The organism is uncultured Eudoraea sp. (genome assembly GCF_947490415.1).
Taxonomy (GTDB): domain Bacteria; phylum Bacteroidota; class Bacteroidia; order Flavobacteriales; family Flavobacteriaceae; genus Eudoraea.
Window position 1 is genome coordinate 1 of the sequence record NZ_CANLGX010000008.1, and the last position, 57,671, is coordinate 57,671.

A 57,671-nucleotide genomic window follows, 5' to 3' on the forward strand; every position below is an offset into this window, starting at 1 on the left:
TTCAGACTTCTAATTAAGGTTTTATATAGGTTTTTCTCTTCAATCCTGTCTTTTCTGTAGTCATTCCAATTATTAATACTCAACGCAATCAGAATTCCAATCACCACTAGTACAATTTCCCCTATGGCATAAAACATGTATTTGCTTACCTTGTTTTCGGTCAGTAGTCTTTGGCGAATATGTCTAAAAAATTTGATCATAGTTATTATTTAAATTGCCCACGCACCATCTGGCTCCTCACTATCAAAGGTCTACCAGACCTTTGCTTATCGTTCGGTCCTCTAAAGAAGTTGATCATTTTAGATATAATTTAAAAAATAAACACAAAAATATCCTTTAATTAGGGGATAGGGAGGTTTCCAATTTTTTTAATAAAACTTCTCCAGTTTCAATGACCTCTTGTAGTTTGACTACCTGAAACTGGCATATTCCTGAAACCCTTACAAATGACGGCAGTAATTCCTCCCGATAATTCCAAATCTTATTAAATATTTCTTTATTAATTTGAATCTTCTCTTTCTTTACATTTAATGCGCCTACAAATTTAAAAATGATGATAACTCCTCCATCATTTATTAAAGGAACATTCAGTTTCTCCCTGGTATTTACAAATTCATTCATAGGATTTAATAAATAGTTATCCCCCAGTTTATTGACTTCGCTATAAAATACAAACAAGTCATCAGTAAGGTTTTTATCCTTCAACAAATTAAGATCGCCGGATTGTTGAAGTTGTGTCCATGTTATAGGTTCTCTATACCAAGGATCTAAACCTGAACCATATGAATAATCTTGTAAGTATTGGGTTGTATCCTCTACAACTGAATTGCCAGATTGCCATTGTTCAATAATCCTATTAAGTCCTATGCTTCTATCCAAAAAAATGTCTCTAAGATCTTTCAAATAATTAACCTCACCCTTCACTTCATTAGTTAAGCGGATAATGTATTCTCTTTCTTTTTGGTTGTTAATTCGATCCGCATTCCAACTATTTATTTGCAGGGCTATAAGTATCCCAATCACCACCAACAAAATCTCACCAATGGCATACCTTATGTATTTTATGGGCTTGTTATCGTCGGCCAGTTTTTTGCGGATTCTACGAAAAAAAGTAAGCATCAGAAAAATAGTTAAGTTAGTTTATTCTAAGGTAAGGAATTGTAAATAAGTCAGGTTAACCAATTATGGTATGATTTCATTAATATGAACATTCAAAGCAAGGAATCTTTTTACAATATCCGGATATCGATTTGCAAGGGTATGTTGTAATGACAGAGATTCACATAAAGTATCATAGTTCGTATAATCATTCTTTAGTTCTTGAAAATTATTCTTGGATGACGATTAACACTAAATCACAAAACATTTAGACTACGATATGGAATTGTTTTCATGTAGGCCTTTCGTTCATTTTCTAATACCATATTTAACACTTTCACACAATCAATCAGATTTTTTTAATTCGTTAGTTATAATTTGAAGAACTCTTTGGGTTTCTTCAAGACTTTCCTCAATCGAAATGTTGAACCAATTCCTGGAATTCTTAATGGTACGCAACCAACTATAATAAATCTTGTCCTCCATTAATTTTTCAAAATCAAAAGGAGAAAAATTGAAATTTTCCTCCCGAAGAAAATATTTCTGGCGCAACCTGACCAAATCCATATTGTATTTCATCATCCTCTCCTTTCTGGTCAGGGGCACTTGAACTGTCTCCTCAAAAAGATTGATAATTTCCTTCCTCAGGTTCTTATTAAGGATAATCTCAACCCCGACATGTTTTAAGGATTCATACCCAACAAACGAGATCATGCTGCCGGGATCCTCCAAGGATAGTGACCAACCAAAGTATTTATTAAGTGAATCGTTATAAGTCAATTTATTCTCAACGGTATTTAGGATGATATCACTTGCCCTATCGCAATATTCATTCGCATCTATATGGGTCTGCATTTTCTGGATTGTGGACTCCAGGCTTTCAACCATATTCTGCAAAATTTCTCTCTCAACAATCCTTTCTTTGCGGTACTCATTCCAGTTATTGATCTGCAATGCAAACAGAATACCAATAACGACCAATATAATCTCCCCAACGGCATACAGCAGGTACTTGCTCATTTTATTATCAGCAAGGAGTCTTTGTCTTATTTGGCGGAAGAAGCGAAGCATTAGTTTTTAGAATAATTCTCAATTTCATTTTCTATTTTCAGAATTAAACTATCCAACATTTCAACCAACAAGTTGGCTTGGTTTGATCTATATGTTGATTCATCAATAATGGTTTTGAGTAATGCCACGTTAGTTGGGTTAGAAAGTAGTATTTCTAAGGGATCTTCCAGAAGATAAACATCTGTATAAGAATAACCTTCAGAAAGAAGAGAGTTTTTCAAAAGAGTCGTTGGGCTTGATTCTCCCGTATCTTCAGTAGGGAAAGAAAAATTGTAAACAAAGTAGTAATAACGAAGTTCATTTTTGATTTCCTGATTCTCAAATTCGGCATATAATCCGGTGTTTTTGAATTCATCAAGGGCATCTATAAAGGGTTTTCTATAGTTATTTCTTAAAAGCCAAGAAAATCCTCTGATAATAAAGGCTTTGTCTGAAGAATCCGGTATAGGTCCACCATATAATCCATCTGAAGCTAACTTTGGGATTGGACCAGCCTCAGGGAAGGTAATAATGTTCTCTGAAATACCATTTTGATTTAGCAGATAAATAGAAGTATGAACCCGAAAAGCGTGAAAGCTACGTAGCGCCAGTAAACCTAACCTGTCGCCATTCATATCCCTCAGTAAATTGGTGAGCTGTAATTTAATTTTTTCATCCTCTTGTCGCTTCTCATTCCAATTATTGATCTGTAAAGCAATCAATATCCCAATAACGACAAGTAGTATTTCTCCGATGGCATATTTAAGGTATTTAGCTGTTTTGCCTGTTTCCATAAGGTTGTATCGTATTTTTCTAAAGAACTTAATCATAGAAAAGAAGCAGTTGGTTGTTCTTCCTAAGGTAAGGAATTATAGCCATTGTCAGCGGTTGTTCTATTTTTCTGTATTTATTTATTTTGATCCTCAAAAAATTCTTGTATCGCTCCTACCACTGCTTCTCTGTTATCATTAAGGGAAAAATGCCCTGCATCCGTTATGATTACAAATCTGGAATCATTCACCATATGACTTAGCTTATTAACTGTCTCTGGAATAGCTTCGTCAAATTCACCTGTTGTGAACAATGCTGGTACTTTGACTTTTTTGAGGCTTTGAACGTTATCGTAATTCCTCAGTGTGCCTGTTGCTGTGAATTCACTTGGCCCCCACATATAATTATAAATAAAGGTATTTCTGTTCGACTCCACAGTGTCATATGGATGTTTGACAAGTTCTTTTCTTCGGCCGTGCTTGCTTGCAAAGAAGCTATTGGCAGCGATATAAGAATCGGTATCAAAGACACTATCTCTTTCAGCCATATGAATTGCTGTTTGGATAGAATCTGGAAGTCCTGCTACAAGTTTTGCCGCATCTTCTGTCCAAATAGGAGTGCTAAAATATGGGCTATTAAATATAATTCCTTTTATTCCTTCTGGATGGTGCGTGTAATATTCAAGTGCTAACGCTGCCCCCCAAGAACTACCCAACAAATAGAAATCATTCAATTTTAACTCCGATTTAATCGCTTTCACTTGCTTAACGAACATTTCTACTTTTAGTAAAGTTGTATCCTGATGATGATCCGATCGTCCTGTTCCTAATTGGTCGAATAGGATTACCGGACGCTCTTTCGATATTTCGGATAAATTATAATAACTCTTACTTGTACCTCCTGGCCCGCCATGTAAACAGAGCAAAGGTGTATTATCACCATCACCCATTATTCCGTACCAAATTTTCCCGCCTTCTACTTCTACAAACCCTTCCCCTTGCTGGAGAAACGGGTTAGATTGTTTAGAATTAAAAGTACAACTGGAAATTAAAAGTAGTATCAGGATATAATAGTTTGAATTGTTCTTCATATTTATAGTTTTGAACGGTTTAGATACTTACCAGAGATTTATCAATTTTTGTATTTACGAATTGATAACCGCTAAAGGTTCTTGTATAAAAATCGTTTCCAGGGCTTGCTATCATCTGCAAGTTTTCTACGGATTTTTCTAAAGAAGTTGATCATTGGAAGTAGTTGGTTGTTCTTCCTAAGGTAAGGAATTATTGAATATGGCAGATAGACCTGTTCCGATGATATAATGCATTAAGTTGATTGGTAATATGGAAAGTAACTTAAAATGGACAATCGTGATATTCTTCTTCTATTATTGGTGCTTTTATGTGTTCAATACTACTATGGGATGTAATCACCCATAAACACTAAGACTCTCCGATCGGTACAGGTCAGCAAAATCCACTATATTACAAAGTTTCTTTAGATCTTCCTGAAATTGGTTCGAGAATAGTACAGCAGGGGGAGCGCCGAAGTAGAGCGGAGCTCACTTCATCGCAACACCAAAGCCATTCACGAAAGTGAGTGGCTTTTTTCATGAGAAAATTCTGGGCGAGAAGCGCAAGAGGGGCAGCCATAAAGCTGAGACGAGCTCGCTTTATGGCTATGTAGTGAACTTTGTTCTACTTCATAGCCATCAATAACAAAACCCATGCATAACGCATGGGTTTTTTCTTTTCATGCATATACTATGCATTGATAAGAGTTATTTTAAGGGCATGATTCTTCCTTACTGCGTTTATGTGCTTCAAAGCCAAAGGGACCTTCTACTTTATCATGGATTTACAACCAATCTGGAACAAAGAATACAAAATCATAATGCCGGAAAAACTATAAGCACTTCCAAAAGAAGGCCACTTAAACTAATCTATTGTTAGTTTTTTCTGATTAAAAAAGACGCTATTCGCCGGGAATCATATTTCAAAACCACCCAAGGGAAGAGAATGTTGAAACTAATAATTCGAAAAACACTTCTAAAAGTCAACTATCCAAGATAACCAAAGCCATTCACGAAAGTGAGTGGCTTTTTTGTTTCTAATGTTTACAACTACCTCTATTTTTGACGTAAAATGAAGGTCGTCAAGTTTATGTATCCGGTCTTTAGAAATCTAGGTAACAGAGATAAAAGTCCGGTGGAAATGTTGGATTGTTTTTTGTGATATCTACTGACAGACATAATATATTGTTCATTTTGAGGTTATTATAAAAGTGAATAACCCATATCAACCAAAATTTAAAAACAAATAATGTTATGAAAAGAATTAAGATCGCAATTTTAGCTATAGGAGTCTTAGGATTTATTTCCTGTGGGAGTGATGATAATGATGAGGTAATTAATAACTGTGAAACATGTTCCCTTACGATTTTGGAGCAAGTAGTAGTTTCTGAATACTGTGACAACGGAGATGGTACTGTTACAGTAACAACTGATGGGGTAGAGCAAACAGAAGAATTAGGGGATGCCACTTTTGATCAATTTATAGCGGCCTTCGAATTATTGGGGGCTTCGTGTAACTAATAGAAAAAGAGCGCTGAAGTAGAGCAAGCTCACTTCATCACTGTAAAGTGAATTTAGTTCTGCTTTATAGTGAAACAGAGATAAAAGTCCAGTAAAATACTGGACTTTTTGTTTTTAGCACTTATCCTTTTCAGCACGGATTTATAAATTGTGATATATCATTTCGATAGATTTTCCTTGAATATTTCCACCCTATACAGGAAGCCTTGAGAAGAGAAAAGCTATAATACTAAAGATTTATCCACATTTGGACGAACCGCAATCCTTACAGGTCAGACATCCTTCCTGGTAAATTAGATTAGTGGATCTGCAATTATCGCATTTTTGCCCTTTTGCCTCGGTACCATCGGTAACAAATCTTTTTAACGCCCGGGCTACCCCATTTTTCCAGGTATTTAATGATTCGCCTTCCAACTGCAGACTGTTGATGAGGTCAACAACTTTTACAATGGGCATACCATGCCTCAATGTGCTGGAAATAAGTTTAGCGTAGTTCCAATATTCCGGATTGAACTTATGCGAAAGGCCTTCAATGGTGGTCTTATAACCTCTTTTGTTTTTGTATTGAAAATCATAACGGGAGGTACCATCTTCATCCCTGTTCTTTATAATCAAACCATCATTGACCCAGCGCGGGATTAAAATTCCGTCTTCATCGTCTGCCAGACCTGTAAAAATTTCATAGGGTTGCTCATCAATTAAACCAATAAAAGCAATCCATTTTTCCTTGTTGTTTTGAAAACGCACCACATCTGCCTCCACAACCTGAGGTCGTTTGGTAGGAAAGGCAGTAAGCGTTTCTTCAGTCTCACTTTCATTGGATAGCAGCACTCCTGATCTTGACCCATCACGATACACAGTAACTCCTTTACAACCAGCTTTCCATGCTTCCATATACAACTTGCCCACCATCTCTTCTGAGACTTCATTAGGAAGATTTATAGTAACACTTATAGAATGGTCCACCCATTTCTGAACGGCACCTTGTAAACGAACTTTACTCAACCAGTCTATATCATTTGAAGTAGCTTTATAATAGGGGGATATGGCCACAATTTTATCGAGCTCTTCCTGATCGTATTTTTTTTCAGTATCCAAGCCATTTACACGCATCCATTGTTTAAACCTATGGTGAAATACTACATATTCTTCCCATGAATCACCCACTTCATCAATAAAAGCTACCTTACTATCGATATCGTTGGGATTAACTTTTCTCCTCCGTTTGTATACCGGGAGAAAAACGGGCTCAATACCAGAAGTAGTTTGGGTCATTAAACTTGTTGTGCCGGTAGGGGCAATGGTCAATAAGGCAATATTTCTTCGACCGTATTCCAGCATTTCGTAATATAATTTTTCATCAGCTTCTTTTATTCGAAGAATAAAAGGGTTTTCTTTTTCTCTATTAGCATCGTAAATTTCAAAGGCTCCACGATCTTTGGCAGTATGAACGGACGCTCTATAAGCCTCCAACGCAAGCGTTTTATGTACTTCAATTGAAAATTCATTCGCTTCCTTACTTCCATATCGCAACCCCAATGCGGCTAGCATATCTCCTTCTGCGGTAATGCCAATTCCTGTTCGCCTGCCCTGTATCGCTTTCTCTTTAATTTTTTCCCATAATTGTACCTCCACAGCTTTAGTGTCCTCTAATTCCGGATCCGATTTTATTTTTCCTAAAATGGCATTTATTTTTTCAAGTTCCAGGTCAATGATATCGTCCATGATCCGTTGGGCGGCGGCTATATGTTTTTTGAATAAGGGGAAGTTAAAGTTTGCAGTACTCCTGAATGGGTCTTCCACGTAAGAGAATAGGTTGATGGCCAATAATCTGCAAGAATCATATGGGCATAAAGGGATTTCCCCACATGGGTTGGTAGAAACCGTTTTGTAACCAAGGTCGGCATAACAATCAGGTACCGACTCTTTGATAATTGTATCCCAAAACAAGATTCCAGGTTCTGCAGATTGCCAGGCATTATGCACAATTTTATTCCATAAGGTTTTGGCATCTATGACTTTTGAAAACTTAGGTTTGTTACTGTGAACCGGGAACTTTTGGATATAGGAATTGTTGTTTTCGACAGCTTTCATAAAATCATCATCAATCCGAACAGATACATTGGCTGCTGTGACTTTTCCCTGTTCCATTTTAGCATCGATAAAATCTTCAGCATCCGGATGGTTAATTGAAACCGATAACATTAGTGCTCCCCTGCGCCCATCCTGTGCTACCTCGCGCGTAGAATTGGAATAACGCTCCATAAATGGTACCAGGCCCGTTGAGGTTAAAGCAGAATTTTTAACAGAAGATCCTTTTGGCCTAATGTGCGATAGGTCATGGCCAACACCGCCACGTCGTTTCATTAATTGTACCTGTTCCTGGTCAATTTTCATAATGCCTCCATAGGAATCAGAATTACCTTCGTTCCCAATCACAAAACAGTTGGATAATGATGCAATTTGAAATGGATTTCCAATACCTGCCATGGGACTTCCTTGCGGGACAATATATTTGAAGTTTTTAATCAGATCAAAAATCTCTGCTTCGGTAAGTGGATTGGGATATTTTTGTTCCACACGAGCTATTTCTTTTGCTATCCTTCTATGCATATCATTCGGATTAATCTCATAGAGATTTCCCTCCGAATCTTTGAGGGCATATTTGCTTATCCAGACTCTCGTAGCAAGATCGTCTCCATCAAAATAGGTTAAACTAGATTGAAACGCTTCTTCCTGGGAATAAGATTTTCTTTTGGGAGGCATAATTTTTAAGGACATGTAGAATTTTTCTATAGGAGGTTATTGATGAAGAAGTAAAATTGGGACTATCTGAAAAGCTATTCTATGATAAAAATCATAAAGCATACAGGGTGAAAACAAATCAAAAAGGGATCTGCCTTTTGTTTTAATTAAATATTAAAAAGAAGAAGTCCGGCCAATAAAATCAGGCAGGGATGACTTTTTTAAATAATACTTTCTTATCATGCTTAAGTTTCATGGAAGATAGTTCAGCCTTCCATTCAACTTTAATATCAGCTATACTATCCAAAATCAGGGCCCCCAGCACAATATCATCCGGATTAGCAGTGATTTCAATGTTTTTTAATTCTTTTATTTTCAATTTACCCTTCGCGCGTAAAAATGGAACTTTGAATGTACATGGGCTGAAATTTGTCGCTTTACCAGGATTTATAACGCCTCTTAAATCTCTTAATTCCATATCAGATTGGTTAATAGCCCAGATTTCAAAAGATATTTTGTCCCCAACACGGGGATCTCTTTGGTCAAGGAAATTACGCATGTGAAATGTGAGCTGGCTCGTCAATTCCTTTCTTAATTGATCTAAAATATTTTCCATACTTGCCAAATACTTTATATAGTTAATTTAGCTAATAAATTAATTTATTAATGCCTGCTGCGCAATGATAATCATCATGTTGTGTCCTAACACAGTTGTTTAAACGTGCATGCCGGGGGTGGAGTTCTGTTCAAGGACGGAGGCCAAACACCTATTGTTTGTGCATCGTGATCCGGCACATTCCGATGCCGAAAGAACCCAAATGTTTGATAAATTTATGTGATAGACCAATTTAACACTTTGCCATTCTCAGAAGTTTGAGGCATTCAAAGCCCGGGAAGATAAATACTTATTTGGCTTTTATTTGTACAATTCAACCAGGGTTCATTTTCCAATTCTCTCAACACCATTTATTTTAAAGCTCCATGCATATTTGTTGCCGGTGGCACTGAGGGCTTCTTCAGGGATATTTATTATAAGCCCTTCCTCTTCTGAATAAGTGTAATTAAGAGGGATATCAGATCCAATTAGTTCTATTTTGCTCCCTTCGAGGGGTTTCACGAATTTTAAAACAAGATCCTTTTTTGGCGCTTTTAAAGAAATGGCATAAATAATCTGTTCTTCTCTTTTTTTTGTAAAGCGTAAGTCGTCGCCTTGCTTAAAATGTGCTTTTAGTTTTTCTGTTCCATATACCACTTCGCCATTGGTCCGAAGCCAGTTACCCATCTCTTGTAGTCTTTCCAAACTAGGTTCAGGGATTTCGCCTTCGGAAGTGGGCCCCACATTTAAAAGATAATTGCCCCCTTTAGATGCTACATCTATCAAATTATGTATCAACACCTCTGCAGATTTCCAGTTATGGTCGTTCAATTTATAGCCCCAGGTGTCGTTCATGGTCATACAGGACTCCCAATCCACATTGGCAGCTCCTTCCAATATCTCCTGCTCCGGAGTGCCAAAATCGCCAGCATAATCATCATCTTCCTTATTCATTCCCTGCATTCCCTGTCTTCCTTTATCTACCCGATTATTGATTATTACACTCGGTTTCAACTCCCTAAGATATTGGTACATTTCCTGCCCCATTTCATGGGTATATTCGTGTATCCATTCCCCGTCGAACCAAATAATTTCAGGGTCGTAGTTTTCTAAAAGTTCTGTTACTTGTGGCTTTAAATAGTTGTTGTAATACTCCGGGAACCGGGAATTCATCTTTAGTGAATCCTGTGTGTTATATTCCGGATAGTTAAGCCCCTGGGCTTGTGGGTGGTGCCAATCCATTATGGAATGGTAAACTCCAAACCTGATGCCCTCCTCTTTACACGCTTCAGAAAGTGCCTTTAGTATATCCTGGCTATAAGGGGAGAAATCCACAATGTCATAATCAGATACTTTTGAATCCCATAGGCCAAAACCATCATGGTGTTTGGAGGTGATCACCACATATTTCATGCCTGCTTCCTTCATTGTCCGGGCCCATTTTTTTGCGTCGAATTTCTGGGGATCGAACTGCTTTGCATATTCTTCATATTCCGAGATGGGAATTGGAGCGGTATTCATTATCCATTCGCCGGTACTATTAACTTCTTTGCCATTATAAATTCCGGCAGGCACTGAGTAAGGCCCCCAATGGATAAACATTCCAAAACGGGCATCGCGCCACCACCTCATGCGTTCGTCAAAAGATTCGGTTGATTCTTCCAGATAATTGATAGCAGCAACCTCTTTAACGGATTCACTTTCTTTAGGTTGCTCCTTGCAGGAAGACATCGCCAAAATGCTAAAAAAAAGTATTGAATAAAGTAATTTTTTTGTTTTACAGCTGCATTTTAAAACACGTACTATCATCCAAAAATATTTTACACTGAAGTAATCAAAGCTAAAGTTTATTTTGATGATTATCAACTTCTAAGAACACTTATAACTATACTTTTTTGCTTCCATAAGAATCAAAAACTATATAAAAAAGGGGAGTAAGTATTTCACCCTGATAATTAAAATAGCATCTCCGGACACTGAGAGAAGCTGTTCGTCCTTTTTGTCACTGGCGAGCACAATAAAAGGCATACCTTGTCTATTCTGCCTCTGGCAGATTCAAATATAACTAACTATAAATCCTAATTAATTATGAAAACAGTTTTATCGGCTATGGTGTTCTGCATTTTTTGGCAAATCAATGCCCAACAACAAGTATTTGCTTATGACTACAGGAATGTGCCCGAAGAGGAATTAAGGACTTTCATGGGCAATGAGGCCATGTATTGGTCCAAAATACACGCTAACCTTATAAAAAAGGGAACAATTACGGGCTGGACCATGTGCCAAAGGGTAAATGGTTTGGCCTCGGAGCCAAACATCTATTTTTTCTACGGGATTGGTTCTTTAGAAAACAGAGATAAAATGACTGAGGCCTGGCCGCAGGCAGAAAAGGAAGTCAGGAGCAGCATGGATAAACAAAAACTTGCCATGATTGACGAACGTTTGAAACAAAAAAAATACAGAGTAGGTGAGGTGCTTCTGCGGCGTACGTCTTCTGTTAATATGGGAAACGAGGGTGATTGGAATTATCTGGTTCACAATTATGCCAAGGCAAGTGATGTCGCACAATTTCTGGCCGGGCAGGAAAAGCATTTTAAACCTTTCTTTGAAGAGAACATAAGCGCGAAGAATACCAAACAGGTATTCTGGTATGCGGCTACTGTCTTGAGTCCAACTGGAAGTGGTTATAGCTGGAATTGTTATACGGTGGATGCCTTCAAGAATTACAGCGACGTATTCAATAGCTGGAATACTGAGCCTAACTGGCCTCAAGAGGGCATGGATGAGGTTAATAAGTATTTACCCGATGGAAATTTTTACAAATCGGTCGTATGGCAAAAAGTGATGTGGCTCGATGCAGAAGGACAGTTGAAGACCGCTTGGGATCAGTAGATAAATCTGGTTTAGGTAAGGCCTTGACGCGTTTTGGTTTTTGTAATATCGAAACTTCTTGATTAAAAATACAATTATCGTAATAATAATTTGTTCTTATAAATTAAGAAGAGAAAAATCCAATCTTAAACAGGTTGGATTTTTTGTTATACAGGCAGGTGGTTTTAATAGGTAGGCCTTTATTGGTTATTAGGGGGAACAGACGTAATGTTAGACCTTAGTAGCTAGGTGAGCTGCTTTGGCAAACTCCTTTATATTTTTTATATTTAGTAGTAGGGTTTCAAAATAGATAATGTGGGTATTATGAAGAAGATTTTTGTTCTTATCGCTATAATTTTTTCGTTACAGGCATATGGTATAGATAGACTTAATGAAATTTCGGGGGTTGTGACCATAGGAAACTCACCAATCCAAAATGTATCTGTTCAAGTTCAGAATAGCTTTAAAGAGACGTTTACGGACGAGAATGGTAAATATTTTATAACTGCTAAACCATATGATGTATTGGTTTTCAATTATGCCGGAATGCAAAATGTAGAAATAGTGGTGGAAGATGTTACTACTAGATTAAACATCGAAATGAAAATGAACATCGAAGCACTAAAAGAAGTTGTAGTTGCAAAAAATAATGTCAATAATCAGGATTATTTAAGATTACAATATGGGGTTAATAAGAATATCCTGAGTACAGCCTTTGGTTATCTGGACGCAAACCGAGTAGGATATTCTATTAAATTGGTAGATGGCAACGATTTAAATCCGGGCGCAATAGATGTAATAACCGCATTGAAGGGAAGAGCGGCCGGGGTATATAGCCTGGGAGGTGAAGTTTATATTAGGGGAGGGGCTCCTCAACTAAAGGGTAGAGCAATTCCTGCAATTTATGATGTAGACGGAATGGTCTTAAGAACTCTTCCTTTTTTAACAGTGGAAAATATTGACCGGGTAGCAATAATATCAGGATTAGCAGGTACGGTAAGATATGGTAGTATTGCCAGAGGTGGCGTGGTGGTCATAAATACCATTGGCTCTCCAATTAGACGGGGTTCTGAAACCAATAAAAACTATGACAAGGCACGACTGCGCAATAATATCTATAATAATGATGCGATTACTGAAAATCGGAGTAATGCCACTAGTTATTTGAAGGAATTATATACATGCAAAGAAAATCTTGCTGCCAGAGAAGTTTATCAAAAATATTTGTCGAGATATGCAAACGACCCATATTATATTATTGATACCTATCTATTTTTCCACGATTCCGGTGATGAAGTTTTTGCAAAACTAATTTTGGAGAACAATATGAAGGTTGTTGAAAGTAATCCTATTTATGCCAAAGCGATGGCATTTGCCCTGGATTATACCAAAGAGCACGATAAGGCCAAAGAATTGTATAAAAAGATATTTATTTTAAGGCCGGAATTTATGCAATCCTACAGGGATATGGCAAATAGCTATAGAACAATTGGAGATTACAGAAAAGCTGCAAGCATCTATATTCGCTATCAATATTTAATTAATGAAGGTATTTTCTCTGATGATAATTCAGCGATTCAAACGGTAATAGATGGAGAAATGAATAACCTTTTTGTGCTTCATGGCAAAAAGTTTATGGACGATTCTAATGTAATTGGATTTAATAATTATACTAAGAATAAAGGCGAAACCAGGTTATTTTTTGAATGGAATGACAGTGAGGCAGAATTTGATTTGGAATTTGTGAATCCAAAAAAAAATAATTTTATCTGGGAACATACATTGGAGAGTGCTGCCGAACGGGTTAAGGACGAGAAAACCATTGGGTATTCTTCTGAAGAATTCTTTGTTGATGGGTCGTTACCGGGAAAGTGGCAGATAAATGTTAATTATAAGGGAAATAAAAAATTATCTCCGGTTTATATGAAATTAACCAAATTCACAAATTATAATACGCCTTCTCAAAAAACTCATGTTTCTGTCTTTCGTTTGGCAGTGAAAAATGTAAATCAGAAATTAACCGATTTTGATAATTTAGTTACGCTATCCACTAATTAAATAGCTTGTTTTATCGAAATTATGCGAATGAAATTTTAATTTAATTCACGAGGAATCTACATTAAAGAGACTTTTTGTTGCTCTTTATTCTATAGCCCAGGGCGAGCTTTCCACTTAGAAGAGTAAAAGCAGCATTATTTCCAAAATCAATATTGGACAAGTTGGTAGCAGCCCCGAGGCTGATATTGGAGTAAAAACGGTTCCAATTATATCCAAAAAGCACGGACCCATTTAATTTATAAAGCATAGGATTGCTGGGATTATAGGATAAGGTCTCTGTCTCTGCATTTTTAATAGTCAGGCCAATACCTGCTTTTGCACTAATCCCAATATAAAAGTTTGAGGGGAGTTTAAAGAGGCTGACCAAACCACCCAATACGCCTATGCCGTAATTAGTTAAGTTTGTTAATCTGGCTTGCTCGTTGAAATAAGGGAAAAACTCCTGGGGTACAATAGTGTTATCTGCCGAGATCTGATTATATACCAGGAAGCCTCCTATTCCAAAAGAAAATATGTTCTGTTTTTGATCTTTAAGGCCTGATCTTAACAATGTCTGATTGTATTCACCGGCATTGAAAAGGTATAAATAATCAATGCCTCCGGCAATTGATTTTATATCTTCCCTGAAGACGGTCGTATTATTTATAGAATTTTCAACATTAAATCCATCATAGATCTGAAAATAAAAATCGAAAATACTTTTATTAAATATAAATCCACCCCGAAAGTCAAAACGATTCGTATTTTCAGTGTTTTTATCCTTTATATTAAATGTTAAATCCAGGATTAGCTTTCGTGTGGCTAATCCTACACCTACACCAAACAAGTTATTCGGAATATATCTCAGAGCGGCCTCATTGTTAGACAATTTGAACCCATGTGCTTTAATATCTCCGAAGAGTCTAACAGACCAGTTTCTAAGGTCTTTATCTATAAGCAATGAATCTATCAGGCTTTTTGTTTTGGTCGAATCCTTAACATATAAATCCTGGGCTGAGCAAAGTGAATTTATCAATAAAAAAAGAAGAAGTAAAAGTCCCTTTTTTGCAAAAAAACCAGTCACCTCTTCGATTGTAATTTTGAAACTTATAAATCTCGAAAAGAAACTTGTCTGTTGTATTTTGCAATTACCTTCCATTTAACAATCCGGGATGTCCTGTAATTTACATTCAAAGATACCGAAAAGAAATTGGCATTTTTTATGGATCTTATCATTCTCATGGTATATTCCAGGAATTTGAAATAGTAAGATAGACAGTTATCTGCAATTATATAAGTTATGGTCATTTTATGTTAGTAACGTCTTAAGAAATGTACTTAAAGGGACTGACCTGGTATAGTTTCCTACTTTTGTCGAATAAGGATTTAGGCTAAAATGAAAATAGATAAAATTGGTTTAGGGGGAGGTTGCCATTGGTGCACAGAAGCGGTATTTCAAAGCTTAAAAGGGGTTAATATGGTGGAGCAGGGATGGATTTCTGCTTTAGAGGCAGAGGAATTTAGTGAAGCGATACTACTGTATTTTGACCCGGAAGAGATTTCTCTAAAAAAACTGATAGAAGTACATCTCTATACGCACAAAAGCACCTCTGATCATTCAATGCGCAAAAAATACCGTTCCGCTGTTTATACCTTTTCAGGGCGGCAGCAAAAAGAAGCAGACCAGATTTTAAGACGCCTTCAAAAAGATTTTCAGGACATGCTTATAACAGGTATATATAGCTATAAAGACTTTAAAATGTCGCCGGAACCATTTCAAAATTACTATCTGAAAAACCCAAACAAGCCTTTTTGCAAGACCTATATAGGCCCTAAATTACAAATGCTTCTGAGAAGATTTCCCAAGAATGCTATAGAGCCCCCACTGATCCCTCATAAAACAGTGGAAGAATAAAAGATTAAAAAATAAAATGGGGGTTTCTTAGTTCGTATTAAAAATTCTTATTTTTGTGCCCCTGTAAACTTTTGAATTGCAGTATTTGGCCTCATAGTTCAACGGATAGCCCCGATAGCTATCGGGGGAAGTTTCCTAAACTTGCAGGAAGAATAAGAGAAAGTATTTATAAATTCGCAGATTATAATTGGCCTCATAGTTCAACGGATAGAATAGAAGTTTCCTAAACTTTAGATCCAGGTTCGATTCCTGGTGAGGCTACGGATAAGCACAGCCGGCCTTTGCAAAAGCAAGGGCTTTTATTTTGGTACCGGCCGAGAGAGACTTGTTTCGTTAAGGTCTGGTTCCAAAATAAATTCAACTGGGGTGCAGTTGGGCTTCTGTATTTTCAGTGCGAGCCTTTCTCAGAAACAGCGCAGCTAATCCTGGTGTGGCTACTATCTTCTTTATTAGCTCGCAGTTTCCAAAATCTTAAGTATATTAGTAAACAGGGAGTAGTCTGTTGCAGGTGCTTTTAAATTTACCATCTTTTCAGCCTTTGAACAGGCTAGTAAAGACCTATGCAGCCAAGTTTTAATGAAACTTATTACTTACCAAAAGGCATGGCAGGGATTTGAAGTTGAGCACCAAAGAAATTCGGGTATCGGAATTTGTCATATCTATTCCTTTGAATCATAATTGATGAAATTGACCCAAAAAGATAAAAATGAAGTAATCCAGGTATATGATACCTGGTTAAACAGCTATTTAAACGGTGATGTAAAAACCTATGATTTTTATCTTGATGACGAATACCATTTTATTGGTTCTACCAATAATGAGGAATTTTTAAACAGAAAAGACACCACTAAATTTTTTAAGGCAACAGCAGATCAGCTGGCTGGAAAAACCGACCTAAAAAACACCGTCAGAACCATTGAATATTTTGAAGGGCTCGTGTTTGTAACCGAAGTATTTGATGCCTGGTTCCTTATTGGGTCTGACTGGAGTTATTATGGAAGATTCCGGTTTACCTCTGTACTCCGAAAAAAAAACAATGGATGGCGCTTCATTTATCAGCATTTCTCCATGCCCGATTCCAAGGCCCAACAAGGGGAAACTTTGGGTGCTGAACAAATCAGTAAAGAGAACCAGGAACTGCGCGACGCCATCAAAAGGAGAACCATAGAACTAGAACAAAAAAATCGGGAACTCGAAATAGAGGCCTCTGTGGAAAGGGTTCGGTCTAAGGCCATGGCCATGCAGAACTCCGATGAGTTATCTGAATTGGTAGATACTGTTTTTAAAGAATTAACAAAACTTGATTTAGCCCTTTCCTGGTGTATGATCAATATTATCGACGAGCCCTCCATGTCAAATATGGTTTGGGGAGCAAATCCGGAGATAGGGAAGGCGCCTGAATCTTATCACATGTTGTTCGAAGACTATCGCTTTCATCATGAAATGTTTAAGGCGTGGAAAGAAAAAAAGGATAAATGGGTTTTTGTTTTAAAAGGGGCTGAAAAAGAAATCTATGACACCTATTTATTTAATGAAACAGAATTCAGAAGAGTACCTGAAGCCGTACAGAAAGAGATGCGTGCAACAAAACAATATGTTGCTTCTTTCACGTTTAGCAATTTTGGAGGCTTACAAACTGTTGGTGAAGAACCTTTATCAGATGAGAGCCTTGATATTCTGGGTCGTTTTGGGAAAGTGTTTGACCTCACTTATACCCGGTTTAATGATCTGAAACAAGCAGAAGCCCAGGCCAGGGAAGCACAGATCGAAACGGCATTGGAAAGGGTGAGAAGCCGAACCATGGCTATGCAAAAAAGTGAAGAGCTCAAAGAGGTAATCCAGGTGGTATATGAACAATTCGTTCACTTAAATTTCCAAATTGAACATACCGGGTTTATTATCGATTATAAAACAAGTGATGATATGATCATCTGGCTGGCTGACCAGCAGGAGATTCAAACCCAGATAACCTTGCCTTATTTTGATTGTGCGCATTGGAACAGTTTTAAGGAAGCAAAAGAAAAGGGATTGAATTTCTTTGCCAACCATCTTGATTTTGAAGAAAAAAACAGATTTTATGAGGATCTTTTTAAGTTAGTTGAAGGTTTGTCGGAAGAAGCAAAGGAATATTATTTCAGTGCTTCCGGCCTTGCCATATCTACTGTGTTGCTGGATAATATTGGTCTGTACATCGAAAATTTTTCGGGGATTCCTTATACGGATGAAGAGAATAAAACGCTTATGCGCTTTGGAAAGGTATTCCAACAGACCTATACCCGTTTCCTCGATCTTCAAAAAGCAGAAGCCCAGGCACGGGAAGCACAAATTGAAGCCGCCCTGGAACGTGTACGATCTAAGACAATGGCGATGCATAACAGTGAGGATGTAGGGGCTACCGTAATTACTTTATTTGATGAAGTGATGAAATTGGGTCTTGACCAATCTATTCGATGCGGAATAGGGATTCTTGAAGGAACTGAGCGTATGGAAACATGGTCTGCAAATTATTCACCCAGCGGTAAAGTTGATTTAAAAATGGGGATGTTAAATATGACCATACATCCCATGTTGGTAGGTCTTAAGAAAGCATGGAAAAGTAAAAAGAAAGGCTATTCCTACGATTTTATTGGTCAAGACGTTATTAAATATTATACGGCACTTAATAAAGAACCCGAATATCCATTTAATGCAGATTTAAAAACACTGCCGAAAAAAGTATACCACAATAGTTTCTTTTATTCTTCGGGTATTCTTTTTGCCTTTACAGAGAACCCAATTTCAGAAGAAGCCACTAATGTATTGAATAGATTTACAAATGTTTTTGGACAAACCTATAGAAGATATTTAGATCTCCAAAAAGCAGAGGAACAAGTAAGGGAGGCGCAGATTGAGGCGGGATTGGAAAGGGTAAGAGCCAGTGCGATGGCCATGCGATCCTCGGATGACTTGTTGGAGGTGGCTAATGTTTTGAGGGACCAAATGGCGAATTTGGGCCAGGCGGCCCTGGAGTCTTCTATTATACATCTTTACGAAGAAGATAAAGACAAGATTCTTGCCTGGTATTCTTACAGGAATCCGAATTCACCTGAGGATGAAATTATTTCCAATGAAGCCAGGGTAGATAAGAAATCAACCGCCTATATTAGGGAGACAATAGCAAAATATAAATCCGGGGAAACAGAATACACCATTGTCGCCAAAGGCGAAATGTTAAGGGAATGGTATAAGGAATTGGAAAGCCTGGACATCAATGTGATAGACTACGACGAAAATGGAGCCATCATTGTTCCAGACGTATTGTATTATCATTATTCGAATTTTTCAGGCGGTTCCTTGTTAATGATTTCCAATGACCCACCTTCCGAAGAGTCCAGGGAACTTCAAAAACGTGCGGCAGGTGTTTTTGACATGGCATACAGGAGATTTTCCGACCTGAAAAAAACGGAAGAGCAAGCCCGGGAAGCTCAAATAGAAGCAGCTTTAGAAAGGGTACGAGCCAGTTCTATGGCTATGCATAAGAGTGAGGATCTTCCTGTAACAGCACAGGTGCTCTTCGAACAATTTGCTTTATTGGGCAATATGCCAGACAGGATTAGTATTGGGATCATTAGGGAAGAAGAAAACATCATAGAATTATGGGCTACGGATCAAATTGGTAGTCAGCTAGATCATAAACATAGCGGGCCGTTAGATGAAGCCACAACCATGACTAAAATGCACAAAGCCTGGAAAGAAGGTAAAGATGCTGTAGTGGTGGACTTGTCGGGCCAAAAACTTAAGGACTGGGTGCGTTATATAAAAGAAGACATGAAGATGTATATCGACGATTCCCATATTAAAGGGAGACGAGTGCAACAGGCTGCTTTTTTCTCCAGAGGGATGCTTCTTTGTACTACAAATGAACCTGTTGCAGATGAGATTATGCAGTTATTGATCCGTTTTGCCAAGGTTTTTGACCAAACCTATACCCGTTTTCTCGATCTTCAAAAAGCAGAAGCCCAGGCTCGGGAAGCACAGATCGAGGCTGCCCTGGAAAAAGTCCGGGGTAAGGCCATGGCCATGCATCACAGTAACGATCTTGTGGCTACCGCAAGTGTTGTATTTAGTGAATTAAAGAATTTGGGGATCAAAACCTTCAGAAGCGGGGTGGGATTACTTAGCAAAGAAAACAGGGATGTGGAATTGTATGCCGCTACATCTAAAGATGATGGAGTTGGTCTTTCATTAGTTGGTAAAGCCGTACTTAAAGATCATCCTGTTTTATCAAAAGTTTATACAAGTTGGATAAACAATAAGGACTATTACCCAATATTAAAAGGCGATTTGTTAAAACACTTTTATGAACAAATTGAATCGCAATATAAGGTGCCTGCCACCCACATTGAGGGTAATATTCAGTATGGATGCTTCCTTCCATTCTCTGAAGGCGTTTTTTATGGCTGGTCTCATGAATCCTTTACAGAAGCAGAAATAGCTATAATGCAACGTTTTAACGGCATAATGGATCTTACCTTTAGGCGCTATATAGAATTGCAAAAGGCAGAGGCCAATGCCCTTGATGCAAATAGGCGCTCATCCGTAGACCGTGTTCGTGCGGAGATTGCGTCCATGAGAACAACAGGTGATTTGGAAAGGATCACCCCATTAATTTGGAATGAGCTCACCACATTAGGCGTCCCCTTTGTACGATGTGGTGTTTTTATTTTTGATGAACAGCAAGAACAGATTCATACTTTTCTTTCAAAACCCGATGGCAAAGCCATTGCCGCTTTTCATTTACCTTATGATTCAAGTCCTTTTATCGATGCCATAGAAAACTGGCGTTCAAAGAGGATTCAGATTATTCATTGGGACAATGAAGGGTTTTCAGAATTGGCAGATACCCTGGTAAAGGAAGGTCAGATTGCCACTCGAAAACAATATTTGAGCACTGTGCCCAAGGATGGCCTATACCTGCATTACGTTCCGTTTTTACAGGGGATATTATATGTGGGGAACACCACTGAATTAGACGAGGACAGCCTGCACCTGGTGCAATCAATAGCGGACGCTTTTTCTACGGCATACGCTCGCTACGAAGACTTTAATAAGCTGGAGGAGGCCAAACTGCAGGTAGAAAAAACACTGACCGACTTAAAACAAACCCAACAACAATTAGTACAATCTGAAAAGATGGCATCACTGGGAGAACTTACTGCAGGGATTGCACACGAGATCCAGAACCCATTGAACTTTGTCAATAATTTCTCGGAGGTAAGTGTTGAACTCATTGAAGAGATGCAGGAGGAATTGGCGAAAGGAGATCTTAAGGAAGCCATAGCCATCGCAGAGGATGTTAAACAGAACCTGGATAAGATCACCCACCATGGCAAAAGGGCCGATGGGATAGTTAAAGGTATGCTGCAGCACAGCCGCAGCAGTAGTGGGCAAAAAGAACTTACAGATATCAATGTGCTGGCCGATGAATATTTACGGCTGGCCTATCATGGTTTAAGGGCCAAGGACAAAACGTTCAACGCCACTATGAAATCTGAGTTTGATGAAAGCATTGGCCAAATCAATATAGTACCCCAGGATATTGGAAGAGTGGTTTTGAATTTAATTACCAATGCATTTTATGCGGTATCTGAGAGAAAACTACAACAACCGGAAGGTTATGAACCCACCGTTTACGTCAGTACAAAAAAAACCGGGAATCGGGTTTTGATTTCAGTAAAGGACAATGGTAAAGGGATACCGCAAAAGGTACTGGATAAGATCTTTCAACCTTTCTTTACCACCAAGCCCACCGGTCAGGGAACTGGATTGGGATTATCCTTATCTTATGATATTGTAAAGGCGCATGGAGGGGAACTCAATGTCAAAACCAAGGAAAATGAAGGTACGGAATTTACTATTATTTTGCCGGCATAGGTCTGGGGGGCCCGATAGCTCCTTCTCCACAGTATTACGAAGGAGAAGCTATCGGGATGAAGGTGGAAAAAAGGAAAACGAAGGATCAGCATTGAATATTTATTTGCCCTTGTAACATAAAATAGTTTACCAAATGACGAAAAGCAAAATAACGATACTACTATGCTTATTTATCATTACTACTATCGCTGCACAAAACCAGCCTATTGTCGATAGTTTAAAAACGATAATAAATCTGCAAAAACAAGATACCATTCAAGTGAATGCCTTGGTTTATTTAAGCAGACAACAAACACAGGTTGATTCTGCTTTCAAATATGTACATCAAGGATTATTGCTGGCGCAAAAAATAAATTACAGGAAGGGGGAAGCAGATTGTTTTCTTCAAATTGGCGGCATAAATAGATTTTTTTTAAATGATTATAGTACAGGCATACAAAATTTATTTGATGCCCTGAAGATTTACGGTGATATTAATTATACTACAGGTGTTGCTGAAGCGCATTTAAATTTGCAGGGTTGGTATAGGTATATTGGAGATTACAAAAACGCTTTAATGCATGCCTTTGCCGGCCAGCAAACAGCAGAATCTAATAATGTTGTGGGCAGGGCTTTTACCTTCGAGGGCCACCGGCTTAACCCGTTGGCTTTAGCTGAAATTGCCGAAACATATATACAAATGAATCAATTAGATTCCGCAGAATTTTATATTCAAAAATCAATCAATCAAAATGAACTTTTTAATGGCTCAAAATGGAATTTTCCAATCTACATGCTTGGAACCATACAAAACCTGAAAGGGGATTATAAGCTTGCACTAGCTACTTTTCGCTCGGCAATTCCGCTTGCAATACAAAATGAAACATTCCACGATACTTTACAGATATACAGCGGTATGTCAACCTTATTTAAAAACACTAAAGAATTGGATTCTGTTATTTATTACGCCAAAATGGTTAACGAATCTTCTGATCCCGGAAGAGAAACACATTATTGGCTCAATTCAATAAATAACATTGCGCAAGCATATAAACTAAAAGGAAATATAGACAGTACACTTAAATACACTGAATATTTTCATCATGTAAAAGACAGTATTTTCAGCAGGGATAAAGATCGTGCGGTGCAGAATATTGGTTTTAATGAAAAATTAAAACAGCAGGAATTAATTTCTGCACAGAACAAATTTAAAAGCCGCTTACAACTTTATGTATTCATTGCAGGACTACTTGTTCTATTGTTGATTATAGGAATATTGTGGCACAACACTCTGGAAAAACAAAAAGCCAAATCTAAAATTGAAAAAGCGTATAGCGAACTCAAAAATACTCAATCACAACTTATCCAATCCGAAAAAATGGCGTCATTGGGTGAGCTTACGGCGGGTATTGCCCATGAGATCCAAAATCCTTTGAACTTTGTGAATAATTTCTCCGAAGTAAATAGTGAATTGATTGATGAATTAGGCGAAGAAGTTGACAAAGGAAATCTTGATGAAGTAAAAATAATTGCAAAAGATATTAGGGAGAATGAACAAAAAATTAATTTCCATGGCAAACGCGCCGATGCCATTGTTAAGGGCATGTTACAGCATAGCCATAGTAGTAGTGGGGTAAAAGAACCTACCGATATCAATGCACTGGCCGATGAATATCTGCGGCTGGCTTACCACGGATTGAGGGCGAAGGACAATTCGTTCAACGCCACAATGAAAACGGATTTTGATAAAACAATTGGCAAAATCAATATCATTCCCCAAGACATTGGCAGGGTGGTCTTGAATTTAATTACTAATGCATTTTATGCGGTCAATGAAAAGGCCACCTCCGCCGAAGCTTCAGGCGACGCGCGGGCAGAGGATACAAAATATGAACCAACGGTAACCGTATCTACAAAAAAAGAAAGTGATAAATTTATTGTTTCTGTAGAGGATAATGGCAACGGTATTCCCGATTCGGTTAAGAAAAAGATCTTTCAGCCTTTTTTTACCACCAAGCCCACCGGGCAGGGAACCGGTTTGGGCCTGAGCATGAGCCATGACATTGTGACCAAAGGGCATGGGGGCGTATTAAAGGTAGCTTCCAAAGAAGGAGAAGGCACTACCTTTACCGTGGCCTTACCCATTATTAAGGAAAACAAGAAACCTAAAAAATAAATGCAAATAATCAATATACCATAAGACCTATGAAAATTTTAGTAGTAGACGACGAACGAGACGTACAATTGCTATTTCAGCAACGATTCCGAAAGGAAATACGAAATGGAATTATGTCTTTTGTTTTTGCCTTTTCTGGTGAGGAAGCACTGCATACTTTGCGGGAAATGGAGCATAAGGCGGTGTTGATTTTGTCTGATATCAACATGCCCGGAATGAGCGGGTTGGAGCTCTTGGAAAAAATTCGAAAAGACTATGATAAACCGCCCCCAACGGTTATGATGATCACTGCCTATGGCGACCAGGACAACCGAGATACCGCCGCTCGCTTGGGTGCGGATGATTTTTTGACCAAACCCTTGGAATTTGATATCTTAAAAGAAAAATTGAAAGCAATATTATGACGTCAAAAATACTGGTAGTGGATGATGAGACTGATCTTGAGGTGCTCATCAAACAAAAATTTCGAAAACAAATACGGCAAAACGAGTATCAATTTGTATTTGCCATCAATGGAAAGGATGCCCTTGATAAACTCCAGATCGAACCCGATATGGATATTGTCCTAAGTGACATCAATATGCCCGAAATGGACGGGCTTACCCTACTTTCTAAACTCAACGAATTAAACCCGCTCCTTAAATCGGTGATAGTTTCGGCCTATGGGGATATGGAAAACATTCGTACGGCGATGAACCGTGGTGCTTTTGATTTTATTACCAAACCCATCAATTTTGAAGATCTTACTATAACTATGGAAAAGACTTTAAAATATGCCAGGCAAATCAAAGACACACTAAAAGCCGTTAAGGAAAACAATATTCTAAAAATGTATGTGGATGAAAATGTACTAAACTTTATGGGCAGTAAGGAATATGAATCTACAATTATGGCCAATGAAAATATTGAGGCCACAGTGATGTTCATAGATGTTTGCGGCTTTACGGCTATCAGTGAGAGCACCCCGGCCGATGTGGTGGTGAATATGCTGAACACTTACTTCGATATTATGGTGAAGGAAATTATTGCCCAGGAAGGATATGTAGACAAGTTTATCGGCGATGCCATTATGGCTGTGTTTAGAGGGGAATATCATTTAGATCGGGCCATTGATGTCGCTTTAGCTGTACGTCAAAAAATCAGTAACCTTCCTGAACCCAAAGGAATTTCGAATTATACTCCGAAAGTATCTATCGGCATCAAAAGCGGCGAGATGGTCTCCGGGAACATTGGATCATCGAGTTTAAAAAGGTTAGACTATACGGTAATTGGGGATACCGTAAATACTGCAGCCCGATTACAGGATGCTGCCGGAGAAAATCAAATCATTATTTGCGAGAGTTGTTATGAGGGGGTGAAGGAATCTTTTCACTGCAAAAAAGTGGGTAGTATCAGCATGAAAAATATAGCAGCCCCGGTTACTGTCTATGAAGTTCTGGAATAACATATAAAATTAAATAAGATTGGTTTAATCGACAGACATAAAGGATGATTTGAGTTTCCTAAATCTTCTTTACCTTAGCGCCAAAGTAATATTCTTTATGGAAAAACCACAGGTCAAAAACGTATTTATACAAGGAGCAATAACTCCTGAATTTATAGCTAAGTCTATTGCGAAACACCAAACAAAAACTCAGATTGGTGCGCATGATATATTTTTGGGACAGGTGCGGGCAGACGAAATAGAAGGAAAAAAGGTTGAGGCCATTGAGTATTCTGCTTATGAAGAAATGGCAAACCTAAAATTTCACGAGATCAGGGAGGCTGCCTTTAAGCGCTTTGACTTAAGCTGCATGCATATTTACCACAGCACAGGTATTGTTAAGACCGGTGAAATATGCTTATTTGTATTCGTTTCTTCGCCTCACCGAAAAGAGGTGTTTGAAGCTTTGCATGAGGTTGTTGAGGAAATTAAAAAGCAGGTTCCTGTTTTTGGAAAAGAATTATTTGAGGATGATTCCTACCAGTGGAAAGTAAATAGCTAAAGATGGTAGATATTACACATAAAAAAAATACACTTAGAACTGCTATTGCCCAGGCAATTGTTCATGTAAGTTCTAAAAATACCATAGAGGCCATTCTCAACAAAACGGTACCCAAAGGCGATGTATTTGCCATGAGCAAGGCGGCAGGATTATTGGGGGTTAAGAAGACCTCTGACCTGTTACCCGACTGTCACCCGCTACCAATAGAGTATACAGACATAGTTTATGAAGTAGAAGGGCATCAGATCAAAATAGTGATCACCGTAAAAACTAATTATAAAACAGGTGTTGAGGTCGAAGCCATGCACGGGGCTAGTATAGTGGCCCTTAATATGTATGATATGCTTAAGCCAATAGACAAAGGAGTTGAAATAAGTTCTATAAAACTACTCCAAAAAACGGGTGGTAAATCTGATATAAAAAATACTTAGAAAGCGTTTATTTTCTTACTGCCCAGATCTCATACATTGGTCCTCCTTTGCTGTTTTTCCCTTTATGATGCCAGTCATCGGCTTTTATTTCATAAGTGAAATTAAGTTGTGCGCCTACCCTGGTATTATCCCGTGAAAAAAATTGGATGTTTTCAGAATAAACCCCATCCTTTGAAGTATATGTTCCGCCTCCCGTACCGGAAAATTTAAAAGTTTCCGTATCATAAGCAATCCATTGAAAATATCCATCCGATAAAAACTTCATGGTTTTTCGCGAATTACTTTCTCCACGTCTTTCCTGTCCTTCATCGGGGCCACGGGTTCCAAAAAGCCACTTGCCATCCAATGGCTGCTTGAATTCAGGGTCTTTCTTAAAGAATAAGTTGTTATCCCCAACGAATACCAAACCTCCTTCAACAATTTCTACAGGTAATTCAACAGAGGTGGCAGTATCCTCTTCATAATTAGAATTAAATTCAAGTTTTACAGCTAAGACATCATTCTCAAATTTATAAAAACCACCAATGGTCTTAACAAACCCTGCAGGCGATTTAGTATAAATGGTATGAATAAAATAAGTGTTGTCTATTTTTAATTCATGAGTAAGGTTGAGCCCATTAACACTGTCCTGTGCATGATAAACCCCGGGAGAGATCTGAGCCTGCATATTTACCAAATAAAATACCGAAAAGAGAAGAAGAATCCATTTCATAATTTATGCTTTTAAAGATTTAAAAATAAAGATAATTCCTTTGTAATGAGCAGTTTGTATAAAATAGCTAAAAAAAGCTAAAGATTTTGGGAAGGCAGATGCTTTAACATTTCTACCGTAGTATTTTCAAGGTCAAACTTTGACTCCCATCCCCAATCTTCTTTTGCCTTAGAATCATCAATACTGCTCGGCCATGTTTCTGCTATACTCTGTCTGAAATCAGGACTATAGGATACTTTGAAATTTGGGATGTGTTTTTTTATACTAGCGCTGATATCGGCTGGTGAAAAACTCATTGCCGCCAGATTATACGAGGATCTCACGGATATTTTTTCAGGATTACAATCCATAAGTTTTATGGTAGCCCTAATGGCATCGTCCATAAACATCATGGGAAGTTTTACATCCTCATTCAGAAAACAAGTATAGGTACCCTTCTCAAGGGCCTCGTGATAAATTTCAATAGCATAATCCGTAGTGCCTCCTCCGGGAAGTGTTTTCCAACTAATTAATCCCGGGTACCTTACGCTTCTCACATCGACCCCAAATTTATGGTAGTAATAGGAACACCATCTTTCACCGGATTGCTTGCTTATGCCGTAAACAGTGCTGGGTTCCATTATGGTACTTTGAGGAGTATTGTCTTTTGGTGTGTTTGGACCAAATACTGCTATACTCGATGGCCAGAAAACTTTTTCAATTTTTCTTTCTTTGGCCAGGTTTAGTACGTTAAAAAGTGAATTCATATTTAAATTCCATGCCCTTTCAGGAAATTTCTCTGCTGTTGCACTCAACATAGCGGCCATTAAATATACTTCCTCAATTTCATGATACATTATGACATCCTCTATAGCTTCATAATTGGTAGCATCAAGTAATTCAAATGGTCCGGAGTTCATCAAACTATCAGCGCCCTCACGAATATCACTGGCAACAACTTGTTCATTTCCGTATAATTCTCGTAAGGCCAGGGTGAGTTCTGTACCAATCTGCCCGCAGGCTCCTAAAATAAGGATGGATTTTTGCATAAACAGGGAGTAAATATAATTCCTTGGTAAAGATAGCTTTTATTAAAATTTGTACATTCGCCTTATGAGAAAATTGTTTGTTTTTGGGATAACATTCTTACTCTTGTTTTCCTGTGGCAACACTCAAGGGACTGAGCAAAGTATTAGTCCGGACGAGCTTGAATTTGATGTGCAAAAACTCCCCAAAAAGTCAGTATTGAATAGCGGAGCCAAAGCAATTCTGGAGACTTGGGCCGAGTTTAATGATCTGGATATCGCTTTTGATGGACTTTACGCTGTTGAGAATAATGAAGAACTTATTCTTCTTATTGATGAGTTTATAGAGAAACAAAATGCACTGGCGGTTTCCAATTACCCTGAAATTTTTGATATACCACAGGTAAAAAGCCGGCAAAAAGTGTTTAAAACCTATGTTTTAAAGGTAAAGGCAACTCTTGAATACCGCAAGGATCCATTGGAGCCAACTATAGAAATGGTCAATGCATTTAACAATCTGCGCAATCAATTTAATGTGATGGTAAATTATAATTTTGACTCAAAAATGATTTTAGATGAATAAGCTTTTAGTAATTACCCTAATGTTATGTGCCGGGCAATTGATTGCCCAGGAAGAGCCTAAGATGGAAGTAAATGAACTGATTAATAAATGGCATAAGGCGGCATCTGAAGCCGATTTTGACACGTATTTTGGGATCCTTGCCGAGGACGGAGTTTTTATAGGAACCGATGCCTCAGAAAATTGGCAAAATGATGATTTCAGGGCATTTTCAAAACCTTATTTTGATCGTGGAAAGGCATGGAGCTTTACTACTATAGAACGAAATATTTACATGAATGAATCTGGAAATTTTGCCTGGTTCGATGAATTATTGGATACCCGCATGGAAATTTGCAGAGGCTCCGGAGTACTTCAAAAGGAAGATGGCAAATGGAGAATAAAGCACTATGTGCTTTCCATAACCATTCCTAATGAAGACGTAGATGTAGTTAGTGCAATAAAAAAGGAAAAAGACAGCTTATTCATAGTAAATAAAAAACTTCGCTAATAAAAAGTGGTATTGCCTTTGGAGCGATTCGGTATAAATTATAATGTTATGAAAATGAACAGAAACCTTCTCTCTTTAATATTACTTTTTATAGTTTTTGTGGGTTGCAGGACGGAACCCCAGGAGAAGCAAACAGACTATTATTCCTCAGCCTTATTTAAAGATGTGCAATTACAAGGCTTATTTGAAGATTCCAAGACTTTTGTAGATCTGGTGCCTAAAGAATCTTATTACACGCTGAACAAGAAGTATGAAGCCGAAAGACAAAACACAGATTTTGATCTGAAAAAATTTGTCGAGGAAAATTTTAGTGATAAAACAACCGCCACACTTAGCTTTGAAACAGATACAACCCATACCATGTATGAACATATTAGTAGTATCTGGAGCAAATTAACCAGGGGACCGGATTCTGTAATTCCCTATTCCTCCAGGATATCCTTGCCTTATGAATACGTTGTGCCCGGCGGGAGGTTTAAGGAAATTTATTATTGGGATAGTTATTTCACTATAGAAGGTTTGTTAGTAGATAATCAGGAACGGATTGCCAGGAACATGGTTGATAATTTCGCTTATTTAATAGATACTTTGGGCTTTATTCCCAATGGTACCAGGAACTACTATTTAAGCCGTTCACAACCTCCTTTCTTTACACTTATGGCAACAGCACTTGCTCGTAAAGACAGTATGGTTTTAGCAGAATATTTACCAATGATTGAGAAGGAGTACGATTTTTGGATGGCCGGGAAAGATGTTATTGAGGAGCCATATGAGGCTAACAAGTATGTAGTTAAAGTAGGGGATGATTCATTCCTTAACAGGTATTGGGACAGTAGTGTTACACCACGCCCTGAAAGCTACAAGGAAGATTATCATTTAGCGGATGATCTTGCAACTCAAAAAGAGAAAACTGATCTTTATGTCAATTTAAGGGCAGGAGCGACTTCCGGCTGGGATTTTAGCAGCCGTTGGTATGCCGAGGAAGGTTCCTTTGGGTCAACCAATACGGCAAATATATTACCGGTAGACCTGAACTGCCTGCTTTATTTTATGGAGAATCAAATTGCTAAGGGCTATAGTTTAAAAGGGGATAGGCAAGCTGAATCCCTTTATCGGGAAAAGGCACTGAAGCGGAAAGAATTGATCCAGGAAACTTTTTGGGTTGAAGAGGAACAATTTTTTATGGATTTTGACTTTAAAACGAAAAGTAACACAGATGAATTTACATTAGCAGCTACGTATCCTTTGTTCTTTAATATTGCTACTAAAGAACAGGCTGAAGCAGTAAAAGAAAAACTAATAACTGAGTTTTTAAAAGATGGCGGACTTCTTACTACTTTAAAAAATACGGGGCAACAATGGGATGCTCCAAACGGATGGGCGCCTTTACAATGGATGGCTGTGCATGGGTTGCTTAACTATGGATATAAAGAAGAGGCTCTTGATGTAATGAAAAGATGGTTGGCAATTAATGAGCGGGTCTATGAAAATACGGGTAAGATGATGGAAAAGTATAATGTGGAGGATACGAGCTTACTATCCGGAGGTGGCGAATATGAGACCCAGGATGGATTTGGCTGGACTAATGGGGTGGCATTAGGATTTAAGGCTTTGGTGGACCAAATGGAAGGTCAGTAAAGTTCTGTAGTTAGTGCATCTACTTTGCATAGGACACATAATTAGATCCGGACTAGCCCTATTTATAGTGTAAACCTCCCTCTTATTCCCCAATAAATTAAGTTGTTGGCGGACTCATTTAGAGAAGGGTTAATTACCCATTGCAAATCGGGGGTGATTGCCAGATGTTCAGTTAAATTAAATCTATAGTATATTTCAAATGAATATTGGTCCCGGACACCCGTTGGTTTTGCCCAGTTAAATCCAATGTTTAAGATATCATGACTTTTAAATCTGAATCCATTTCCAAAAGCAACATATTTTTCGGCAAGCGTATTAGTTCCTTTTCCATTTGAAAAACCAGCTCTAAAAAATGGAATATATTTCTCTTTGAAATACCAATGTGATGAAAAAGAAACGCCTTGTCCAGTATCAATTCCATTTGTTGAATCAGAGTTCCAGTATGTTAAGCTTATACGTTTAAAATATCTTTCAGCATATGATTTAATATACCCTACTTCAATCGATTTAAATAAATTTCCTTCAAAAAATTGATTGCCGACATTCAAAAAGTCACCCTCATTAAAAGGATCACCAAGTACATCAAAAACACCCCCCATAACATAAATATCTTTTTTCGTTGTAGGGAGAATACTAACCACGGCACCTATACCCTGATTGGGCCAATTAGCTGTTGGAGAAGAAGAAAAACCGTAACCAAAGAAATTAGTAAAAGGATTAATCATTCCATAAAAATTGAAATAATTAGTAGGGTCCAGTTTTCCAATAGCAAATTTCAGGTGTTCTTTGAACAATGTTTGTTGATAGTAAAATTCAGAAATACGAAAAGAAAAACTATTAACCTTTGTTGCAGGCAACAATATTGAACCTGTTTCAAACCCTAATAACATTGGTGGAACTCCTGTACCTATGGTATGTCTTGTCTCAAATTTTATTGAAAAAGTTCCTGTATTTCCTGATTCCTTTCCAATTGGAGACCAACTTATAGGAATATCCAATATTCCACCACCCGAACTGGTCTGACTAGAATCTGTAATACCAGTTGATGCACCAAGATAAGCGATGGTATAGTTTATTCCGAACTCCAAATCAGTTTTATTAACTATTTTTTCCTTGGTTTCAAACCAGGGCTTGAAAACCCTAATTGGAATTCTGAAATAAGATTCTTTAACCTGATTTTCAAATACTAACTGAGCCTCTATGCTTGTGGGACCACCTAATTCGTTTTTACCCTTGTATCCCGAATAAGTGGAATCGGTCAGTATTCCAAACCCAGAACTGCTTGAATCAGGAATCTTCTGCCCAAAAACATTGATAAGTGTAAACACTAAGAGCGCAAGAGAAATAAAGAATTTTCTTTTCATTTCAATAATATAAAATAAGGGAAATAGAAAGTTACTTCCCTTATTTTATTTCTAGTCTATCTAGTTTAATACTTTATCAAACCTGGATAATTCTATCTTAATATCAGCATTGTATTTTTTATCAACTGTTTTAGAGTCTTCAATAAGTTGTTCAAATTCTGTTTTCATACTTTGTGTTACCGGACCCTCGGAATGATCAAGTATTCCACTCATGAAAGACATTTTAAATAATATGGTTGCAGGTAAATTAATTACTTCGGCCAAAGTTCTACCGGTGGAAACGTACCTGGCTTCATAATTTGATACCAGAGCGGCAATTACTTCAGCCTGACGTTCAGCTTTTTTAATTTTACCGGAACCAGCTCCTTTGGTTTTGAATGCCTCAATTTTTGAAGTGATCTCCTCTTTAATTTTGAGCGCAGCAATAACATTTTGTGTTGAACTTTCTGCAGCATTATACAATTCCATCCAGAATGCATATTTAGCTTCTGCTTGTGCCTGAGTATATGACTCTTTTGGATTCATAAACACTTTGAATGATTGTGTTTCAACAACGCCATCTACTGTTAGTCTGGCCTGGTATTCACCGGGAGGGACAATTGGTGATATTGCAGTTGGAGGTCTTTTAGGTACTGATGTAACCCGGTTAATTCGCATATCCCAAACAAATTTATTTAGTCCTGAATTGAAATTTCCATCTGATCCATAGTTCAGCGCCATTACTTCCTTGTTATAGTTCCGGATTACGTTTCCATCCTTATCAAGGATTTCTATAGTAATTTCTTGGGGTTCTTTGGCTAATTTATAATACAATACAGGCCCAAGTGATTTGGGATCTCCAGCATCGATAAACTTGCGCTTCCTCTCTCCATTTATAGGTTTGAATCCTAATTCGTAATAGGTTAGGCCGGGACGCATATTTTGAACAAAATAGTTTTTCTTATCTCCGGGGTCACCACCTGGCAGATAATCCATCCACCAGTTGTATCCAAATCGGGTATGATCTGTGATGGGATAAAGGTGAGTCGCCTTGGATGCTATGGCTGTCGTACTCTCTCGTAATGGCGTGATATCATCCATAATCCAGAAACCACGACCGTTGGTTGCTATGACCAGATCTGCATCTTTTATCTTTATGTCAACAACCGGGACTGCCGGTAAATTGGCTTTGAGTTTATCCCAACTTTGGCCATCGTTTAAGGAGTAGTAGATTCCGGTTTCTGTTCCTGCAAATAGTAAACCTTTACGTTCCTTATCCTCCCGGACTGTTCTTGTTATTTGATCTTGAGGGAAATTTGAAGATAAATTTGTCCAGGTTTTACCATAATCCGATGTTTTATATAGATATGGACTGTAATCGTTATAGGTATTAAAATTCGATATGGCTACATACGCGGTAGCGGGATCATGTGGTGAAGGTTCAATTTCATATACTTGGGAATATTCAGGGCAATCGGTTATTGAAATATCTTCCCAGTTCTTCCCACCGTCTTTTGTGATATATATTTTTCCATCATCTGAACCTGTCCATATCAGACCTTCTTGCAATGGTGATTCATCCATTCGTTTAATGGTACTATATATTTCCTGTCCGAAGTATTCAGACAACCAAGGAGTTCCGGTAATTTTCTGACGTTCTTTAATGTTGTGCGTCAGATCTGGGCTAATAACCTCCCAATTTAATCCTTCATCGGTTGATTTGAATAGCACATTGCCACCCAGGTAAATGGTTTTGGGGTCATGTGGCGATAAGAAGTATGCCAGGTCCCAGTTAAAACGATATTTCAGATCGTAGCCATTTAATCCAAACAATGGCACTGGCCATACCGATCGCACTTCATTTTGTCCAGTTGCCAGGTTGTTAACGGTAAAAGGAGCGCCACTGCCCATGGGAGCACCAACGGATATATTATAAACAATGTTTAAATCATCCGGATTTGGAATAACGCTACTTACTTCACCATTACCAATTATAGTTGTTTCATAGCCCGAGATCCCTCCCCATCGTGAAGCACTTGGAACCTTGTAGGCTAAAACATCCTGGCCACTACCATATACATTATAGGGGAAATCATTATCCACATTTACACGATAAAATTGGGAGTTTTTTTGAGTATGCTGGCCCGACCAGGTTTTGCCTCCTGTTATACTCACCTGACAACCCCCATCATTGGAACCAATCATGCGCATTGGATCTTTAGGGCAAATCCAAATATCGTGAAAATCATCTTTTATACCAGGCTCTAAAATCCAGGTTTTACCCCCATCTTTGGACATAAACATGCGGTTGTTTGGAGACCACAATTCGTTGGCATCGTGTGGGCTCGCATAAATATGACTGTAGTAGAAAGGGCGTCCTATGATTTGGAAAAAGTCGGAAACAAATCCCCAATTTTCACCTAGATCATTTGAAACATACAAACCTGGTTTGGTTTCAGAATCAACTAATGCATATACTTTTTTAGGATCGGCTGCCGACATGGTAACGCCAGCCCTTCCTCGCCCTCCGGCTGGTAAGCCTTCGCTATAGGTAATTTCTTTCCAAGAATCACCACCATCGGTGGATTTCCATAAGCCGGATTCAGGGCCACCGGTTTTTGCTCCCCATACCTTGCGCTCAAATTCCCAGATCACTGCGAAGAGTTCATCTGGATTCGAAGGATTCATCACCAAATCAATTGCGCCTGCGGTTTCACTTTTATAAAGCACTTTTTTCCAGGTTTTTCCCCCATCTTTCGTCCGGAATACACCTCTTTCCGGGTTAGGCCCAAAAGCACTACCAAAAGCAGCAACAAAGACAATATCAGGATTGGCAGGATGAACGCGTACTTGTGAAATATGTTTGGTTTCTTTTAAACCCACATTAGTCCAGGTCTTACCGTTATTTATTGTTTTATAAACGCCATCGCCCCAACTAACATTATTACGCATCTGCGGTTCCCCGGTGCCAACATAAGCAACGGCTGGGTTAGATTCGGAAAATTCCATAGCTCCAATACTACCATATTTGAAATCTTTATCACCCACAGGTTCCCAATATAAACCAGCATCTTCAGTTTTCCATAATCCATTGCTGGCCCCGTGATAAAATGTGTTGGGTTCCGTGGGGTGTCCTATAACTACTGATCCCCGATTCCCAATAATAGGTCCAATAAAACGCCATTGCAGTGCGTCCATGTTTTCATTTACCTGGGCATTAAGAAGATTTGGTGCAAATGCAATCAGAATAACAATGGAGAATAGCCCTTCCTTCAAATAATTTAAGATTCTTTTTATCATATGCCTTTAGTAAAAAATAACTGGTTCAGAATATAAAAATAGTGAAGTTAAAATAATTTTAGCGCCTCGTGAAAGTTTGAAGTAATTTTAAGACTTATTAGATAATAATTTTCAGAAGATAATTATTTTTAATCATGGCCAAGTCGTTACTTTTCATACCAGATATTTCGGGTTTTACCAAATTCGTGCAGACCACTGAAGTAGCACATAGCCAGCATGTTATTGCTGAATTGTTGGAAGTGCTTATAGAGGCCAATACGGAGGAGCTGCAGCTGGCTGAGGTAGAAGGAGATGCCCTTTTTTTCTATCGGGAAGGAGAGCTGCTTTCACAGGAAAAATTGCTCGCCCAGATTGAAACCATGTTTACTGCATTTACGAGGCATCTCAAACTTTTGGAAAAGAATAGAATATGCCCATGTAATGCCTGTGCAACAGCTCCAAAACTGGAATTAAAAATTGTAGCACATTGTGGCGATATAGAATTTCTGGAGGTACAGGGCAATAGAAAACCTTTTGGGAAACAGGTCATAGAAGCACACAGGTTACTAAAGAATTCTGTTGAAAGTGATAATTATGTGCTGATAAGCAAAGAACTCTCTTCGGATATTGGGCTTCCCTTTTATTATTACAGCAAAGTGTTCAGATTTAAACAGGGGAAAGATATTTATGACCAAAAAGAGGTTGAATATATCTATTCAATTATTGACAATAACAAACTTAATATTGGGGAGTATTCCACTGCTAAGGAAGTAGTGTTGGAAGATAACCCCGGAATCGTTTTAGACAGAAATTTTTCAATAGCAGCGGAATCTCTTATGGAATATATTACCAACCTTTCGTACCGACATTTTTGGGTAAAGGGAGTTGATAAATTTGAGTATAATGAAAATGAAGTTACCAGACTAGGTTCAGAACATGTCTGTGTAATAAATAATAAACATTTGAACTTTGTGGCGGTAAAGAAAAAAGTTAAACCGGGAAAATATGTCTATGGCGAAATGACTAAAAGTATTCCCGTTGCAGATACAGTATATCAATTTTATACGATAAGTCCAATTTCAGATAATTCATGCAACTTGAAAATAGAATTGTATTGGGAAACAAGATCTTTTTTAAAGAAACTGGCAATGACATTTTTTGCCCAAAGGATTTTTAGGAAAAACACTGAAAATTCGCTGAATTTATTGGATCAATTGGTTGAAGAGCGACGGACTGTTATCGCCTAGTACGAGACCCTTAAAACGGAATATACCTAATTGTTGTAATAAAAAAAGCGGACAACAATTGCCCGCCTTAATATTATTCTCTCCACATTACTCAATTCTGTTTTTCTACAGGTTCAGCTTTCCTGGATTCCAGCGCCTGTTTACTTAGGCTGGCCAGATTAAAATTAGGATCAATTTTTAAAGCTTCATCAATGGTGGCAATTGCCAGGTCTATATCATCCTTATTCATATTGTATTGAACAAGACCTTTTAAATGATAAAAGGCTGCTTTCAGAGGTACTTCATATGGTTGCTGTCTTTCATAGAAAGCATACTTCATATCATCTTTGGAGTTAAGAATACCATATTCAATGTCAATATTGGCACCGGTGTTATCTCCTGTCTGAATCTTGAGATCTGCCAATTCATATGCCAAATAGGCGTTGGGTTGCCTGGAATATAGAACCTCAAACTGTTCAAGGGCTCTTTTGGGCTGGTTCAAAGCTTTTAAGGAAATGGCTTTTACCTGGACTGCAAGATCAGAATCTGTATCGTTTTTTTCAATCCCAATAGTATTTAAAGCCTGTAGGTGCTGACTGTTATTGGCATAAACGTATGCAAGGGTATCTCTCCTTTCAACGGAAGGTGAAATTACGTTCAAATGAGTTAGTGCATTTATTATACCGCTTATATCGGACTGTTTTCTCATTTCGAAATAATATGCCTCAAAATGTTTTTGTAGCTCTGTATTGGTTTGTGAATAACCGCCGTGAAAGCACCCTAAACCAGTAATAAGAATTAATATAAACTTCTTCATTATCGTATAAATTTCGTGCGGCAAAACTAATACATTTTTTTTGGTCTTTGCCTAAGGAAACTCTTAAAAGTCAATTAGATGGATTTTTTTAATGAATAACAATTATTAAATGACCTGTCTTTCCTTATTAATTTTTTCAGTGGACCGTTTTCGGTGTTCGTTGGGAGGTATAAAAAAAGGATGCCTTTGGGCATCCTTTTTATTGGGTGGTTATTAGTTCTGAACTACTTATGCCAGGGTTAACTCTTCTTCTTTTTTGGTATAAGAATTTAACAACCAGGCATAAAATGCAAGGCTCCTGTTATCCTTGTCTATACAGGATTTTAGAAATTCACATAAATTATTAAAAAACAGGTTTGTATATAATGTAGGCAGTCCTAAATTAATTTTTTTAGGATCATAATCCTTTTCATTCATTACAATATCCATTGCTATTCTGTGCCTGTGATAATCAATAGACACATCTGTGGCATTGTAATGATTCTTTACTATAGCCTTGTGCAGGCTCTGAAAGTTTTTGGTCATCTTGCATTTTGAACAACTACGGGAGATGAGACTTTCCAGTTCCATTAAAATCCTCCCCTTTAATTTTGTTTTTTCCATGACATTTAGGGATTTAATGTTTACATAAAGATACAGCTTATCGATAAAAAGTTGAAAATCAACGCTATAAATTAACCTTTTATCGATGTTTTTGTTGTAAAAGTGGCTATTGTTGTTGTGAAACGCTAGTTTATTCCGGTATAAAAGGCAACGTCTTTATTAAGAAAATTCCTACTTAGTATTATTTTTCCACTTTTTATGGATTTATGTTGTAGATATTGGGGTCTTGGAAGCATATTTTTATCTGCCATGTGGGAATAATAGTCGCTTTTCAAAGGGTGATCCGGGTAGACTCCGTTAAAGATTTGATTCCACCAATTGTTTTCCAGTACCGTTTTTATCAGATGAATACAATCATTTAAATGTATTAAGTTAACGGGTTCATTCCCATTGCTCAGTCCTTTTTTACCAGATAGCACTGTGATGGGGTGTCTATTGGGTCCAATAAGACCACCAAACCTAAGGATGGTTGTTTGCAGGGACTTGTCGTTTAGAAAAATATTTTCAGCCTCCACTAATTGTTTTCCCGATTCAGTTACAGGCATCGGAAGGGTATCCTCAGTTACCTCACCTTCAACAGCTCCATAGACTGAAGTACTGCTCACAAACACTATTTTTTTTACACTGGATTTTTCTATCGCATTGTGCAAATGAGTCATTTTGAGAACATAATTCTCTTTGTTCTTACCCCGGATACCAGGGGGTACATTTATTATAAGGATATCCAGCTGGTCCAGAAATTGTATAATTGAGCCTGTAATTTCTTCCTCACCTAAAATGACTATAAATGGCTTTATTCCTTCCTTCTCTAAGGTATCCAGTTTGTCCTTATTGGTAGTACTACCGTGTACATTATAGCCGGCTTGTATAAGAGATTTGGCCAGTGGTAAGCCAAGCCATCCGCATCCGATAATTCCTATGGTGTTTTTCAAAATTTAATCGTTTTAATCAATAAAACAGCATCATTAAGTACAAAGGGCATAGGAATGGTTGCTTCCGGTCTTGCGGGTATCGAAAATGAGGGATTATCCAGAAGATCATTAGAGGCCTCATACAACGTTAGCTCTAAATATTCGTCTTTAGGAATGCTTAGTTGAATTTCCGTAAAATCATTATTACTTATGAAATGTGTAATTAGCTTACCTCCTTTTCTATGGCTAAGATAGTGGTCAGACAATGTAACATTATTAATTTTTGCTTCTAATATATTTAGCTCGTTTGTAAAGACGTCCAAACGATTAACATCGCGTTGTGGGCTAATACATAACTCAAACATGCGCTTATTTCCAATAACCGTATCAAGGGTAATCTCAATTTTTGGGGGTAAAAGTTCTTTAATTGGGGCGTCGGCCACATAGGTAAATTCGGTACTATATTTACTGCTTATTTTAATAAAAGCCAGACTGTCCGGCCTTTTTTTAGTTTCTCCCAGATATTGAGATGTCCATGTGGAGAGTTCATTTTCATAAGTAACCCATTGCGCTCTTTTTTGATCTGTATTAAGTACATACAAGAGACTGGTAGGTTTCGCATTTTCGCTCGTAAAACCTGAATATAGATGGGCAGAAACCATAAAACCAATAAATAACAGGAATGCCAAATAGGCAATACGTTCCTTGTTCTTATAGGATGCAAAAACCGCAAGAAGCAACAGGAAGGTCAGTGTTGTGAGCACAGTAGATGCAACCATCATTTTTAATCCTAATCCAATGGGGAACATTTGAATAAACGGGGTGTAAAGCCATAGGGCGGGGACCGTTAAAATCATCAAAATATAAATATTAGGCTTCTCCTGATTTAAACTTATTAGGAATGTCCCTAAAAGAGCATAAAGAGGTAAAATAAAATAACTTGCACCCGGCAAATAGGTAGTTAATCCCCAGCATATGGCAAGCCAAATGATCAAAGGAGCAACCAATAGATTTGAAATGCTGATTTTCCTGAACTTATGGTAAACCCAAAAACAACTGCTTACTGAGAATAATACAAATGCCAGAATGTAGTAATGCCCATTGTAAGTAAAACCGTGTAAAATATCTTTATACTGCGGATAAATCCATTTTAATACGGACCAGCTATACCAGCCCACAATACCGTTTATAGTTAATGCTATTGTAAGCGGCAGGAGTCCTTTCCCAATTTCCTTTAGATCAAGGCGTTTAATTTTAAAACCGTAAAGCAATAAAGCGAGCATCATCGCCAGGGCTAAAAAGAACATGGACCATGTCCATTCAAATGGGTAAGAAATAAACTTAAAAAAAGGCACATTAAAATAAACAAAGTCGTTTAAACTCTTCAAATCGTTCAGATCGGCCTGACTGAAATGTTCTAAAAGGGGCATCAAATAACTTCCCTGATGCGCTAAAGAGTTTCTGTCCAGACGCTGGTAGTTATCTTTAACCGTATGATAGTCATAATGATCATCTATAAATGCAAAATTAAAACCCTCAACATCTCTATCTTCCCTAAAAACAGTAAGATCTGTATCATTAGGAAGTAATTTGTAAATACTGTATGCAAGGGAGTTTGCCACAGGAAAATCAGGATTTGCTTTCGTAAATTCCTCAATTAACTTTCCATTTCCCCTATTGGTTTCTATGAGCATATAGGACTGCCCACCACTACCTCTGGCCTCGAAATTTAAAACCAACCCAACCTCTTTGGCCCACGGATGATGGTTTACAAATAGCTCCGCACCATTCAGGCCTAATTCCTCTGCATCAGAGATAAGAATAATTATATCATTTTTAGGTACTGTCCCATTGGCTATATATGCCCGGACACTTTCCAGAATGGTAGCTACACCACTCCCTGCATCACTTGCACCCAAAGATGAATGCGGGCTACTGTCATAATGTGAGAGCAGCAAAAGGGCTTTTCCCGGCTGAGAACCTTTTATTCGAGCAATTATATTCTCCGCTTTGCTGAAATTACCCCAATCTCCGGCGCTATATCCTTTCTGAACTGAGGCTTCCATGCCTAATAGGGTTAATTGATCAATGATATACTTTTTCACCGTTTCATGTGCTTTAAAACCAACGCCGTGGGGCTGTTTGGAGATAGTTTCAACATGTTTTAGTGCTCTGTCTGCAGAAAAAGAGGTTAGTGACTGATCTGCAACCTTTTTATAAGTGGGCATTGCAGTATCAAAACTCAGGTAAATAGCCAATAGAATCAGCAGAAAGGAAATTATTTGGGCATATGCCTTCATGGTATAGAATTGTCAGATAAAAGTATAAAATTCTAATAGGTTAGTTCATTTTGACGAATATATTTAATAATTAAGCAAGAAAAGTGTATATTTAAGATTAAGCTAATTTTTCAAAAGGTATGGGAATAAAGAGTTTTATGGGCCGAAGGGCCAAAGAAGGATCCAAAAAGGAGTATGATGCCCCCATTCTGGTGGAGGATTATATGACAAGAAAATTACTAACTTTTAGTACTGATCAGTCCATACTCGAAGTAATGGAATCTTTTGCAAAAAATCATATTTCCGGGGGACCGGTTTTGGATGAAAGTGGTTTTTTAGTTGGAATTATTTCAGAAGCCGATTGTATGAAGGAAATTTCAGAAAGCCGTTATTTTAACCAGCCTATCCTCGATAAAAGCGTGGAGCGTTTTATGACCAAAAATGTGGAGACCATACCTCACGACATGAGTATTTTTGATGCTGCAGGAGTTTTTCATAAAAACAATCGAAGACGATTACCGGTTTTAAAAGATGGTCTTTTAGTTGGCCAGATTAGTCGTAAAGATATTGTGATCGCAGCACTAAAACTTACCAGCCATAACTACAAATAATCTTTGGGATTAAAATAGTTGATTTTCATTTTCCGGATACTTTCGCACCGGTAATTTCTATTCGCGTTTAACGATCATGTAATAATCATTATCCAAAGGAAGATAGCCAAGATCGTAAACAAAATAATAGGTCGTACCTTTTTTTGTAGTATAAAGATTGGTTATATAATCAAAGTCGAAGCCTTTATCCATAAGACGGGTCTTGGTGGTACGTGTTTTTCCATCCTTTAGGGCAAAACTATCTAAGACCCTGTAATTCTTTCGAAGTCTGTTATTTATGTTTCTTACCAGGTTTTTACTATCCTTATTTAATTTGTTATTATAGGCATTCCGGCAGTAGTCCGAGCAGTATTTTTTATCTACCCGGCCCCTGATTATTTCCCCGCATTCAAGGCATTTTTTTTCTTTCTGATGTTCCATATATGGTAAAAGAAAACCTTACTCCCATTATTGATGTAAGTAAGCTACATTACTACAATATCGTATTTTCCGAGCAACCCTACAACTCCATCTTTTGAGAATTTAGCTTTCCTGAGTCGATTTTGTTCAGGGTCAAACTTATAATTGATTGCTGTGCTTAAATCAGCCCCCTCCAGATTGGTTTTCTCAAAAATAGCTTTATCTAAATCGCATCCTTTAAATTGTGCATTGCTGAGGTTGGCCTCTGTAAAGTCGACTTCAATTAGTTTACATTCAGTAAACTCAATTTTTTTAAGCTGTAACTGATAAAATGATGCCAGAGTCAATGAACAATGATCAAAGGAAAGTGAAAGCAATATAGGATTGCAATGTTCAAAATGAAGCCCCGTTAGTTTACAGTAGGAAAATGAAACCTCATTAAATACCGAATGACTTATATTGGCATTGCTTAGGTTGCAATGTGAAAAATGGCATGCAGTAAAGTTCATATTATCGAGGTATGCATCAGCAAAATTGCAGCCTTCAAAAATACAGTTTTCGTATGCTGCTTTTTCCAATCTCACTTTTGTGAAATCCTGATCTTTGTACGTTATATCTTCAAAAAATGATTTGTTCATAACAAGCCATAATGGGGAATAACTAAGATTAAAATGTATCTTCCTTTTCGCACCGGTTAGCCAATTTATATTACAATCTTTATGGTTTACTCTTTGAGTATCAAAGCAGGCAATCCAAGGTCTGTATACATTCTATTATAGGCGGCCATCTCCGTATTCACAATGGCTTTCTTCTCATTCTCATAGATTTTCCAGTCTTCCAGCAGATCAGTTAGCCTTTCTTTGGCCCCTTGTGTAACTTCCGGGTCTGAGTTGTCTACAAATCCTTTTAGATGCATTAATTGAGCATTTAGCTGGTTATTGTAGTTAATGACATCCTGAAAAGTTTTCTGATTAGGCTGGATAAGATTTTGTTCCCAGCTGTCTATACGTTTTATTAATTCCTTTCCCTTTTCCAATAGATCAGTAGCAATTTCATTTTCATTAAGTAGCTCTTCATAAGTCTTTAATTGTTTTTTAGCCGATCGCATTCGGGTCACAGATTCGTGAATATTCTTAATCGTATTTTCAATTTGATTCAATACGGATTGTTGTTCATCAAAATCAGTTTTGGAGGCCTTTATTTTTGGGTTTGGAAGAATGGTCACTTCCGTTTCGGCCACCTTGTCGTTCAAAGACAATCGCAGGACATAGTTACCCGGAGCTACACTGGAACCTGAATAATTTCCATAGACAAATACTTTATCTACAGCCGGGAGTGTTTCTTTTCTAAAATCCCAGGTAAATCGGTTGTACCCCATTTTTGAAGGCAAAACCGCTGGCTTGGAAGGTCCTCCCGGCCATGTTTTAAAATCTTTTTGATTTTTATTGGTAATGGTTCTAATCAGTTTTCCATTTTGAAGCACCTGTAATTCCAGATTCAAACTGTCTGCATCCTCATTCAGATAATAATCAAAAGTAACCCCTTGTTTGGGATTTTGTCCGAGTCCCGGAACTGGTTTTTCGGAACTACCCCCAAAGAGCAGATAGGTGTCTTTAGGTTTAAAGATGGTTAGAGCCGTATTATTTATTGAACTATTCTGAATGGCCCCAAGATCATCCAATATCCAGAACGACCTGCCGGCCGTAGCTGCCACTAAATCATTATCCTGAATAGTGAGGTCATTAATTGGGACTACTGGTAAGTTTAGCTGAAAGGATTGCCAGTTTAATCCGTCATTAAACGAAATATACAAACCGGTTTCTGTACCCGCATACAAAAGCCCTTTTCGTTTTGGGTCTTCCCGGACCACTCGTACAAATGTATGTTCGTCAGTAATTCCGGTTACTATTTTAGACCAGGTTTTACCATAGTCTGTTGTCTTAAATACGTATGGTTTTAGGTCCATAAATTTATAACGCATCACTGTCACATAAGCAGTAGCAGCATCATGGGGAGATACTTCAATACTATTGATTATGCCTTCAGCCAAGCCCGGAGGCGTAACATTTTCCCAATTTTCGCCTCCATCTTTAGTTATATGAATAAGGCCGTCATCACTACCGGCCCAAAGCACGCCCTTTTCATGGGGAGATTCCACGAGATACATCAGGGTGTTATAGTTCTCACCTCCTGCGGCTTCATTGGTGTAAGGCCCACCTCCCGGACCCTGCCTGTTTTTGTCATTTCGGGTCAGATCGGGACTTATAACGGACCAACTAATACCCCCGTCAGTGGTCTTGAAAACAACGTTCCCGGCATGATAAATAGTATTGCGGTCATGGGGAGAACTTATAATCGGGGCGTTCCAGTTATAGCGAAATTTAAAGCTCTCCGGGGCATTTCCCAGAGCCAATTCCGGGTATTCCTTAATTGGTTTGCCTTCCCTCGAGGCTCTGACCCATTTTTCAATAATCCCCTGATAACATCCACCGTATACAATTTCAGGATTATCGGGATCAAAAGCCAGATAGGCACTTTCACATCCGGCCACAGAATACCAGTCTTTCCAGTCGATACCCTGATCATTGGTTCTGCTGGCTATTGCGATCGCAGAATTATCCTGCTGACCACCATATACATTATAGGGAACCAGATTGTCTGTTATAACCCTGTAAAATTGCGATGTAGGCTGATTTTGTTGAGTACTCCAGCTTTTACCTCCATTATTAGAAACGTTGGCACCCCCGTCATTGGAATTGATCATTTTACGATTATCCAAAGGATTTATCCAAAGATGATGATTGTCTCCATGCGGAGTAGGTATCCGGCTAAATGTTTTACCGCCATCGATAGATTTTGTTACAGGGGCATTGCATATATATACGAGGTTTTCATCCTGAGGATCTGCAAATATTTCCATATAATACCAGGAGCGTGTAATATTTATCCGGTCTTTATTCACCTGTGTCCATTTTTTTCCCGCATCATCTGATCTGTAAACCCCACCTTTTTTTCCTTCAGCTTCCAATACGGCGAATACCCGCTCAGGATTAGCACGGGATACAGATATCCCCGCTTTTCCAAATTCTTCAGGAAGCCCTTCTTTTAACTTATTCCAGGTGGTCCCTCCATCTGTGGATTTATAAAGTCCCGAATTCTTACCCCCGGATTCCATAGTCCAAGGATAGCGGCTGTGTTCCCAGAATGCAGCATAAAGAATTAATGGGTTTTTCATGTCCATAGACAGGGAAGAGGCCCCTGTTGTCTTGTTTACAAAAAGTACTTTTTCCCAGCTTGCACCCCCGTCTGTTGACCGGTAAATTCCCCTGTCTTCCGATGGGCCGTATTGAGCTCCCTGGGCTCCAATAAACATAATATCCGGATTAGCCGGATGAATCACCACATCTGAAATATGACGGGTTTTATTCAGGCCAATATGCTTCCATGTCTTACCGGCATCGGTAGATTTATAGACCCCATCTCCCATAGAAGTCATTACCCCTCTGGCGGCGTGTTCGCCCATACCTGCAACTACAATATTTGGATTGCTTTCTGAAACTGCAATTGCACCAACGGTTCCTGTTTTTAAAAATTCGTCCGAAATATTTTTCCAGCTGATTCCATCATCGGTTGTTTTCCATATCCCACCTCCGGTGGAGCCCATATAATAGGTCATAGGCTGACCAACAACTCCACTGCTTGCTACACTCCGTCCGCCTCTAAATGGACCAATATTACGCCACTTCAGGCCATGATAAAGGGAATCCTGAGCCGCATAGGGTGAGGTATCGATTTTGGTTTTACGTTTTTGAGCCTGAATGTTTACAGGGATCAAGAGCAGGCAGAGAATAAAAAGTTGGATGGTTTTCATAATAAAAATAAGTGGTAAGATAATAAATGTTTATTTCAGTTCTTTATAAATTTTTTGGACCTCCTGTACTGTCATAGTTCCGTCATAAATCAGGAGACTATACTTTAAAATGGTTGGATCTTTTGTGGAAACAGGGACAACTGTTCTGCCAGGATAAACACAATTCTGCATGCTTTCTTTTTCTCTTAAGATCCAATCTGCTTTATCCTCAGGAGAATCCTGGTGCGAGAGTATCACGATTCCCGAATTGTTTTCCTCATTGGTTAATGACCCAAAAATATTCATCCATTTTCCGGCTTTAACGGCACTATTTTCGGGTATGATCTTACCTTTATTGGACGTAAACTGAACATCTTCAGGAAGTTTCATTCGCACAGAAAAACCCCCGTAGCCTTTTTCATCATCTGAACCACCTATTTTCAGGTTCTCTTCAAGAGCTAGAAGTGAAATTTCAAAACGTATAATACGATAGTTACTTTTTCCGGGATAAACGCTAATCGTGGTATTTTCTAATAGGAAGGGTTTTTGTTTTCCCTCCGGGTTTAACCATAGTGGAGATTGCCAATGTGTATTTACCATAAGCTTTAGAACATCGTCGTCCCTGGAACTACCAATTTCCCTGATATTCCAGGTAAAATCGCTGCATTCCCAGGAATCTCCTAATTGCCTATTTCCAATATATACCTGATGCCATGCCCAAAAAACACCCCGGTGATGGGGATGGTCCTCGGGAAAATCTTCAGTGAGTACAGATCCATCAAGGCCATGGAGTGGATGGACATAATTGTTTCGCGTGAATTCACCCTTGATCGACTTAGGTTGTTTTTGATAAAAAAGAACACTTTTATCACCCTCTTTTATTTGTATTCCTTCCTCAGACTCCGTAAAAGTTAATTGGGCGATTCCGAATAAAGGCAATAGCAAAAACCCCAAAAAACATTGGCAATTAGATTTTAATTTATAATAAAAAGTCAGTTTAGTCATCTACAGCGCTAAATACCATTTGCCGGAATCTCCAGGCTGTATTATCGTTTGTTGTGCCTTGTGTTTGTTTCATCAGGATACCAATAACCTGCTCCTCAGGATCTGCAAAATATTGCGTATTAAAGTAGCCACCCCAGTCAAAAGTACCTTCACTGCCCAAGCCGCCAGAATCCTCACCTTTATGATTTACTACCCCAAATGCCAATCCATAATTCTTAGGGCCGTCTTTCCAGATGTCCCCAATTTGGTTTGCCATGATGGTTCTTACGGTGGTTCTGCTCAGCAGCCTGACTCCGTTTAACTCGCCTTTATTCAGATACATTTGCAGGAAGGTTGCGTAATCTTTTGCGGTACTTGAAAGACCGGCCCCACCGGAAAAAAACCTTTTAGCACCTTTAACAGGATAATCTGTATCATAAAACGTAACCGGGTATTTTTCCCATTTCCCGTCTACTTTATGCTGAACATTTACCAAGCGGTCATGCTTCTCTTTTGGTAAATAAAACCAGGTATCGTTCATGCCTAAAGGATCAAAAATCCGGGTTCTCAGAAATTCATCAAAGGGTAAACCAGAGACTACTTCAATAAAGTAGCCTATAACATCAAGACCTTCGCTATAGGTAAATTTCTCACCCGGGGTATGGTGCAATGGAAGGCCGGCGAGTTTCTTAACGCTCTCTTCTATCGATATATCCTCAGTGGTAAAAAGATCTGTAATACCAGCCTTTTGATAGATGGCTTTGAATCTTGGATCTCCGTCAATTACTCCATAACCTATTCCGGAGGTATGTGAAATTAAATGTCTAATCGTAATTTCCTTTTCTGAAGGAACACTGGTGTATGTGGTATCTGTTTCATTATAAGTATCCAGGATTTTGGCATCTTTAAATTCGGGAATGTATTTTGAAACCGGATCATCTAATTTAAATTTTCCTTCTTCCCAGAGCATCATTACCGCGGTTGAAGTAATGGCCTTTGTCTGAGAGGCGATCCTGAAAATGGCATCATTATAAATTTTAATACCTGCTGAATTATCAGCCAGACCATAGGCGCTGTGGAACACTATTTTTCCATCTCTTGCAATTAAAGCCACGGCTCCCGGAATATCACCATCCTTTACAGCTTTTTTAAGCATGGCATCTATTCGCTTTAATCGTATATCAGACATTCCAACAGTTGCCGGAGTAGCTGTGGTAAGATCAGGTGAAATTTTAACTGATGGGGTTTGGGCAAATCCTATTGCAGCAATTGCCAAACAAAAAAGGAGGTTGATTTTTCTCATAATTTAATTTTTATCGTGTTCACCTGCTCTGTATGAAGAACAAGGGTTAGTCATTCCTAATTTTTTACTGTCATCGGAACAAATGAATAGTAGAACAATATAACAATAAAAGTTTTTAATTAAGTACGGGTATTGCAGCTATGCCTATTTACTTTGTAAATTAGATTACCAAGGGCTCTTAAAATCTTAAGGCCTTGCCTTTTTCGTTAATGCAATCTGTGAGTTAACTTTTACGGGGCTATAATTTTTGAAATCAATATGATTATTTGATTCAGCATAAGTATTTAATAATCAATATTATAAACAAGTGCAAACGACTACAAAAGATTACAAACGAAAATAAGCACTTCCTAACCGAGTAACCCTAAACTGCTGTTCTATGTTTGCAGTGTCGGAGTATAAGAACCGATAGTATTAACTGTTTAATCCTTAAAATTAGTAATTATGAACGCACTTAGAAACAAAGTACAGTTGATTGGAAACCTGGGGCAAGACCCGGAAATTGTAAACCTTGATAATGGTGGTAAATTGGCCAAATTTTCCGTAGCTACCAATGAGATTTACAAAAACAATAAGGGAGAAAAGGTAACGGACACCCAATGGCATAATGTGGTAGCCTGGGGCAAAACCGCAGAGATTGTTGAAAATTACCTGGCCAAGGGTAATGAAGTAGCAGTAGAAGGTAAGCTCATTCATCGCTCCTATGAAAACAAAGAAGGTGAAAAAAGATATATTACCGAGATTAAATGCAATGAATTGGTAATGTTGGGTAAATAATGAGTGGTACTCATTAGTACAACTAACATTTCACTAAATGAAAAGAGGATCATTCATGATCCTCTTTTTTTATGGTTGGGTGTCTGCAGCAGCACTTTCTACTGTGATCTGCTGTACATCGCGATCAAATAGGTAGAGCCCACTTTTGTCATTCCCAATAAGGTTTATCTTATCCAAAATGGTTCGCGCAAGTGCTTCTTCTTCCATCTGTTCGGCAACATACCACTGAAGAAAATTATGTGTAGCGTAATCTTTTTCCTGTAGCGCTACATGTACCAATTCATTGATGCTTTTGGAAACAAAAATCTCGTGATCATATAAATCTTCAAACATCTTTTGAAACGAATCGTAAACAGATTTGGGTTCAGTTAATGCGGATATAGCTGCTTGTCCTCCCCGTTCATTTACATATTTAACCAGCTTCAGCATATGCATTCTTTCCTCTTCGGAATGTTTGTACATAAAAAGAGAAATTCCTTCAAGTCCTTTTACTTCTGCCCATGAAGCCATAGACAAGTAAATCTGTGAAGATTCTGCTTCGATCCTGATTTGGTCGTTCAGGGCTTTTTCCATATTTTTTGAAAGCATAATAAATGTTTTTATCAAAGTTACAAAATCTAGCTACTAAGGACTTCGTAAAACCGCAAGATTTTAGCCCTGTTCGTCATTTTTTTTAAGCGATTAATTATCTCGCCATAACAATCAAAGTCAGGCCGATGATATAAACTAATAGCATAATATTAAGAAGTCTGGGAACTCCTTTTGGGGCACCTTTAAATTCTTTCCAGACAAAAATACCCCACAAGGCAGCCACTACAGTAGCTCCCTGGCCTAAACCATATGAGATTGCAGGACCTGCTTTATCAGAGGCCAGAATGCTAAAAGACATTCCTATACACCAAATAGCCCCACCCAGGATGCCCATGAGATGGTTTTTGCTTCCACCAACAAAATAGTCCTTAAAACTGACGGCTTTGCCTTCGAATGGTTTTTTCATCAGCAGCGTATTGAAAATGAAATTGCTCGCCAGAATTCCGATAGCAAAAATAAATACTGCAGTATACGGACTTAGTTTTCCAGAAATAGGATTGGTAAATTCCGGAAACATCGAATTAGCCACATATTTATAGAAGAAACCCATTAAGAAACCTGCAATAATTGCCAAAACCAAGCCTTTTGTTGGGACTTTGTCCTGACTTACCGAAAGTTTTTTATAAGCATTTGCATTGAGTAGCATGGCAATAACTATAAGTGCTACTCCGCCAAAAAGCATGCCTGCATTCCCAACTGGAATATCCAGATAATTTACAACTACGCCTATGACTAATGCAAGGCCTATTCCAACCGGAAAGGCTACAGACATGCCGGCAATTGTAATGGCGGCTACCAGAAGTATATTAGCTGCATTAAACAAGATCCCTCCCAAAAAAGCAGAACCTAAATTTTCAGAACTTGCCTGCCCTAAGTCTTGTAAAAAAGGACGACCTGCATCTCCACTGCTACCTGCGGTCAATGCCAGAAGCAACGAAAAAACTACGATACCAAAAACATAGTCCCAGTAAAACAGTTCAAAACGCCAGTCTGGAGAAGCCAGTTTCTGTGTATTTGCCCATGAGCCCCAGGCAAACATGGTAATTATACAGAAGAAAACAGCTATTGGGTACGATTCTATGATAAACATATTATAAGAGATTAGATGATTTCATTGAGATATGGAGCAGAGGTCTGTGCCCCCATTTTCGTGACAGACAGCGCTGCCGCTTTATTGGCAAATTCAATACTTTCCTTCCAGGTCATGTTTTGAGCAAGACAGACTGCCAGTGCTCCATTAAAAACATCGCCGGCTGCAGTAGTATCTATTGCATCCACTTTTTGAACTTTGGCAGTAAAATGCACCTCACTATTCATAAAAAATGCACCCCTGCTGCCCATTGTAATTAGAACATTTTTAACGCCTTTCAGAAAAAGAGCTTCGCATGCCCTGCTTGCCGATGATTCATCAACAACTTCAATCCCAGTGAGAATTCTGGTTTCTGTTTCATTTGGGGTTATAAGATATAGTTCTTTAAGAATGTCATCTGATAATTCCTGAGCAGGTGCCGGATTAATAATGAGCTTTTGACTATTTTCCCTGCAGTAGCTTGCTAAATATCCTATAACCGGTATAGGTGTTTCCAATTGTGTTAAAATGATATCAGCCTTTTGAAGCAGCTGAGAAGCACCTTCTAAATGCTTTTTTGATAAAAGATTATTTGCCCCCGAAGCGACGACAATTTCATTTTCTCCTTCTGCATTTACGGTAATTAATGCAACCCCGGATGGCTCACCATTTACAATTAATGCGCCATCCATGTTAATTCCTTCTTTTTTATAACCTTCAATCGCATTTTGACCAAAAATATCATCTCCTACGCAACAAATAAAACTGAGTTTACCGCCTAAACGTGCAGCAGCCACTGCCTGATTGGCACCTTTCCCGCCAGGGAACATAAAAAAATCACCACCTAGTATGGTTTCTCCTGGTTCCGGGAATCTTGGCGTTTTTACCACCATATCGGTATTAGAACTCCCTACGACAACAATTTCTGGCATTTCTGTTTTTTTTATTTAGTAACTGGAACGGGATTCTTAAGGCTGCTATAGAAATCTTCCAGGATTTCTTCCTTTTTAAAGTTTTCCCAAACAGCAATTTTGCGCTTATTATCTGGTCGCTCAATCCATTCATTATTAATAAGTACAGGTGCAGGAATCATTTTGCGCTCCCCCCAGCTTTCATTTTTTAAAATAGCTACAGCAACCATATCAAAGAGTGGTCTGGAAGGAGGGTCACCATGGTAGTCAATATACTCAAAAAGACTTACCGAGTAGTCCCCAAAAGTTTTAAATTCACCTCCATGCCTGCCTGTAACCGGTTCTATTGAAGTAGGTCCAAGACCGGGCATTTTCCTGTTTATTTCTTCCTTCGTTACTTTAACAGCATCGGTACCGGAAGGTTTGCCATAGCGAACGGTAACCATTTCAAAGGGGATGTTGCTATTTAATACATAATTCATGGCTATGGTGTCATTGTCCTGGTTGTATTCCCCCGGCTCCGGATAGTTAGATCCCAGCCATACTATTTTGGTTCGTTCCGCAAAAGAAGGATCCTTTTTTAAAGCCAATGCTATGTTTGTTAACTTACCTACTGCGATTATAACCAGGGTATCTTTTTTAGTTGCCTCCAGGATGCGATCAACACCTTCTTGTCCGTCATAATTCTCCGGATTCCACGCATTGCTAATGTCTATAAAATTGCCATTCGCTCCTTTTAATAAAGTAACTTTATCGTTAAGATTGCACAATTTCATCACGCGTAAGGCTTCGTCATAATGACCCTGTATGTCACCTCCGTTATAGGTGGCATTTACCGTCACTGCATCTACTTCAAAAGTATCCCCATTAAACAGCAAATAAGCAAGAGCATGCTGGTCGTCTAACTCGTTATTGGCGTCTGAATCAAAAATGACCTTAAGTTTGGAAGAAGTTTTGAGGGGTTTGGCAATAATTTTTTTTTCTTCCTTTTTATCCGCACAGCCACAAATAGTAAGGGATAGGATTCCAAAAATAAAAATCGAAAAAATGGGCGAAAATTGCCTTTGTCCTATACTCATAGATGGGTTATTTATATTCAGAGGTTAAAATACAAAATAAGTTGAAAGGCGAATGATAGGATAATATCATCCATTTCCAAAATTCAGAAATATATCTGCTGCGCTAATCGAAATGTATTGGAATGAGCTTCCACAATTTTTTTAATATCAGGAGAGTATCCCCCGCCCATGCTGCATTGAACAGGTATTTGAAATTTATGACAGCTTTCCAGCACTAATTCATCACGTTTTCTGCTGCCTTCCAACGAAAGCGACAGGGTCCCTAATTTGTCTGTATCCAGAATATCTACTCCGCAAAGGTAGAAAATGAAATCGGGCTTTAATTCGGCAAGAAGCCGGGCAAGAGTATCTTTTAAAACAGCAAGGTATTCCCGGTCCGTTGTTCCTTTTTTTAAAGCGATGTCCAGGTCTGAGGTCTCTTTTTTAAACGGATAATTATTGGCGCCGTGCATTGAAAAAGTGAAGACCGCGGGGTCATCTTTAAAAATCTCGGCGGTACCGTTTCCCTGATGTACATCAAGATCAATAATTAGAATTTGACCGGCAAGATTTTTTGATTGGAGATAACGGGCCCCGATTGCCTGATCGTTCAACATACAAAAAGCTTCCCCCCTGTTGGAAAAGGCATGATGTGTACCACCGGCAATATTCATAGCGATACCTTGTTCCATGGCATATTCACAGGCCTTCATTGTACCGTCTGCTATGATGCGTTCTCGCTCCACCAATTGTTCGCTAAGAGGGAAACCAATTTTTCGGGCTTCTTTATATGGAATTTTGAGATTAAGCAGATCGTAATAATACTCCGGGTCATGTACGGCTACCAGGTATTTATCATTTGGAATAGAAGGCTCAAAAAAGTTTTCCGGAGTACAGGTTCCCTCATGCATGAGCTGTTGAGGCAGAAGCTCGTATTTGATCATTGGAAAGCGGTGACCTTCCGCTAAAGGGTGATTGTAAATAGGGTGATAGGCTATCTTCAGCACTATCTTAATTTAAATATTTAGCTATCATTTGCAAAAACTCTTCTCTTTACTACCTGCTTCAATCTAACTTAATCTATTGACTTTTGATTGATGAACAGCTTTATTCTCAGGTTATATAAGGTACAAAAAAAGGGAAGATAAATAATTAGCTGCCCTTATAAGAAAAGGATCAGTTTTTAACAGTAAAAGCGGGAAAAATGAAATCAGCTAACGAGCAATTTTATTGACCTAATACTTTCATCACTGGAAAATATCCTACTTATATAAAGCAAGTTGGATGCGTTTTCGATCAATATCCACCTCCAAGACCTTTACTATAACTTGTTGGTGAAGAGTTACATGTTCGTTTACATCTTTAACGAAAGTATCGGAAAGTTGTGAAATATGTATTAAGCCACTTTCTTTAATCCCAAGATCCACAAAACAGCCAAAATTGGTAATATTGTTTACTATGCCCGGCAATAATTGTCCTTCTCTTATATCCGTGATGCTCCTGATATTTTCATTAAAGGTAAAGACTTTTGCTTTTTCCCTAAGGTCCAGGCCTGGTTTTTCGAGTTCCCCGATGATATCCTTCAAGGTGGGCAGGCCCACATTTTCGGTGCAATAGGCCTTAAGATCTATTTTTTGAAGAACTTCTTTATTGCCAATGAGCTCTGTTATTGCCATTTGATTGTCCTTGGCCATTTTTTGAACAATACTATAGCTTTCCGGGTGTACAGCAGAATCATCCAGAGGATTATTACCCCCTTTTATACGTAAGAAAGCAGCTCCCTGTTCAAATGCCTTACTCCCTAATCTTGGTACTTTTTGTATTTCCTCCCTATTGGAAAAGGCCCCATTTTGGTTTCTGTAATTCACAATGTTCTCGGCTAATTTTGGGCCCAAACCTGAAACATGGGACAATAAGGGAACACTGGCAGTATTGATATTTACACCAACAAAATTCACGCAGCTTTCCACTACGGCATCCAATGATCTTTTTAGGCTTTCTTGATCCACATCGTGCTGATATTGTCCAACTCCTATCGATTTTGGGTCAAGTTTGACCAATTCTGCAAGGGGATCCGCCAATCTCCTACCGATGGAAACTGCACCACGAACGGTTACATCATAATTGGGAAATTCGTCACGCGCTATTTTGGAAGCCGAGTAGATTGATGCCCCGGCTTCACTTACTACATAAACTTCTACAGGATTTCTAAACTGAAGTTGTTTAATAAGTTGTTCGGTCTCTCGCGAAGCAGTTCCGTTGCCAATAGCAATGGCCTCTATTTTATAAGCATCTGCCAGGGAACTGATTTTTTTCATAGCCCCTTTACGGTCGTTTTGTGGAGCATTAGGATAAATAGTCTCATTGTGTTCCAGGTCACCCCGTTCATTTAAACAAACAAGCTTACAACCTGTTCTAAACCCGGGATCAATTGCCATTATTGGTTTTTCTCCCAGGGGCGCTCCAAGTAATAGTTGTTTCAGGTTTTTAGAAAATACCGCGATGGCGGCTTCATCAGCTTTTTCCTTAGCATTCTTAAATGTCTCATTAGAAAGGGATGGAAATAACAAACGTTTATAGGCATCCTGGATAGCTATTTTGATTTGCGAAGAACAGGCATTGTTACGGAAAACAAGCTTTTCTTCAATTTGGTAAAACACCTTATCCTGATCTATTTCTAGTTTTGTCCTAATAAAACCCTCATTTTCTGCCCGCAGGATTGCCAATAAACGGTGGGAAGGACACTTGGAAAGAGGTTCGCTCCAATCGAAATAGTCCCTATATTTCTGGGCTTTTTCTTCATTTTTTTTAGAACTTACCAGCTTGGTAGAGAGAAGGGCATACCTATTCAGCTGGAAACGTATTAGGCTCCGGATATCACTGCGCTCATTGATCCATTCAGCGATTATATGTCTTGCACCCTCGAAGGCCTGGGCCGAATTCAGCACTGCTTTATTGAAGAATTTTGGGGCAATTGCATCAAGGTTTTCGGTATTTTGTGCCATGATAATTTTGGCCAAGCCTTCCAAACCATTATTTTTAGCTACTTCAGCCTTGGTTTTACGTTTCTTTCTGAAGGGGAGGTATAAATCCTCCAAAAGGCTCAATGTTGTCGCCTGGCTAATTTTGGTTTGCAGGTCCCTGGTCAGCACATTATATTCTTCAAGAGATTTTAGGATTGTACTTCTGCGTTTCTCCAATGTTTCATATTGTAGTTTATGAGTTACAATATGGCCTATATGAACCTCATCCAGATTACCGGTTCGTTCTTTTCTATACCTGGAGATAAAGGGAACCGTACAATCTTCATTAAGTAAGGCAATAGTATTTTGGATGCTCTTTACTGGCAGTTTGGTATAGCGGGCAATAAATGGGACGAGTTCCATGAAATATATATTATGAATTGAAGTAACAAGGGGTATCGCCCAACCGGACTATCATTGAATCGGCTTAATTTATGGGCTCCCCATTTGCAACTCCTTCCTCGCTCGGGTTAAGGAATATCAGTTTCCCTTCTTTATTTTCAGTCATTAAAATCATGCCTTCACTTTCTACTCCACGGAGTGCCCTGGGCGCAAGATTCACCAAAACGGTTACTTGTCTTCCTATGATTTCCTCAGGACTAAAACTTTCGGCAATGCCGGAAACGATTGTCCGGGTATCTATTCCAGTATCTACCTTAAGTACCATAAGCTTTTTTGTTTTAGGCATTTTTTCTGCTTCTAAAATAGTTCCCACACGTAAGTCCATTTTGCTAAAATCTTCAAAATTTATAGTCTCTTTTTGCGGCATAACAGTTTTATTTTCAGATTCATTGACTTTTTTTGTGGCTTCCAGTTTGCTTAGTTGTGCATGTATTTCATCGTCTTCTACTTTTCGGAACAGTAATTCAGGTTCACCTATTTGGAGCCCCTTAGGCAGGAGGGTTTCTTTTTTTGAAACATCAGGCCAGGAGAGCTCAACAAGATCAGAATTCCCGACAGAGGTGTTTTCCATGATGGATAAAATTCTTTTCAATTTTGCTGAGGTAAATGGCAAGAAAGGTTCCCCCAGAACGGCGAGGGCAGAAGCTATTTGAAGGGCTACAAACATAATGGTCTGCACTCTTTCTTTATCCTCCTTTATAACTTTCCATGGCTCTTCATCCGCCAGATATTTATTGCCAAGACGTGCCAGATTCATTAATTCCTGACTTGCCTCCCGAAAGCGGTAGCGTTCAATGGAGTCTGAAATTATTCCGGGATATGATTTTAGAGTCTCTAAGGTATCTTTATCAACTTGTGTAAATTTATTTGGTCCGGGGACAACTCCATCAAAGTATTTGTTGGTAAGTACTACAACCCTGTTTATGAAATTACCAAAAATGGCAACCAATTCATTGTTGTTTCGTGCCTGAAAATCTTTCCATGTAAAATCATTATCCTTCGTTTCCGGGGCATTTGCAGTAAGCGTATAGCGCAAAACATCCTGCATATCAGGGAATTCTGCCAAATACTCGTGAAGCCAAACCGCCCAGTTCTTAGAAGTAGATAATTTGTTTCCCTCCAGGTTCAAAAATTCATTGGCCGGAACATTTTCAGGTAAAATATAGTCTTTATGCGCCTTAAGCATGCAGGGAAAAATAATACAGTGAAAAACGATATTGTCTTTTCCGATAAAATGGACCAGTTTGGTGTCTTTTGACTTCCAGTATAATTCCCAGTCTTTTCCTGTTCTGGCAGCCCATTCTTTGGTAGATGAAATATACCCTATAGGGGCATCAAACCAAACATACAATACTTTCCCTTCGCCACCTTTAACAGGAACAGGAATTCCCCAGTCCAGGTCGCGCGTTACGGCTCTTGGTTTTAACCCATCATCTATCCATGATTTACATTGCCCGTAAACGTTAGGTTTCCAATCGTTTTTATGACCAATTATGATCCATTCTTTTAAAAAATCTTCATACTGGTCTAAGGGCAGGAACCAATGTTTGGTTTCTTTAAGGGTTGGTACGGCACCGGAAATTGTCGATTTCGGATTTATAAGGTCTGTCGCATTAAGTGAAGAACCGCAGTTTTCACACTGATCTCCATAAGCC

At 38.4% G+C, this 57,671-nt stretch carries 46 protein-coding genes and 1 tRNA gene (1 of these 47 running past the window's edge); 18 read left to right on the forward strand and 29 right to left on the reverse strand.

The features are described from left to right. From Q0874_RS16140 to Q0874_RS16160, 5 genes are all read right to left on the reverse strand, one after another. The coding region (locus tag Q0874_RS16140) for a DUF6090 family protein (RefSeq protein WP_299164553.1) at nucleotides 1–200 on the reverse strand (200 nt) is incomplete at its 3' end. Nucleotides 201–336: 136 nt separating this feature from the next. Continuing rightward, entirely contained in the window at nucleotides 337–1,119 is a 783-nt protein-coding gene (locus Q0874_RS16145; protein ID WP_299164554.1) for a DUF6090 family protein, read from the reverse strand. Between the two features lie 324 nt (nucleotides 1,120–1,443). Next, entirely contained in the window at nucleotides 1,444–2,169 is a 726-nt protein-coding gene (locus Q0874_RS16150) for a DUF6090 family protein (RefSeq protein ID WP_299164555.1), read from the reverse strand. Continuing rightward, nucleotides 2,169–2,942, reverse strand: a complete 774-nt coding sequence (locus Q0874_RS16155; protein WP_299164556.1) for a DUF6090 family protein — start codon at nucleotides 2,940–2,942, stop codon at nucleotides 2,169–2,171. The genes Q0874_RS16150 and Q0874_RS16155 overlap by 1 nt, the downstream gene beginning before the upstream one ends. Before the next feature lie 113 nt (nucleotides 2,943–3,055). Then, entirely contained in the window at nucleotides 3,056–4,009 is a 954-nt protein-coding gene (locus tag Q0874_RS16160; protein ID WP_299164557.1) for a proline iminopeptidase-family hydrolase, read from the reverse strand. 700 nt (nucleotides 4,010–4,709) lie between these two features. Here Q0874_RS16160 and Q0874_RS17390 point away from each other — a divergent pair. Together Q0874_RS17390 and Q0874_RS16165 are read left to right on the forward strand one after the other, a co-directional pair. Further along, a complete protein-coding gene (locus Q0874_RS17390) occupies nucleotides 4,710–4,868 on the forward strand; it encodes a GIY-YIG nuclease family protein (protein WP_367275456.1) in 159 nt (52 codons plus the stop codon). A gap of 374 nt (nucleotides 4,869–5,242) precedes the next feature. Then, the gene (locus Q0874_RS16165) at nucleotides 5,243–5,509 is read left to right on the forward strand and encodes a hypothetical protein (protein ID WP_299164558.1); all 267 of its coding nucleotides are present in this window, start codon (nucleotides 5,243–5,245) and stop codon (nucleotides 5,507–5,509) included. 237 nt (nucleotides 5,510–5,746) lie between these two features. Here Q0874_RS16165 and Q0874_RS16170 read toward each other — a convergent pair whose 3' ends face one another. From Q0874_RS16170 to Q0874_RS16180, 3 genes are all read right to left on the reverse strand, one after another. Beyond that, nucleotides 5,747–8,290: an adenosylcobalamin-dependent ribonucleoside-diphosphate reductase gene (locus Q0874_RS16170; protein ID WP_299164559.1), complete on the reverse strand. Its 2,544-nt coding sequence runs from the start codon at nucleotides 8,288–8,290 to the stop codon at nucleotides 5,747–5,749. 166 nt (nucleotides 8,291–8,456) lie between these two features. Next, nucleotides 8,457–8,870 carry a hypothetical protein gene (locus Q0874_RS16175; RefSeq protein WP_299164560.1) on the reverse strand — a complete coding sequence of 138 codons (414 nt, stop codon included), beginning with the start codon at nucleotides 8,868–8,870 and terminating at the stop codon, nucleotides 8,457–8,459. 324 nt (nucleotides 8,871–9,194) lie between these two features. Continuing rightward, nucleotides 9,195–10,580, reverse strand: a complete 1,386-nt coding sequence (locus tag Q0874_RS16180; RefSeq protein WP_299164561.1) for an alpha-L-fucosidase — start codon at nucleotides 10,578–10,580, stop codon at nucleotides 9,195–9,197. 357 nt (nucleotides 10,581–10,937) lie between these two features. Here Q0874_RS16180 and Q0874_RS16185 point away from each other — a divergent pair, with 357 nt between their 5' ends. Then, nucleotides 10,938–11,741, forward strand: a complete 804-nt coding sequence (locus Q0874_RS16185; protein ID WP_299164562.1) for a hypothetical protein — start codon at nucleotides 10,938–10,940, stop codon at nucleotides 11,739–11,741. Between the two features lie 303 nt (nucleotides 11,742–12,044). After that, on the forward strand, nucleotides 12,045–13,778 hold the full coding sequence (locus Q0874_RS16190; RefSeq protein ID WP_299164563.1) for a carboxypeptidase-like regulatory domain-containing protein: 1,734 nt from the start codon (nucleotides 12,045–12,047) through the stop codon (nucleotides 13,776–13,778). 61 nt (nucleotides 13,779–13,839) lie between these two features. On the opposite strand, the gene Q0874_RS16195 is transcribed toward Q0874_RS16190, so the two are convergent. After that, the gene (locus Q0874_RS16195) at nucleotides 13,840–14,841 is read right to left on the reverse strand and encodes a DUF4421 family protein (RefSeq protein WP_299164564.1); all 1,002 of its coding nucleotides are present in this window, start codon (nucleotides 14,839–14,841) and stop codon (nucleotides 13,840–13,842) included. Nucleotides 14,842–15,153: 312 nt separating this feature from the next. Here Q0874_RS16195 and Q0874_RS16200 point away from each other — a divergent pair, with 312 nt between their 5' ends. The 8 genes from Q0874_RS16200 (at nucleotide 15,154) to moaC (ending at nucleotide 26,156) form a co-directional block, all read left to right on the forward strand. Further along, complete coding sequence (locus Q0874_RS16200) at nucleotides 15,154–15,672, forward strand: peptide-methionine (S)-S-oxide reductase (protein WP_299164565.1); 519 nt, start codon at nucleotides 15,154–15,156, stop codon at nucleotides 15,670–15,672. Nucleotides 15,673–15,861: 189 nt separating this feature from the next. Continuing rightward, nucleotides 15,862–15,933, forward strand: a tRNA-Arg gene (locus Q0874_RS16205). A 420-nt stretch (nucleotides 15,934–16,353) separates the two neighbouring features. Then, nucleotides 16,354–21,585 carry an ATP-binding protein gene (locus Q0874_RS16210; RefSeq protein ID WP_299164566.1) on the forward strand — a complete coding sequence of 1,744 codons (5,232 nt, stop codon included), beginning with the start codon at nucleotides 16,354–16,356 and terminating at the stop codon, nucleotides 21,583–21,585. A 133-nt stretch (nucleotides 21,586–21,718) separates the two neighbouring features. Beyond that, complete coding sequence (locus Q0874_RS16215) at nucleotides 21,719–23,740, forward strand: ATP-binding protein (RefSeq protein WP_299164567.1); 2,022 nt, start codon at nucleotides 21,719–21,721, stop codon at nucleotides 23,738–23,740. 29 nt (nucleotides 23,741–23,769) lie between these two features. Then, entirely contained in the window at nucleotides 23,770–24,144 is a 375-nt protein-coding gene (locus Q0874_RS16220) for a response regulator (protein ID WP_299164568.1), read from the forward strand. Then, nucleotides 24,141–25,184: an adenylate/guanylate cyclase domain-containing protein gene (locus Q0874_RS16225; protein ID WP_299164569.1), complete on the forward strand. Its 1,044-nt coding sequence runs from the start codon at nucleotides 24,141–24,143 to the stop codon at nucleotides 25,182–25,184. The genes Q0874_RS16220 and Q0874_RS16225 overlap by 4 nt, the downstream gene beginning before the upstream one ends. A gap of 97 nt (nucleotides 25,185–25,281) precedes the next feature. Then, nucleotides 25,282–25,725: a molybdenum cofactor biosynthesis protein MoaE gene (locus tag Q0874_RS16230; protein ID WP_299164570.1), complete on the forward strand. Its 444-nt coding sequence runs from the start codon at nucleotides 25,282–25,284 to the stop codon at nucleotides 25,723–25,725. A gap of 2 nt (nucleotides 25,726–25,727) precedes the next feature. After that, on the forward strand, nucleotides 25,728–26,156 hold the full coding sequence (gene moaC / locus Q0874_RS16235) for a cyclic pyranopterin monophosphate synthase MoaC (protein WP_299164571.1): 429 nt from the start codon (nucleotides 25,728–25,730) through the stop codon (nucleotides 26,154–26,156). A 7-nt stretch (nucleotides 26,157–26,163) separates the two neighbouring features. Here the strand turns inward: moaC and Q0874_RS16240 are convergent, their stop codons facing one another. Together Q0874_RS16240 and Q0874_RS16245 are read right to left on the reverse strand one after the other, a co-directional pair. After that, nucleotides 26,164–26,868 (reverse strand): hypothetical protein, encoded by a 705-nt coding sequence (locus Q0874_RS16240; RefSeq protein ID WP_299164572.1) that lies wholly within the window; start codon nucleotides 26,866–26,868, stop codon nucleotides 26,164–26,166. 77 nt (nucleotides 26,869–26,945) lie between these two features. Then, complete coding sequence (locus Q0874_RS16245; RefSeq protein ID WP_299164573.1) at nucleotides 26,946–27,896, reverse strand: NAD-dependent epimerase/dehydratase family protein; 951 nt, start codon at nucleotides 27,894–27,896, stop codon at nucleotides 26,946–26,948. Between the two features lie 64 nt (nucleotides 27,897–27,960). On the opposite strand from Q0874_RS16245, the gene Q0874_RS16250 reads away from it, so the two are divergent. From Q0874_RS16250 to treF, 3 genes are read left to right on the forward strand one after another with little or no spacing between them, the layout of a single operon-like run. Then, nucleotides 27,961–28,455, forward strand: coding sequence for a hypothetical protein (locus tag Q0874_RS16250; protein WP_299164574.1), 495 nt, complete (start codon nucleotides 27,961–27,963; stop codon nucleotides 28,453–28,455). Continuing rightward, entirely contained in the window at nucleotides 28,448–28,942 is a 495-nt protein-coding gene (locus Q0874_RS16255; protein ID WP_299164575.1) for a nuclear transport factor 2 family protein, read from the forward strand. Before Q0874_RS16250 ends, Q0874_RS16255 begins: the two co-directional genes overlap by 8 nt. Nucleotides 28,943–28,990: 48 nt before the next feature. Next, a complete protein-coding gene (gene treF, locus Q0874_RS16260; RefSeq protein ID WP_299164576.1) occupies nucleotides 28,991–30,580 on the forward strand; it encodes an alpha,alpha-trehalase TreF in 1,590 nt (529 codons plus the stop codon). 62 nt (nucleotides 30,581–30,642) lie between these two features. Here the strand turns inward: treF and Q0874_RS16265 are convergent, their stop codons facing one another. Further along, nucleotides 30,643–31,944, reverse strand: coding sequence for a carbohydrate porin (locus tag Q0874_RS16265; RefSeq protein ID WP_299164577.1), 1,302 nt, complete (start codon nucleotides 31,942–31,944; stop codon nucleotides 30,643–30,645). A gap of 60 nt (nucleotides 31,945–32,004) precedes the next feature. Beyond that, nucleotides 32,005–35,223 carry a hypothetical protein gene (locus tag Q0874_RS16270; protein ID WP_299164578.1) on the reverse strand — a complete coding sequence of 1,073 codons (3,219 nt, stop codon included), beginning with the start codon at nucleotides 35,221–35,223 and terminating at the stop codon, nucleotides 32,005–32,007. Nucleotides 35,224–35,357: 134 nt separating this feature from the next. Between Q0874_RS16270 and Q0874_RS16275 the strand changes: the two genes are divergently transcribed. After that, nucleotides 35,358–36,449, forward strand: coding sequence for a DUF2652 domain-containing protein (locus tag Q0874_RS16275; RefSeq protein ID WP_299164579.1), 1,092 nt, complete (start codon nucleotides 35,358–35,360; stop codon nucleotides 36,447–36,449). A 91-nt stretch (nucleotides 36,450–36,540) separates the two neighbouring features. On the opposite strand, the gene Q0874_RS16280 is transcribed toward Q0874_RS16275, so the two are convergent. From Q0874_RS16280 to Q0874_RS16295, 4 genes are all read right to left on the reverse strand, one after another. Beyond that, nucleotides 36,541–37,245: a hypothetical protein gene (locus Q0874_RS16280; protein ID WP_299164580.1), complete on the reverse strand. Its 705-nt coding sequence runs from the start codon at nucleotides 37,243–37,245 to the stop codon at nucleotides 36,541–36,543. Between the two features lie 228 nt (nucleotides 37,246–37,473). Then, nucleotides 37,474–37,848, reverse strand: coding sequence for a hypothetical protein (locus tag Q0874_RS16285; RefSeq protein ID WP_299164581.1), 375 nt, complete (start codon nucleotides 37,846–37,848; stop codon nucleotides 37,474–37,476). Between the two features lie 125 nt (nucleotides 37,849–37,973). Next, on the reverse strand, nucleotides 37,974–38,780 hold the full coding sequence (locus Q0874_RS16290) for an SDR family oxidoreductase (RefSeq protein WP_299164582.1): 807 nt from the start codon (nucleotides 38,778–38,780) through the stop codon (nucleotides 37,974–37,976). Beyond that, nucleotides 38,777–41,059, reverse strand: a complete 2,283-nt coding sequence (locus Q0874_RS16295; RefSeq protein ID WP_299164583.1) for a M28 family peptidase — start codon at nucleotides 41,057–41,059, stop codon at nucleotides 38,777–38,779. Before Q0874_RS16295 ends, Q0874_RS16290 begins: the two co-directional genes overlap by 4 nt. Before the next feature lie 119 nt (nucleotides 41,060–41,178). Here Q0874_RS16295 and Q0874_RS16300 point away from each other — a divergent pair, with 119 nt between their 5' ends. After that, a complete protein-coding gene (locus Q0874_RS16300) occupies nucleotides 41,179–41,649 on the forward strand; it encodes a CBS domain-containing protein (RefSeq protein WP_299164584.1) in 471 nt (156 codons plus the stop codon). A gap of 57 nt (nucleotides 41,650–41,706) precedes the next feature. Here Q0874_RS16300 and Q0874_RS16305 read toward each other — a convergent pair whose 3' ends face one another. The 5 genes from Q0874_RS16305 to Q0874_RS16325 form a co-directional block, all read right to left on the reverse strand. Beyond that, on the reverse strand, nucleotides 41,707–42,069 hold the full coding sequence (locus tag Q0874_RS16305) for a hypothetical protein (RefSeq protein WP_299164585.1): 363 nt from the start codon (nucleotides 42,067–42,069) through the stop codon (nucleotides 41,707–41,709). A 44-nt stretch (nucleotides 42,070–42,113) separates the two neighbouring features. After that, the gene (locus tag Q0874_RS16310; protein ID WP_299164586.1) at nucleotides 42,114–42,686 is read right to left on the reverse strand and encodes a pentapeptide repeat-containing protein; all 573 of its coding nucleotides are present in this window, start codon (nucleotides 42,684–42,686) and stop codon (nucleotides 42,114–42,116) included. A gap of 86 nt (nucleotides 42,687–42,772) precedes the next feature. Further along, nucleotides 42,773–45,919 (reverse strand): glycosyl hydrolase, encoded by a 3,147-nt coding sequence (locus tag Q0874_RS16315; protein ID WP_299164587.1) that lies wholly within the window; start codon nucleotides 45,917–45,919, stop codon nucleotides 42,773–42,775. A gap of 30 nt (nucleotides 45,920–45,949) precedes the next feature. After that, complete coding sequence (locus Q0874_RS16320) at nucleotides 45,950–46,903, reverse strand: DUF6807 family protein (RefSeq protein ID WP_299164588.1); 954 nt, start codon at nucleotides 46,901–46,903, stop codon at nucleotides 45,950–45,952. Continuing rightward, a complete protein-coding gene (locus Q0874_RS16325) occupies nucleotides 46,896–48,185 on the reverse strand; it encodes a serine hydrolase (protein WP_299164589.1) in 1,290 nt (429 codons plus the stop codon). The genes Q0874_RS16320 and Q0874_RS16325 overlap by 8 nt, the downstream gene beginning before the upstream one ends. Before the next feature lie 444 nt (nucleotides 48,186–48,629). On the opposite strand from Q0874_RS16325, the gene Q0874_RS16330 reads away from it, so the two are divergent. Beyond that, the gene (locus Q0874_RS16330) at nucleotides 48,630–48,962 is read left to right on the forward strand and encodes a single-stranded DNA-binding protein (protein WP_299164590.1); all 333 of its coding nucleotides are present in this window, start codon (nucleotides 48,630–48,632) and stop codon (nucleotides 48,960–48,962) included. A 69-nt stretch (nucleotides 48,963–49,031) separates the two neighbouring features. Here Q0874_RS16330 and Q0874_RS16335 read toward each other — a convergent pair whose 3' ends face one another. The 7 genes from Q0874_RS16335 to metG all read right to left on the reverse strand — a co-directional run. After that, nucleotides 49,032–49,550, reverse strand: a complete 519-nt coding sequence (locus Q0874_RS16335) for a ferritin (protein ID WP_299164591.1) — start codon at nucleotides 49,548–49,550, stop codon at nucleotides 49,032–49,034. Between the two features lie 97 nt (nucleotides 49,551–49,647). Next, nucleotides 49,648–50,643: a GRP family sugar transporter gene (locus Q0874_RS16340; protein ID WP_299164592.1), complete on the reverse strand. Its 996-nt coding sequence runs from the start codon at nucleotides 50,641–50,643 to the stop codon at nucleotides 49,648–49,650. 11 nt (nucleotides 50,644–50,654) lie between these two features. Next, complete coding sequence (rbsK, locus tag Q0874_RS16345; protein ID WP_299164593.1) at nucleotides 50,655–51,554, reverse strand: ribokinase; 900 nt, start codon at nucleotides 51,552–51,554, stop codon at nucleotides 50,655–50,657. A gap of 11 nt (nucleotides 51,555–51,565) precedes the next feature. Next, nucleotides 51,566–52,612, reverse strand: coding sequence for a nucleoside hydrolase (locus tag Q0874_RS16350; RefSeq protein WP_299164594.1), 1,047 nt, complete (start codon nucleotides 52,610–52,612; stop codon nucleotides 51,566–51,568). Nucleotides 52,613–52,695: 83 nt separating this feature from the next. Continuing rightward, on the reverse strand, nucleotides 52,696–53,598 hold the full coding sequence (locus tag Q0874_RS16355) for a histone deacetylase (protein WP_299164595.1): 903 nt from the start codon (nucleotides 53,596–53,598) through the stop codon (nucleotides 52,696–52,698). A gap of 255 nt (nucleotides 53,599–53,853) precedes the next feature. Then, nucleotides 53,854–55,977 (reverse strand): Tex family protein, encoded by a 2,124-nt coding sequence (locus Q0874_RS16360; RefSeq protein ID WP_299164596.1) that lies wholly within the window; start codon nucleotides 55,975–55,977, stop codon nucleotides 53,854–53,856. Between the two features lie 64 nt (nucleotides 55,978–56,041). After that, on the reverse strand, nucleotides 56,042–57,671 hold the 3' portion of the coding sequence (gene metG, locus Q0874_RS16365) for a methionine--tRNA ligase (protein ID WP_299164597.1). It continues 470 nt past the right edge of the window; the window shows 1,630 of its 2,100 coding nt (coding positions 471–2,100); its start codon lies off the right edge, out of view — the gene reads right to left on this strand; its stop codon occupies nucleotides 56,042–56,044.

Excerpts from the sequence above, each read along its gene's own strand:
- Q0874_RS16145 (WP_299164554.1), bottom strand. The coding sequence starts at position 1,119 with ATGCTTACTTTTTTTCGTAGAATCCGCAAAAAACTGGCCGACGATAAC.
- Q0874_RS16150 (WP_299164555.1), bottom strand. The coding sequence starts at position 2,169 with ATGCTTCGCTTCTTCCGCCAAATAAGACAAAGACTCCTTGCTGATAAT.
- Q0874_RS16155 (WP_299164556.1), bottom strand. The coding sequence starts at position 2,942 with ATGGAAACAGGCAAAACAGCTAAATACCTTAAATATGCCATCGGAGAA.
- Q0874_RS16160 (WP_299164557.1), bottom strand. The coding sequence starts at position 4,009 with ATGAAGAACAATTCAAACTATTATATCCTGATACTACTTTTAATTTCC.
- Q0874_RS17390 (WP_367275456.1), top strand. The coding sequence starts at position 4,710 with ATGATTCTTCCTTACTGCGTTTATGTGCTTCAAAGCCAAAGGGACCTT.
- Q0874_RS16165 (WP_299164558.1), top strand. The coding sequence starts at position 5,243 with ATGAAAAGAATTAAGATCGCAATTTTAGCTATAGGAGTCTTAGGATTT.
- Q0874_RS16170 (WP_299164559.1), bottom strand. The coding sequence starts at position 8,290 with ATGTCCTTAAAAATTATGCCTCCCAAAAGAAAATCTTATTCCCAGGAA.
- Q0874_RS16175 (WP_299164560.1), bottom strand. The coding sequence starts at position 8,870 with ATGGAAAATATTTTAGATCAATTAAGAAAGGAATTGACGAGCCAGCTC.
- Q0874_RS16180 (WP_299164561.1), bottom strand. The coding sequence starts at position 10,580 with ATGTCTTCCTGCAAGGAGCAACCTAAAGAAAGTGAATCCGTTAAAGAG.
- Q0874_RS16185 (WP_299164562.1), top strand. The coding sequence starts at position 10,938 with ATGAAAACAGTTTTATCGGCTATGGTGTTCTGCATTTTTTGGCAAATC.
- Q0874_RS16190 (WP_299164563.1), top strand. The coding sequence starts at position 12,045 with ATGAAGAAGATTTTTGTTCTTATCGCTATAATTTTTTCGTTACAGGCA.
- Q0874_RS16200 (WP_299164565.1), top strand. The coding sequence starts at position 15,154 with ATGAAAATAGATAAAATTGGTTTAGGGGGAGGTTGCCATTGGTGCACA.
- Q0874_RS16210 (WP_299164566.1), top strand. The coding sequence starts at position 16,354 with ATGAAATTGACCCAAAAAGATAAAAATGAAGTAATCCAGGTATATGAT.
- Q0874_RS16215 (WP_299164567.1), top strand. The coding sequence starts at position 21,719 with ATGACGAAAAGCAAAATAACGATACTACTATGCTTATTTATCATTACT.
- Q0874_RS16220 (WP_299164568.1), top strand. The coding sequence starts at position 23,770 with ATGAAAATTTTAGTAGTAGACGACGAACGAGACGTACAATTGCTATTT.
- Q0874_RS16225 (WP_299164569.1), top strand. The coding sequence starts at position 24,141 with ATGACGTCAAAAATACTGGTAGTGGATGATGAGACTGATCTTGAGGTG.
- Q0874_RS16230 (WP_299164570.1), top strand. The coding sequence starts at position 25,282 with ATGGAAAAACCACAGGTCAAAAACGTATTTATACAAGGAGCAATAACT.
- moaC (WP_299164571.1), top strand. The coding sequence starts at position 25,728 with ATGGTAGATATTACACATAAAAAAAATACACTTAGAACTGCTATTGCC.
- Q0874_RS16240 (WP_299164572.1), bottom strand. The coding sequence starts at position 26,868 with ATGAAATGGATTCTTCTTCTCTTTTCGGTATTTTATTTGGTAAATATG.
- Q0874_RS16245 (WP_299164573.1), bottom strand. The coding sequence starts at position 27,896 with ATGCAAAAATCCATCCTTATTTTAGGAGCCTGCGGGCAGATTGGTACA.
- Q0874_RS16250 (WP_299164574.1), top strand. The coding sequence starts at position 27,961 with ATGAGAAAATTGTTTGTTTTTGGGATAACATTCTTACTCTTGTTTTCC.
- Q0874_RS16255 (WP_299164575.1), top strand. The coding sequence starts at position 28,448 with ATGAATAAGCTTTTAGTAATTACCCTAATGTTATGTGCCGGGCAATTG.
- treF (WP_299164576.1), top strand. The coding sequence starts at position 28,991 with ATGAAAATGAACAGAAACCTTCTCTCTTTAATATTACTTTTTATAGTT.
- Q0874_RS16265 (WP_299164577.1), bottom strand. The coding sequence starts at position 31,944 with ATGAAAAGAAAATTCTTTATTTCTCTTGCGCTCTTAGTGTTTACACTT.
- Q0874_RS16270 (WP_299164578.1), bottom strand. The coding sequence starts at position 35,223 with ATGATAAAAAGAATCTTAAATTATTTGAAGGAAGGGCTATTCTCCATT.
- Q0874_RS16275 (WP_299164579.1), top strand. The coding sequence starts at position 35,358 with ATGGCCAAGTCGTTACTTTTCATACCAGATATTTCGGGTTTTACCAAA.
- Q0874_RS16280 (WP_299164580.1), bottom strand. The coding sequence starts at position 37,245 with ATGAAGAAGTTTATATTAATTCTTATTACTGGTTTAGGGTGCTTTCAC.
- Q0874_RS16285 (WP_299164581.1), bottom strand. The coding sequence starts at position 37,848 with ATGGAAAAAACAAAATTAAAGGGGAGGATTTTAATGGAACTGGAAAGT.
- Q0874_RS16295 (WP_299164583.1), bottom strand. The coding sequence starts at position 41,059 with ATGAAGGCATATGCCCAAATAATTTCCTTTCTGCTGATTCTATTGGCT.
- Q0874_RS16300 (WP_299164584.1), top strand. The coding sequence starts at position 41,179 with ATGGGAATAAAGAGTTTTATGGGCCGAAGGGCCAAAGAAGGATCCAAA.
- Q0874_RS16305 (WP_299164585.1), bottom strand. The coding sequence starts at position 42,069 with ATGGAACATCAGAAAGAAAAAAAATGCCTTGAATGCGGGGAAATAATC.
- Q0874_RS16310 (WP_299164586.1), bottom strand. The coding sequence starts at position 42,686 with ATGAACAAATCATTTTTTGAAGATATAACGTACAAAGATCAGGATTTC.
- Q0874_RS16315 (WP_299164587.1), bottom strand. The coding sequence starts at position 45,919 with ATGAAAACCATCCAACTTTTTATTCTCTGCCTGCTCTTGATCCCTGTA.
- Q0874_RS16320 (WP_299164588.1), bottom strand. The coding sequence starts at position 46,903 with ATGACTAAACTGACTTTTTATTATAAATTAAAATCTAATTGCCAATGT.
- Q0874_RS16325 (WP_299164589.1), bottom strand. The coding sequence starts at position 48,185 with ATGAGAAAAATCAACCTCCTTTTTTGTTTGGCAATTGCTGCAATAGGA.
- Q0874_RS16330 (WP_299164590.1), top strand. The coding sequence starts at position 48,630 with ATGAACGCACTTAGAAACAAAGTACAGTTGATTGGAAACCTGGGGCAA.
- Q0874_RS16335 (WP_299164591.1), bottom strand. The coding sequence starts at position 49,550 with ATGCTTTCAAAAAATATGGAAAAAGCCCTGAACGACCAAATCAGGATC.
- Q0874_RS16340 (WP_299164592.1), bottom strand. The coding sequence starts at position 50,643 with ATGTTTATCATAGAATCGTACCCAATAGCTGTTTTCTTCTGTATAATT.
- rbsK (WP_299164593.1), bottom strand. The coding sequence starts at position 51,554 with ATGCCAGAAATTGTTGTCGTAGGGAGTTCTAATACCGATATGGTGGTA.
- Q0874_RS16350 (WP_299164594.1), bottom strand. The coding sequence starts at position 52,612 with ATGAGTATAGGACAAAGGCAATTTTCGCCCATTTTTTCGATTTTTATT.
- Q0874_RS16360 (WP_299164596.1), bottom strand. The coding sequence starts at position 55,977 with ATGGAACTCGTCCCATTTATTGCCCGCTATACCAAACTGCCAGTAAAG.